This is a genomic window from Rothia sp. P100 (genome assembly GCF_023712425.1).
GTDB lineage: Bacteria > Actinomycetota > Actinomycetes > Actinomycetales > Micrococcaceae > Rothia > Rothia endophytica.
The window spans coordinates 113,888-171,558 of record NZ_JAMAYG010000003.1; the positions used below are offsets into that span (position 1 = coordinate 113,888).

50 protein-coding genes, 2 pseudogenes and 2 riboswitches (1 of these 54 cut by a window edge) are annotated in these 57,671 nt (G+C 57.4%); of the genes and pseudogenes, 24 read left to right on the forward strand and 28 right to left on the reverse strand.

Translation table 11 applies throughout. From position 1 onward, the window contains the following. Positions 1–246 precede the first annotated feature (246 nt). The 3 genes from M3668_RS07790 (at position 247) to M3668_RS07800 (ending at position 4,895) form a co-directional block, all read left to right on the forward strand. The gene (locus M3668_RS07790) at positions 247–2,010 is read left to right on the forward strand and encodes an ABC transporter family substrate-binding protein (protein WP_251380280.1); all 1,764 of its coding nucleotides are present in this window, start codon (positions 247–249) and stop codon (positions 2,008–2,010) included. Between the two features lie 144 nt (positions 2,011–2,154). Then, positions 2,155–3,687 (forward strand): ABC transporter permease subunit, encoded by a 1,533-nt coding sequence (locus tag M3668_RS07795; protein ID WP_251380281.1) that lies wholly within the window; start codon positions 2,155–2,157, stop codon positions 3,685–3,687. Continuing rightward, complete coding sequence (locus tag M3668_RS07800; protein ID WP_251380282.1) at positions 3,687–4,895, forward strand: ABC transporter permease; 1,209 nt, start codon at positions 3,687–3,689, stop codon at positions 4,893–4,895. The genes M3668_RS07795 and M3668_RS07800 overlap by 1 nt, the downstream gene beginning before the upstream one ends. 108 nt (positions 4,896–5,003) lie before the next feature. Here M3668_RS07800 and M3668_RS07805 read toward each other — a convergent pair whose 3' ends face one another. Then, complete coding sequence (locus M3668_RS07805; protein ID WP_251380283.1) at positions 5,004–5,624, reverse strand: PH domain-containing protein; 621 nt, start codon at positions 5,622–5,624, stop codon at positions 5,004–5,006. Between the two features lie 82 nt (positions 5,625–5,706). Between M3668_RS07805 and M3668_RS07810 the strand changes: the two genes are divergently transcribed. Continuing rightward, a complete protein-coding gene (locus M3668_RS07810) occupies positions 5,707–7,458 on the forward strand; it encodes an ABC transporter ATP-binding protein (RefSeq protein WP_251380284.1) in 1,752 nt (583 codons plus the stop codon). A gap of 208 nt (positions 7,459–7,666) precedes the next feature. Here M3668_RS07810 and M3668_RS07815 read toward each other — a convergent pair whose 3' ends face one another. Then, positions 7,667–8,629: an NAD(P)-dependent oxidoreductase gene (locus tag M3668_RS07815; RefSeq protein ID WP_251380285.1), complete on the reverse strand. Its 963-nt coding sequence runs from the start codon at positions 8,627–8,629 to the stop codon at positions 7,667–7,669. 127 nt (positions 8,630–8,756) lie between these two features. After that, positions 8,757–9,410, reverse strand: a complete 654-nt coding sequence (locus tag M3668_RS07820; protein WP_251380286.1) for a TetR/AcrR family transcriptional regulator — start codon at positions 9,408–9,410, stop codon at positions 8,757–8,759. A gap of 96 nt (positions 9,411–9,506) precedes the next feature. On the opposite strand from M3668_RS07820, the gene cls reads away from it, so the two are divergent. Further along, a complete protein-coding gene (cls, locus tag M3668_RS07825) occupies positions 9,507–11,003 on the forward strand; it encodes a cardiolipin synthase (RefSeq protein WP_251380287.1) in 1,497 nt (498 codons plus the stop codon). A 30-nt stretch (positions 11,004–11,033) separates the two neighbouring features. Here cls and M3668_RS07830 read toward each other — a convergent pair whose 3' ends face one another. Next, a complete protein-coding gene (locus tag M3668_RS07830) occupies positions 11,034–12,242 on the reverse strand; it encodes a glucose-1-phosphate adenylyltransferase family protein (protein ID WP_251380288.1) in 1,209 nt (402 codons plus the stop codon). Between the two features lie 225 nt (positions 12,243–12,467). Then, positions 12,468–13,880 carry an LLM class flavin-dependent oxidoreductase gene (locus M3668_RS07835; RefSeq protein ID WP_251380289.1) on the reverse strand — a complete coding sequence of 471 codons (1,413 nt, stop codon included), beginning with the start codon at positions 13,878–13,880 and terminating at the stop codon, positions 12,468–12,470. A gap of 92 nt (positions 13,881–13,972) precedes the next feature. Next, positions 13,973–14,075, reverse strand: a riboswitch (SAM riboswitch). Between the two features lie 177 nt (positions 14,076–14,252). Beyond that, a riboswitch (SAM riboswitch) is annotated at positions 14,253–14,345 on the forward strand. Between the two features lie 5 nt (positions 14,346–14,350). On the opposite strand from M3668_RS07835, the gene M3668_RS07840 reads away from it, so the two are divergent. From M3668_RS07840 to M3668_RS07855, 4 genes are all read left to right on the forward strand, one after another. Continuing rightward, entirely contained in the window at positions 14,351–15,148 is a 798-nt protein-coding gene (locus tag M3668_RS07840; protein WP_251380290.1) for an ABC transporter ATP-binding protein, read from the forward strand. Positions 15,149–15,234: 86 nt separating this feature from the next. Further along, entirely contained in the window at positions 15,235–16,278 is a 1,044-nt protein-coding gene (locus M3668_RS07845) for an aliphatic sulfonate ABC transporter substrate-binding protein (RefSeq protein ID WP_502948960.1), read from the forward strand. Between the two features lie 2 nt (positions 16,279–16,280). Beyond that, positions 16,281–17,138, forward strand: a complete 858-nt coding sequence (locus M3668_RS07850; protein WP_251380291.1) for an ABC transporter permease — start codon at positions 16,281–16,283, stop codon at positions 17,136–17,138. 336 nt (positions 17,139–17,474) lie between these two features. Further along, positions 17,475–19,586, forward strand: coding sequence for an AMP-binding protein (locus tag M3668_RS07855; protein WP_251380292.1), 2,112 nt, complete (start codon positions 17,475–17,477; stop codon positions 19,584–19,586). Here the strand turns inward: M3668_RS07855 and M3668_RS07860 are convergent. The 3 genes from M3668_RS07860 to M3668_RS07870 are packed head-to-tail and all read right to left on the reverse strand — an operon-like array spanning position 19,583 to position 22,228. Then, a complete protein-coding gene (locus M3668_RS07860; RefSeq protein ID WP_251380293.1) occupies positions 19,583–20,164 on the reverse strand; it encodes a GNAT family N-acetyltransferase in 582 nt (193 codons plus the stop codon). The genes M3668_RS07855 and M3668_RS07860 overlap by 4 nt on opposite strands. A gap of 11 nt (positions 20,165–20,175) precedes the next feature. Beyond that, positions 20,176–20,700 (reverse strand): TspO/MBR family protein, encoded by a 525-nt coding sequence (locus M3668_RS07865; protein WP_251380294.1) that lies wholly within the window; start codon positions 20,698–20,700, stop codon positions 20,176–20,178. A gap of 40 nt (positions 20,701–20,740) precedes the next feature. Beyond that, positions 20,741–22,228, reverse strand: a complete 1,488-nt coding sequence (locus tag M3668_RS07870) for an NAD(P)H-binding protein (RefSeq protein ID WP_251380295.1) — start codon at positions 22,226–22,228, stop codon at positions 20,741–20,743. Positions 22,229–22,340: 112 nt separating this feature from the next. Here M3668_RS07870 and M3668_RS07875 point away from each other — a divergent pair. The 3 genes and pseudogenes from M3668_RS07875 to M3668_RS07885 form a co-directional block, all read left to right on the forward strand. Then, positions 22,341–22,592: pseudogene (locus tag M3668_RS07875) on the forward strand (amino acid--tRNA ligase-related protein); the annotation flags it as partial. Between the two features lie 43 nt (positions 22,593–22,635). Next, positions 22,636–24,546, forward strand: coding sequence for a penicillin-binding transpeptidase domain-containing protein (locus M3668_RS07880; RefSeq protein WP_251380296.1), 1,911 nt, complete (start codon positions 22,636–22,638; stop codon positions 24,544–24,546). A gap of 225 nt (positions 24,547–24,771) precedes the next feature. Then, the gene (locus M3668_RS07885; RefSeq protein WP_251380297.1) at positions 24,772–25,560 is read left to right on the forward strand and encodes a trimeric intracellular cation channel family protein; all 789 of its coding nucleotides are present in this window, start codon (positions 24,772–24,774) and stop codon (positions 25,558–25,560) included. Between the two features lie 103 nt (positions 25,561–25,663). On the opposite strand, the gene M3668_RS07890 is transcribed toward M3668_RS07885, so the two are convergent. The 12 genes and pseudogenes from M3668_RS07890 to M3668_RS07940 all read right to left on the reverse strand — a co-directional run bounded on the left by M3668_RS07890 (position 25,664) and on the right by M3668_RS07940 (position 36,554). Then, the gene (locus M3668_RS07890; RefSeq protein WP_251380298.1) at positions 25,664–26,413 is read right to left on the reverse strand and encodes an amino acid ABC transporter ATP-binding protein; all 750 of its coding nucleotides are present in this window, start codon (positions 26,411–26,413) and stop codon (positions 25,664–25,666) included. After that, on the reverse strand, positions 26,406–27,083 hold the full coding sequence (locus tag M3668_RS07895; RefSeq protein WP_251380299.1) for an amino acid ABC transporter permease: 678 nt from the start codon (positions 27,081–27,083) through the stop codon (positions 26,406–26,408). The genes M3668_RS07890 and M3668_RS07895 overlap by 8 nt, the downstream gene beginning before the upstream one ends. A 24-nt stretch (positions 27,084–27,107) precedes the next feature. Continuing rightward, a complete protein-coding gene (locus M3668_RS07900; protein WP_251380300.1) occupies positions 27,108–27,923 on the reverse strand; it encodes a transporter substrate-binding domain-containing protein in 816 nt (271 codons plus the stop codon). 46 nt (positions 27,924–27,969) lie between these two features. After that, the gene (locus M3668_RS07905) at positions 27,970–29,106 is read right to left on the reverse strand and encodes a trans-sulfuration enzyme family protein (protein WP_251380301.1); all 1,137 of its coding nucleotides are present in this window, start codon (positions 29,104–29,106) and stop codon (positions 27,970–27,972) included. A 158-nt stretch (positions 29,107–29,264) separates the two neighbouring features. Beyond that, positions 29,265–30,917 carry an RNA/DNA-binding domain-containing protein gene (locus M3668_RS07910; RefSeq protein ID WP_251380302.1) on the reverse strand — a complete coding sequence of 551 codons (1,653 nt, stop codon included), beginning with the start codon at positions 30,915–30,917 and terminating at the stop codon, positions 29,265–29,267. Positions 30,918–31,082: 165 nt separating this feature from the next. Next, a complete protein-coding gene (locus M3668_RS07915; protein WP_251380303.1) occupies positions 31,083–32,021 on the reverse strand; it encodes an NlpC/P60 family protein in 939 nt (312 codons plus the stop codon). 330 nt (positions 32,022–32,351) lie between these two features. Beyond that, a complete protein-coding gene (locus M3668_RS07920) occupies positions 32,352–32,582 on the reverse strand; it encodes a hypothetical protein (RefSeq protein ID WP_251380304.1) in 231 nt (76 codons plus the stop codon). 33 nt (positions 32,583–32,615) lie between these two features. After that, a complete protein-coding gene (locus tag M3668_RS07925) occupies positions 32,616–33,455 on the reverse strand; it encodes a pirin family protein (RefSeq protein WP_251380305.1) in 840 nt (279 codons plus the stop codon). Positions 33,456–33,793: 338 nt separating this feature from the next. Further along, positions 33,794–33,844: pseudogene (locus M3668_RS11165) on the reverse strand (hypothetical protein); the annotation flags it as partial. Next, the gene (locus M3668_RS07930) at positions 33,829–34,329 is read right to left on the reverse strand and encodes a CoA-binding protein (RefSeq protein WP_251380306.1); all 501 of its coding nucleotides are present in this window, start codon (positions 34,327–34,329) and stop codon (positions 33,829–33,831) included. The pseudogene M3668_RS11165 and the gene M3668_RS07930, both read right to left, overlap by 16 nt. Before the next feature lie 3 nt (positions 34,330–34,332). Beyond that, complete coding sequence (locus M3668_RS07935) at positions 34,333–35,805, reverse strand: O-acetylhomoserine aminocarboxypropyltransferase/cysteine synthase family protein (protein WP_251380307.1); 1,473 nt, start codon at positions 35,803–35,805, stop codon at positions 34,333–34,335. A 113-nt stretch (positions 35,806–35,918) separates the two neighbouring features. Next, positions 35,919–36,554, reverse strand: a complete 636-nt coding sequence (locus M3668_RS07940) for a hypothetical protein (protein WP_251380308.1) — start codon at positions 36,552–36,554, stop codon at positions 35,919–35,921. A gap of 310 nt (positions 36,555–36,864) precedes the next feature. On the opposite strand from M3668_RS07940, the gene M3668_RS07945 reads away from it, so the two are divergent. The 8 genes from M3668_RS07945 to M3668_RS07980 all read left to right on the forward strand — a co-directional run bounded on the left by M3668_RS07945 (position 36,865) and on the right by M3668_RS07980 (position 43,236). After that, entirely contained in the window at positions 36,865–37,491 is a 627-nt protein-coding gene (locus M3668_RS07945) for a DedA family protein (RefSeq protein WP_251380309.1), read from the forward strand. 168 nt (positions 37,492–37,659) lie between these two features. Beyond that, entirely contained in the window at positions 37,660–38,193 is a 534-nt protein-coding gene (gene idi / locus M3668_RS07950) for an isopentenyl-diphosphate Delta-isomerase (RefSeq protein WP_251380310.1), read from the forward strand. A gap of 2 nt (positions 38,194–38,195) precedes the next feature. Next, positions 38,196–39,251 carry a polyprenyl synthetase family protein gene (locus M3668_RS07955; protein WP_251380311.1) on the forward strand — a complete coding sequence of 352 codons (1,056 nt, stop codon included), beginning with the start codon at positions 38,196–38,198 and terminating at the stop codon, positions 39,249–39,251. Next, positions 39,248–40,126, forward strand: a complete 879-nt coding sequence (locus tag M3668_RS07960) for a phytoene/squalene synthase family protein (protein WP_251380312.1) — start codon at positions 39,248–39,250, stop codon at positions 40,124–40,126. Before M3668_RS07955 ends, M3668_RS07960 begins: the two co-directional genes overlap by 4 nt. Continuing rightward, a complete protein-coding gene (gene crtI / locus M3668_RS07965; RefSeq protein ID WP_251380313.1) occupies positions 40,123–41,658 on the forward strand; it encodes a phytoene desaturase family protein in 1,536 nt (511 codons plus the stop codon). Before M3668_RS07960 ends, crtI begins: the two co-directional genes overlap by 4 nt. Continuing rightward, on the forward strand, positions 41,655–42,020 hold the full coding sequence (locus tag M3668_RS07970; RefSeq protein WP_251380314.1) for a lycopene cyclase domain-containing protein: 366 nt from the start codon (positions 41,655–41,657) through the stop codon (positions 42,018–42,020). The genes crtI and M3668_RS07970 overlap by 4 nt, the downstream gene beginning before the upstream one ends. After that, positions 42,017–42,358, forward strand: a complete 342-nt coding sequence (locus M3668_RS07975; RefSeq protein WP_251380315.1) for a lycopene cyclase domain-containing protein — start codon at positions 42,017–42,019, stop codon at positions 42,356–42,358. Before M3668_RS07970 ends, M3668_RS07975 begins: the two co-directional genes overlap by 4 nt. A 2-nt stretch (positions 42,359–42,360) precedes the next feature. Continuing rightward, a complete protein-coding gene (locus M3668_RS07980; RefSeq protein WP_251380316.1) occupies positions 42,361–43,236 on the forward strand; it encodes a prenyltransferase in 876 nt (291 codons plus the stop codon). Positions 43,237–43,307: 71 nt separating this feature from the next. Here the strand turns inward: M3668_RS07980 and M3668_RS07985 are convergent, their stop codons facing one another. Both M3668_RS07985 and ocd read right to left on the reverse strand, forming a co-directional pair. Then, entirely contained in the window at positions 43,308–44,504 is a 1,197-nt protein-coding gene (locus M3668_RS07985; protein WP_251380317.1) for an RNase H family protein, read from the reverse strand. 233 nt (positions 44,505–44,737) lie between these two features. Further along, complete coding sequence (gene ocd / locus M3668_RS07990; protein ID WP_251380318.1) at positions 44,738–45,766, reverse strand: ornithine cyclodeaminase; 1,029 nt, start codon at positions 45,764–45,766, stop codon at positions 44,738–44,740. Between the two features lie 153 nt (positions 45,767–45,919). Here ocd and M3668_RS07995 point away from each other — a divergent pair, with 153 nt between their 5' ends. Further along, complete coding sequence (locus tag M3668_RS07995) at positions 45,920–46,351, forward strand: Lrp/AsnC family transcriptional regulator (RefSeq protein WP_251380319.1); 432 nt, start codon at positions 45,920–45,922, stop codon at positions 46,349–46,351. Between the two features lie 76 nt (positions 46,352–46,427). Here the strand turns inward: M3668_RS07995 and M3668_RS08000 are convergent, their stop codons facing one another. The 3 genes from M3668_RS08000 to M3668_RS11170 all read right to left on the reverse strand — a co-directional run bounded on the left by M3668_RS08000 (position 46,428) and on the right by M3668_RS11170 (position 50,427). Then, positions 46,428–47,996, reverse strand: a complete 1,569-nt coding sequence (locus M3668_RS08000) for an amino acid permease (RefSeq protein ID WP_251380320.1) — start codon at positions 47,994–47,996, stop codon at positions 46,428–46,430. A gap of 271 nt (positions 47,997–48,267) precedes the next feature. Then, positions 48,268–50,112 (reverse strand): dihydroxy-acid dehydratase, encoded by a 1,845-nt coding sequence (gene ilvD / locus M3668_RS08005; RefSeq protein ID WP_251380321.1) that lies wholly within the window; start codon positions 50,110–50,112, stop codon positions 48,268–48,270. Between the two features lie 90 nt (positions 50,113–50,202). Then, a complete protein-coding gene (locus M3668_RS11170; protein WP_346923903.1) occupies positions 50,203–50,427 on the reverse strand; it encodes a MerR family DNA-binding transcriptional regulator in 225 nt (74 codons plus the stop codon). Between the two features lie 238 nt (positions 50,428–50,665). On the opposite strand from M3668_RS11170, the gene M3668_RS08015 reads away from it, so the two are divergent. The 3 genes from M3668_RS08015 (at position 50,666) to treC (ending at position 54,759) form a co-directional block, all read left to right on the forward strand. Beyond that, on the forward strand, positions 50,666–51,865 hold the full coding sequence (locus M3668_RS08015; RefSeq protein ID WP_251380322.1) for a cobalamin-independent methionine synthase II family protein: 1,200 nt from the start codon (positions 50,666–50,668) through the stop codon (positions 51,863–51,865). 362 nt (positions 51,866–52,227) lie between these two features. Beyond that, a complete protein-coding gene (treR, locus tag M3668_RS08020) occupies positions 52,228–52,965 on the forward strand; it encodes a trehalose operon repressor (protein ID WP_251380323.1) in 738 nt (245 codons plus the stop codon). A 138-nt stretch (positions 52,966–53,103) separates the two neighbouring features. Next, positions 53,104–54,759, forward strand: a complete 1,656-nt coding sequence (gene treC, locus M3668_RS08025) for an alpha,alpha-phosphotrehalase (protein ID WP_251380324.1) — start codon at positions 53,104–53,106, stop codon at positions 54,757–54,759. 43 nt (positions 54,760–54,802) lie between these two features. Here treC and M3668_RS08030 read toward each other — a convergent pair whose 3' ends face one another. The 3 genes from M3668_RS08030 to M3668_RS08040 all read right to left on the reverse strand — a co-directional run. Continuing rightward, complete coding sequence (locus M3668_RS08030) at positions 54,803–55,900, reverse strand: ABC transporter ATP-binding protein (RefSeq protein WP_251380325.1); 1,098 nt, start codon at positions 55,898–55,900, stop codon at positions 54,803–54,805. A gap of 27 nt (positions 55,901–55,927) precedes the next feature. Then, positions 55,928–57,229 carry an ABC transporter substrate-binding protein gene (locus M3668_RS08035; RefSeq protein WP_251380326.1) on the reverse strand — a complete coding sequence of 434 codons (1,302 nt, stop codon included), beginning with the start codon at positions 57,227–57,229 and terminating at the stop codon, positions 55,928–55,930. 70 nt (positions 57,230–57,299) lie between these two features. Next, positions 57,300–57,671: the end of a carbohydrate ABC transporter permease gene (locus M3668_RS08040; RefSeq protein WP_251380327.1), read on the reverse strand. It continues 591 nt past the right edge of the window; only the last 372 of its 963 coding nucleotides appear in the window; its start codon lies beyond the right edge, outside the window — the gene reads right to left on this strand; the stop codon is at positions 57,300–57,302.

Consider the following 57,671-nt stretch of genomic DNA (forward strand, 5'->3'; position numbering starts at 1 on the left):
GACGTGCGGGTTTACTCAAAAAATCCTATCCCTTACAAACACACATCAGGTTTTTCAAGAGAAATTTCGATTTTTGTACTTTCCACAGGAAACTATGGTCTAAGATTTAGGAAACTAAAAGTGTTACCCACCACACCTTTACCACTACCCCGGTAGGTCAAAAGGTGGCCCGTCGTCCGTGGTGGATGCCGTTGGGCGGGTATCCCTAGCCACCATCCTTATTCCCTTTACCCAAGGAGACACCTCATGCGTAAGACCCGCATCACTTCAGCTCTGAGCCTCTCAGCAGTCGCGGCACTGGCTCTCTCAGCCTGTGCCAGCACCGATTCAGGTTCATCAGCTTCCGGCGATTCTTCAGCCGACTCATCAAAGTCAGCTTCCATCGCTATTACCAACGTCTTCTCGTCATTAAACACTGACACCGCTGAAGGCAACTCGGACACCAACGGCATAATTAGCGCCATGACCACCCGTGGCTTCTACACCATTACCGATGAATTCGATATTCGCCACAACGACTGGTTCGGTTCATACGATATGACCGAAGAGGGCGAAGGCATGAAGGTCGACTACAAGGTCAACGATGACCAGAAGTGGTCCGACGGTAACGACATCGATAAGGGCGACCTCCTGCTTGCCTGGGCAGCTTACTCAGGCTACTTCAACGGAGAGGGCGAAGAGGGCGTCACCTTCTTCGATTACGCGGGTGAAACCGCCGGTCTGGGTGAAGCAGGTATGCCTGAGCTGGGCGAAGACGGCCGCAGCATCACCTTCTCCTACCCCAAGGCTTTTGCTGACTGGGAGAGCGCCTTCAACATCACCACTCCCGCTCACGTCGTAGCTGAACTGGCTGGACTGGACGAGGAAACCCTGGTCGAAACCATCCAGAACGCTACCCCCGGTGAAGAGAACGAAAACCTGCAGAAGATTGCAGATGCATGGAACACCGGCTTCAACACCACCACCATGCCTGATAATGAGGCACTGACTGTAGGCAACGGCCCCTACCTGGTCACCGATGTTGTCGAGAACCAGTCCATCACTCTGACCGCTAACGAGAATTACCAGGGTGACACCAAGCCCGCCATTGGTGAGGTAGTGCTTCGTGTCAATGGCGACGCTTCCTCCCAGGTTCAGGCCCTAAAGAATGGCGAAGTTGACGCTGTAGCTCCTCAGGCATCGGTTGACACTATCTCCCAGCTGCAGGAGCTGGAGAACACCACCACCACCGTCCAGCCTGACCAGTCCTACGATCACCTGGATCTCAACATGGTCTCCGGCGGTGTCTTTGAAGACAAGGACGTCCGTGAAGCCTTCCTGCTGACCGTTCCCCGCCAGCAGATCCTGGACAGCCTCATCAAGCCTATGGACCCCGAAGCTGAAGTTCTCAACTCTCAGCTCTACGTAGCCTCAGATACCGAGAACTACGATGATGCCGTCGCCCAGAACAACTCGGATATGTACCCGAGCGATGATATGGATGCCAACATCGAGAAGGCTAAGGAACTGCTGGACGGCAAGACCCCCACCGTGCGCATCCTCTACAACACTGCCAACCCCAACCGCGTCAACTCCTTCGCCATGATTCAGGAATCAGCTTCTAAGGCTGGCTTCGACGTGGTAGACGCAGGCACCGAGCAGTGGTCATCCTTGCTGCCCACCGGTAAGGATGGCGGCTACGACGCTTCTATCTTCGGCTGGGTTTCATCAGGTATCGGCAACTCATCCCTGGGCCAGATCTTCAAGGAAGGTTCACCCTCCAACTTCAACAGTTACTCCAACGATATCGTCAACGCTAACGCTGACGAGATCATGGTGACCCTGGATCAGGCACGCATTGAAGAACTGAAGAAGGAAGCTGACGGCGAGATCTTCAAGGACGCCTACGGCCTGCCCCTCTTCCAGTCCATCGCGGTTACTTCCTACAACAGCGACCTGACCGGTGTAAAGCCCAAGCCCGGCCAGCAGCCCCTGACATGGAACATCGAAGAATGGGACTTCGCAGAATAATCCCTGCCGCCCTCGTCACGCCACATCTATCCATGTGGATTGCATGAGTCACTTGGCGCGGACGCTCAGTAGCGTCCGCGCCTTCTGGCTGTTCTACAGGGCCCCTTCTTTAGCGAATTTCCCCTAACCCTTTCAGGATTCATCATGTTCATGTATTCAGTGAGGCGTTTGATCACCGCGGTCTTTATTCTTTTCGGTGCATCCTTCCTCATTTACAACCTCGTAGCTATCGCGGGCGATCCCCTCGAAGAGCTGCGCATCAGCCAGTCACCCAATAGGGACGCCCTTATTGCTCAGCGCACCGCGCTCCTCGATCTGGACACTCCAGCCCCTCTGCGCTATTTCAAATGGGTGGGCGGCATCCTAGGGTGCTTCGCGGGTAAGTGCGACTTCGGTTCTAACCTAGCCGGCACTCCGGTCACCCAGTTGCTCTCTAACGCAATTCTGCAGACCCTTACCTTGGTTGTTGCCTCCACCATCCTTGCAATCCTGATTGGTATCAGCCTGGGCATCGTCTCAGCACTGCGCCAGTACTCAGGCCTTGATTACACCATCACCTTCCTCAGCTTCCTCTTCTTCTCTCTGCCCTCCTTCTGGATTGCAGTGCTGCTCAAGGAGTTCCTGGCTATTGGCTTTAACAACTTCTTGAGAAACCCAACGGTTACGATACCGACCACGCTGATTATCGCTGCGCTAGCAGGTCTCTTCTGGTACTCAGCCTCCTTCGGGAAGCAGAAGACCCGCTACCTCATGGGTGTGTTGGGCTTCGTGCTTACCGCCGGGCTTATTATCTTCGTTTCAGCCACTGAATGGCTGAGCAACCCCTTCTTGGGTATTCCTTTCCTGTTGCCGCTTGGCGTCATTGCTGCCCTGTTATTTACCGTTCTGGTCTCGGGTATGCGCAACCGCCGAGCTCTGGGTGCCGGTCTCACCATGGTCGTCGTTGGTCTTGCGATCTACTTCCCCATTCAGGGCCTCCTCAACCAAGCAACCTTCCTCATGGTCGTCCTCATCGCAGTGGCCATGATGCTGGTGGGCTGGGTAGCTGGCCTCCTCTGGGGCGGCTACGATAAGGGCCAGGGCGCCCGCGTGGGTATGCTCTCCGGCCTCGCCATGGCTCTGCTGATTATTGTCGACCGCTTCATGCAGGCCTGGCCCGAGTACGTCAACAACAGCCGCATTAAGGGACGCCCCATCCCCACCGCTAACGCTTCAACCCCCAACCTGCAGGGCGACTTCTGGATTCTGAGCACCGATACGCTCACCCACATCCTGCTGCCCACCGTAGCCCTCACCCTGATCTCCTTGGCAGCCTACTCACGCTACTCGCGTGCGTCCATGCTGGAAATCATGAACCAGGACTACATCCGTACCGCTCGCGCTAAGGGTGTCTCCGAGCGCACCGTGGTGATGAAGCACGCCTTCCGCAACGCTCTGATTCCTCTGGCAACCATCATCGCCATGGATATCGGAAGCATCATCGGCGGCGCAGCCATCACCGAGCGCATCTTCGCCTTCAAGGGCATGGGTACCCTCTTCCTTGATTCGTTGGCGCACACCGACCCCAACCCCGTCATGGGCGTCTTCCTGGTCACCGGTATCATGGCGCTCGTCTTCAACCTGGTTGCTGACCTTCTCTACTCAGCACTCGATCCGCGCGTGAGGGTGAAAGCATAATGAGCACTAAAAACACCAACGGGTCCGTATCAGCTGATAAGGAACCCACCACCGAAACCACCGCCCTGCGCTCGATTGAAACTAACGTCGATATCCGCGCTCAAGAGTCCGTGGGTAAAACCCAGGGCCAGATTGTGCGCAAGCGCTTCTTCCAGAACACCGGTGCTGTAGCCTCAGTTTTCGTCATTATCGCGATTCTGCTGCTAGCGCTGACCTCCATCGGTGTTGGCCCCATCCCCGGCTGGTGGGGCTACAACCACACCGAAATGCAGCCCGTGCTCAACGGTGGTGCGCCCAATGCCACGCACTGGTTCGGGCAGGATGCCACCGGTCGTGACCTCTTCGCCATGACCATGCGCGGCACTCAAAACACCGTGCTGGTAGTTCTGCTGATCACCAGCATCGCTGCCATGCTGGGTGTGCTCTTCGGCGGCCTAGCTGGCTACTACCGCGGCTGGGTTGAAGCGGTCATCATGCGCTTTACCGACATGGTTATCATCATCCCGCTCATCCTGCTCACCGCTGTGCTAGGTAAACTGGCAGGTAGCTACTTCACCGGTATCTGGAACACGCTCATGTTCGGTATCGTGGTTGGTCTGCTCTTCTGGTCTTCACTGGCTCGTCTGGTGCGCGCTGAGTTCCTGACCCTGCGCGAACGTGAATTTGTGGACGCTGCCCGCCTGGCAGGTGCCTCAGATATGCGCATCATCTTCAAGCACATCTTGCCCAACGCCATCGGCGTAGTGACCGTGAATGTGTCACTGATGATGAGCTCCGCTATCCTTACCGAAACCGCTCTGTCCTACCTGGGCTTCGGCATCAAGGCACCGGACTGGTCACTGGGTTCCATCATCTCAGCCAACCAGGCAGCCTTCGCTACCCGCCCCTGGCTCTTCTGGTTCCCCGGCCTCTTCATCCTGACCCTGTCACTGGCCATCAACTTCGTGGGCGATGGCCTACGCGATGCCTTTGACCCACGTCAGAAGAAGTTCAACCCCAAGAAAGCTACCGAACGCACCGCTCACTCCGCCGAAAACGGTGTGGGTATCGACGGTTTTGCCGCACCGGCAACTGCTGGCTTGGTCAGGGTAGACACCTCTATTGCCGCTGAAGTTGATCGCCCCGAAAGCTCACGCACCTCGGACTCCATCAACCAGGACCTTGACCCGCAGAACCCTAACGACGACAAGCGTCCGCCCCAGGGCTAACCCAGGGCTACATCAAAGCGGTGGCGGGCCGTCCCCCGGACTACCCGCCACCGCTGATAAGAACTTCACGTGATAACTACATAGAGAAGCAGAACCCGTGCCCCGGTGCTAGATCATCAACCCGATGACAGCGAGCACCAGTAGCACAGCAAAGAGAACGCTACCCAGAAGGTCAGCCTTAGAACGGCAGACGGCCGGAATACCTGCAAGGGCATTGGCTTCCACCTGCTCCTGCCAGTAGCCGCGAATCATTAGAGCCACCGACCCCGCCAGGGAGTTCGGTAAATCAGAGGTTCGCATCGCGCCACCCTCACCGTAGGTAATGGAAGGCAAGCGCTCAAGGTCAGCCGGGCGAGCCCGGCGGGAAGCTACCATGCCACCGGCAGGAATACCAAAGGCCTGGTAACGCTTCTGGGCAGTCACCAGGGTCAGGTTATACCGGGTTGATACATCAATCAGCGCCGCGTAATTCACGGTGTGGGTGCAAAAAGGATTCACTACTGTGATGTCTTCCTCCCCCACCACCAGATGCGACCGCCCCAGGGTGTACCAGATAGCGTAGGCCAAGAAAATCAGCGACCAACCCCGCGTCACCACCGCGGATAAACCACTGCTGAAGGCTAACGCAACCAGCACGCTCACCGCCACTAGCACGGCAAAGCCGGTGTACCAGGGGCCGCTCTTAGCCCGGAAAACAACCGGTGGGTTCTGCAAATACTGAGACTTCATAGTCTCGTATTCTTCCAGATATAGCTATCACAGCATAAAACGACAAACCTCCTCACACCACGAACAAGAGTTGGGAAAACCAGTGAACACTCCAAACGTACAAGCGACCGGCTCACAGCCCGTGCTGAAGGTTCGCGACCTCAGCGTCGACTTCGGCGTCGACCGCCAGTGGGTGCCCGCAGCCATCGGTCTTGACTACGAGGTCCACGCCGGCGAAGTTCTCGCTATCGTCGGTGAATCAGGCTCCGGCAAATCAGTCTCATCCATGGGCACCATCGGGCTGCTGCCCAAGAACGCCCGCGTCACCGGCTCTGTCCAGCTCAACGGCCGCGAGCTGGTGGGTCTCTCTAACACCGACCTGCTCTCGGTACGCGGTGAAGAAGTCGCCGTAATCTTCCAGGAGCCCATGACCGCCATGAACCCGGTCATGACCGTCGGCGACCAGATCGTTGAAACCCTACGCCTGCACAAAGACATTGCTCCCGCCCAGGCGAAAGAAGAAGCTATCAAGATGCTGGAAATGGTTGAAATGCCGGATCCCATCAAGGCCTTCAACTCCTACCCCCACCAGATGTCTGGCGGCCAGCGTCAGCGCGCCATGATCGCCCAGTCCCTCTCAACCAACCCCAAATTGCTGATTGCGGATGAACCCACCACCGCTCTTGACGTGACCGTTCAGGCTGAGATCCTGCAGCTCATGCGCAACCTGCAGAAGAAGCTGAACTCAGCCATCATTCTGATTACCCACGATATGGGCGTCGTTGCCGACCTCGCCGACCGTGTAGCCGTCATGCGCCGCGGCGAAATCGTTGAAACCGGCGAAATTCACGAGGTCTTTAACAACCCCCAGCACGAATACACCCAGGCGCTACTCGGCGCCGTGCTGCACCTGGGCGGCGAAGAAATCGACGTCAACGCCGCCATCAATGACGCTGCACAACAAAACCGCCCCGCCACCGAAATACTCAAAAAGGTAGCGCCAGCCCGCAGCGGCGAGGTCATCCTCTCCCTCAAGGACGTTGCCCTGGAATACCCCAAGCAGGGCCGTGTAGGGCCCTTCCGCGCCGTCACCGGCGCCACCCTTGAAATCCGTGCCGGTGAAGTACTAGGCCTGGTGGGTGAATCAGGCTCCGGTAAATCCACCATCGGCCGCGCCACCGTAGGCTTCCTGGACGTCGCCGAAGGTGAACTGTCCGTCTGCGGCGTGAACATGACCAAGCCCTCCCGCAAGAACCTCGCCCAGGTACGCAAGGACGTCGGTATGGTCTTCCAGGACCCCTCATCCTCCCTCAACCCCCGCCTGCCCATCGGCGAATCCATCGGCGAACCCATGATGCTCGCCGGCGTCGCCAAGGGTGCCGAGCTGCAAAAGCGCATCGAAGAACTCCTGGACCGCGTGGAACTCCCCCGCTCCTACCGCAACCGCTACCCCCACGAGCTCTCCGGCGGTCAGAAACAGCGCGTAGGCATCGCCCGCGCCCTATCGCTCAAACCCAAGCTGCTGATTGCCGACGAACCCACCTCTGCGCTGGACGTCTCCGTGCAGGCGCGCGTCCTTGAACTCTTCCAAGAACTCCAAGCCGAAATGGGCTTCGCCTGCCTCTTCGTCACCCACGACCTCGCCGTCATCGACGCTCTGGCCGATCGCATCGCCGTGATGCGCCGCGGTGAAATCGTAGAGCAAGGCCCTCGCGAGCAGATTCTGCGCCACCCCCGCGAGGTCTACACCCAGCGCCTGCTGGCCGCTGTGCCCCTCCCTGACCCCGACGCTCAGGCCCAGCGCCGCGAGCTCCGCGCCAAGCTGCTCGAAGAAACCGGCGCCGTCGTCAGCTAAGGGTGCACAAAAAATAAATTCCGCGTAGCTGACCCTCTCGCCCGGTTCGCTTCGCTCACAAGCCGATTCACGCCAGCCCCGACCAGCTACGCGGAATTTATTTCTTGTACTGAGGGATGTAGGTGGACCCTACCTCAGCGTTTAAAAAGAAGTGACCGGATCTTTACACATTGTAAAAATCCGGTCACTTCTTATTGAGCGGGAGAAGCTAGTTCATTTTGTTGCGCCAGTCGGCATCCTTGCCGGCGCGGGTGTCACGCAAAGCCTGCAGGTTTTGCGCAATAAGGCTCTCAGGGTCGACAGGGCGGCCGCCAGCAGAGTGCGGCGTAATCACAATGTTCTTAGCAGCCCAGAGCGGGTTATCAGCAGGCAGGGGTTCAGTCACCGCTACATCGATACCAGCCCCAGCAATACTGCCCTCATTGAGAGCAGCGACCAGGTCAGCTTCATTAACGGTAGGGCCGCGGCCCACGTTGATGATGTAAGCGCGGGTAGGCAGCTTAGCCAGACGCGCGGCATTCAAAGCGTTCTGCGTAGCTTCAGAATTGGGCAGAATCATCACGAGGATGTCGGTCTCGGGCAGAACGCTATCGATATCCTCGGTAGCAATTACGGGGAAGCCTTCACGCTCACCGGCGGTGGTCGCCACACCGGTCACCTGAGCGCCGAACGCCTGGAAAAGGCGGGCCGTAGTAGTGCCAATAGAGCCAAAGCCCCAGATGGTGACCTTGGCATCCAGCAGGGTGGTGACCTGGTCAGCGGGGTGAAGCTCCTGCGCCCCGCCCAGTTCCCCAGCCCAGTTGCTGCGGTCTTGGTGCTCTGCCAGGGTCGGCAAGAAGCGAACAAAGTTCAGGGTCAGCGCCAGAGCATGCTCCGCCACGGTCTTGGAGTGAAGACCGATCCCCGAGGTAATAACAGCCTCCTGACGGAAGCCCGCTGCGCGTGCCTGATCCGGGCCAGCTAGAAGCGACTGAACCAGCTCCACCTGTTCAAGGTGAGCGGCGGCGTCCTTTAGCTGTTCATTAGTGTTAGCCCAAGAAATCAGCACATCAGCGTCATAGTGTTCAGCGTCAATGTTCACGGTAGGGTCATAGGACACCACGGTGTCTTCCGCCTCAAGACCCAGGCGGGACTCATCCAGGGTGACAGAGGTAGGAACAAGAATTTTCACGAAATCTCCTCAAAAGCGCAGCCGTTGGCACGGCGGGTACAGCACCACTCTACCCAAGGATGCGAGCTGGAGCACAAGAAATGACGCTGATCGGTCTTCGAAAATAGGTGGGCACAGCGCCCGCGGTTTAATCTTCGCGCAAGAGGTAACGGAAGGTCTGCACAGCCTCACTCACCAGCTGCTGGCGCTCAGCCTCCTCCGGCACACCGCGCACAAAGTCTAGGTGCCGTAAAAGGGCGGTTGCAAGGTGAACGGCCGCGCTGGCTTTCTCCTCACCAGCGGCAGAGGCGGTGTTGGCCGTATTAAAGGGGAAGGGCCCGCGGCGGCCAGCTGCCCTAAAGGCTGGCCAGTCAACGGTGAGCAAAAATGCCTGTAAGGTCTTTTCGCACTCGAGATTATGCAGTCGCATGCGGTAGCGTAGCTCCGGGTAACGCGAGATAAGATCTTGCACCTGCGTATACGTAGGGCCATCTACTGAGGCCACGATAATATCGAGCAGAAGGTGGGTGAGACGCTCGAAAAAATCCAGGTGCTGACGCGCGGCGTCCTTCTCAAGAATCTGCTCGGTGAGTTCTGGGGCACGTAAACCCATCACGGCGTCCTCTTTCACCGCAAAATAATTGAAGAGGGTGCGAGGGCTCACCTGAGCTTCGGCCGCTATTTCATCAGTGGTGGTTTCTTTCAAACCCTTCTCAGCTACCAGCGCCAAGGCTGCGGTGTGGATTGCAGTATGGGTGCGTTCACGGCGCGCTTGGCGCACAGACTTCTCAGGTTTGCTCACTCTCCCAGTCTAGCCGCTTACTTCCATCACCGGGGGGGGCAAAGACTCAGGCAAGTACGAGCGCATCTTGTCACACCTAACGGTAGACTCAGAACGGTGAACTTATTCTTGCCCACCATCGACATCCCTAATATTCCGGACTGGCTATCGGTAGCTTTGGTCGTTATCGATGTTTTGATCCGCTTGACCGTAATATTTTGGTTGCCCTATAACCGCAAACCGGTGGTGGCTCTGGGTTGGCTGATGGCCATCTTCTTCATTCCCTTCGTAGGTCTCATCGCCTTCCTAGTCTTCGGCTCTAACCTGGTGCCCAAGCACCGGCGTAGCCGTCAGCGGGCCATGAACCAAATCATCAAAGATGTCATCGGCGGTGAGGACGCAGTTTTGGGCGAGGTGGAAATTTCTGAACCCGCGCGTGTAGCAGCCAACCTTAACTACAGGCTGGGAGCTCTTCCTCTCATTGGCGGCAACAAGTTTGATCTGCGAGAAAGCAACAACGATGCCCTGGCAGAGCTCGCTGAACAGATTGACAAAGCAACCACCTATGTCCACTTTGAGTTCTATATCACCGCCCTAGACACCGCCACCGAGCCCCTCTGGGACGCCCTGGTGCGCGCCCACGAGCGCGGAGTGAGCGTCCGGGTGCTCATTGACCATATTGGCGCCCGCAAATACCCTCGGTGGAGGGAGCTACAGCGCAAACTCACCGCTGCCGGAGTGCCCTGGCGTCTCATGTTGCCCCTCAAACCCTGGAAGGGCCAGTGGCAGCGCCCCGACCTGCGTAACCACCGCAAAATTGTGGTGATTGACGGCGAAATCGCCTTTACGGGGTCACAGAACGCTATCCACAGCTCCTATAACCTCAAACGCAACCTCCGAAAAGGCTTGGAGTGGAAGGACCTCTCGTATGTCTGCACCGGTCCTGTAGTTCACCAGCTCAACGCTGTGTTCGTCTCGGACTGGTACGCAGAAACCAAGGAACTTCTGCTCTCAGAAATTGACGTCAGCATCATCAACGAAACCAAGGTGACCATCAACCAGCGTCCCTTAGCGCAAATTGTGCCCTCAGGCCCCGGGTTTGAAACCGAAAATAACCTACGTCTGATCAACCACCTGATCTACAACGCTGAAGAGCGGGTCACTGTCTGCTCTCCCTACTTCGTACCAGAAGAAACCCTCTTGCAGGCACTGACCAACATGGCGATGTCCGGCATCGAGGTCACTCTCATCGTGTGCGAAAAAGGTGACCAATTCTTGCCCATCATGGGTCAGCGCTCCTACTATGAGCAGCTACTGCGCGCCGGGATCAAGATTCAGCAGTACCCCGGCCCCACCGTCCTCCATTCCAAGTTCATGATTGTGGACGATGAAATAACCTTCATCGGTTCCTCTAACATGGATCCCCGCTCCTTCGCCCTCAACTTTGAGGTTTCCACCTTCATCGTGGACAGGGGCATGGTCTCTGAACTTGAGCGTATTGCCAGTGACTATATCTCTGAATGCAAAGAGCTTCGCTACGACGAGTGGGTCAACCGCCCCATTTATCAGAAGGTCACCGAGAACGTATGCCGGCTGTGGAGCGCCCTGCTCTAGCAGCGCTACTGACCCAACGAAGGTAGTTGCTTAGGCAGGGGCGACTGCCTCACCATCAAAGCGGCGCCCCTGACCGCTACCTTCGTATGCCAGTACGGTAATGTTGCCCGGCCCGGGTTTGATCTGCCCCATCTGCTCAGCTGGCACCTTCGCGCCAACATCCACAATGACAGCCCGCAGGTGTGACCCCGCCGGAATCAGAGCATCGCCCATGATGATGCTGCGCTCAACCACTGCACCTGCCTCTACGGTTACTCCGGGGCCAATGACGCTGTGTTCCACACGTCCGTGAACCCTCGCCCCGTGTGCCACCAAAGACCCCTGAACCTGCGCAGTGGGGGCGATATAGGCCGGCGCGTAAGGGTCTGGGTGGGGAATAATAGCCCACCCCGGGGCGTCCAGCTGGAGCCCCTTACCCTCTAATAAATCCATGTGGGCACGGTAGTAGGCGTCAACGGTGCCCACATCTTTCCAGTACCCCTCCATCAAAAACTCGTGCACGGCACCGTGCTGAACCAGGTGTGGGATGAGAGTCTCACCGTAATCCCCTAGAGTCTCCCCCACGGCGTCGGTATCAGCTCGGTCGACACCCTCTAACAAGGCGTCCAGAGAGTTTCGAAGGGCGGTCACCGAGAAAACGAAGATCTCAGTGGCAATCTTCTGCGACGCTGGAGCCTTGGGTTTGTAGTCGTAAGCAACTACCTTTTGACCATCAGTGCGCACCACCCCGTAACGGGAGGCGTCCTCATCAATCTCGGTCGTCACAATCGTGAGGTCAGAGCCAAGCTCATCGTGCTGCTCAAGGACCGGGCGCAGGTCCAGCTGATAGAGGTGGTCTGCGCTCATCACTATCACGTTCCGTGCACCCACCGATTCCAGGAGAGGCACCTGCTGGTAGAGAGCGTGCCCGTTACCGCTGGCAAAACCATCCACAGCATGACCCTGAACCGGCGGAAGAATACGCAAACCATCGCGGGTGCCGTCCAGGTCCCAGGGGCGTCCGCCGGCAAGATGCTGGTTGAGGGTGAAGGGCTGGTACTGCTCCACCACCCAGACGTGACGCAGCCCAGAGTGCGCCAGATTAGACAGGGCAACATCAATCATGCGGTAGATACCTGCGAAAGGGATAGCCGGTTTAGACCTGTGATCGGTCAGCGGCGAGAGCCTGCTCCCCCGGCCACCGGCAAGTACCAGGGCAACCGTCGGCGGCTGCTGAGTATGCGGAAAGGGATCTGACATGGCAACCCACTCTCAATAGTAAGTACACATCTTTGTACTAGCTATACTCGCACACTTTAGCCCTCTGAACACCACAGATGACGCCGGTATTCTCTTCTACCAGGCTGGAGGGCTAGAGCCGGGGAGCACAGCAAAAGAAACCTTCAAAAGTACGGTCTTACTCCACACTTTTGAAGGTTTCCTTATGATTCCTGGTGACGCACGGGGCGTTCCGGTCAGCTGGTCCTAGCGGACGTTGCCGTCCGCGGCGCTGCGCTGACCGACGTAGGCGCCGCGGTAGGCTGCAGCCGGGTGGGTATCTGCCACCTTGGTGATGCCCTCACCGAAGAGGTTCTCCCGCAGGGTGGAACCTTCGTAGGCGGTGCGGTAGCGGCCGCGCTTTTGCAGTTCGGGCACCACGAACTCCACGAAGTCTTCGAAGGAACCGGGTGAAACATGGTAGGCAAGGTTGATCCCGTCCAGGCCGCCCTCGTCAATCCAGCGTTCTAGCTCATCGGCAACGGTCTGGGGTGAGCCCACGATGACCTCGCCCATGCCGCCGGTAGCGCAGTGCTCAGCGATTTCATGACGTGTCCAGTCACGATCTTTGGATTGCAGGGTGAAGGGGGTCAGGAAGGACTGAATCGACTCAGTTTCAACGTACTTGAGCGCCTCGTCCTCATCGAACTGGGAGAGATCCACACCGCTCCAGCCGCCGATAATTGCCTGAGAAGCTTCTAAGTTGGCGTACTTCTTGTACTCCTCGAACTTTTCCTGCGCCTTCTCGTCAGTCTCATCAACCACAACCGAGAGCATGGCAAGAATCTTGGCATCATCACGGTTACGGCCCGCTGCTTCAACAGCGTCGCGGATGCGGCCGGTCAGCACCTTGGTCAAGTGGGGGCGCAGGGCGGTGATGAAAATAGCCTCAGCGTGCTTTCCAGCAAACTGCTGGCCGCGGGATGATGCGCCCGCCTGGAAAATGACCGGAGTGCGCTGGGGTGAGGGCTCGGACAGGGCGATACCGGGCACGGTGAAATGCTTCCCCTTGTGCTCGATGGGGTGCACCTTGGTGGGGTCAGCGAAGATACCATTTTCACGGTCACGTAGCACCGCGCCGTCCTCCCAGGAACCTTCCCAGAGTTTGTAGCAAACATCCAAGAACTCATCTGCGATCTCGTAGCGGGTATCGTGCGGGATCTGAGCTGGCAGGCCCTGATTCTCAGCAGCTGACGCCAGGTAACTGGTCACCACGTTGAAGCCCACGCGGCCGCGGGTCAAGTGATCAAGGGTGGAGTAGGACCGTGCCAGGGTATAAGGCTGGTTGTACGTGGCAGCTGCGGTGACGCCGAAGCCAATGTTTTTGGTAACCGCTGCCATCGCTGAAATCTGCAGGAAGGGGTCGCCCACCGGAACCTGCGCGCCGTCGCGCAGGGCATCGGCCACCGAGTTCTTGTAGACATCGTAGACGCCCACCACATCGGCGATGAAGATAGCGTCGAAAAGGCCCTTTTCGCAGACTTTTGCCAGATCAGTCCAGTATTCGATGGTGTTGTATTCATCGGCGCGGTTGCGGGGGTGGCGCCAGGTGCCGAAGCTCTGGTGGCTGGTGGTGGTCATATCGAACGCGTTGACGACGATGCGCTTCTTCTCGGTCATGAACCGGTGCCTTTCGGGTCGACCCTCACACCCCGTGCCTGGCTAGCGATACAAAAATGGCGCCTAACCTCTTGTGAAGGTGGCGCCTGGTTGCGCCGTACTTGCAGTTATCTGCCGGATCCTCATCTGGGGCACCCCGCTACGGGAGAGGGTTGCCGCCCAACGAGCCAGAGCTTAGCGTTGGGTCTCATGATCGCGGTTTTAGTCTAACCAGGTGAGGGGGCGCTGAGGCAAAGTTTAGGAGCTCTGTTTCACACTGTGAACCGGGCTGGGTTCTGTTACGGACGGCGGGCCGTCACGGAGCGTCACAAACGTTAAGAGGCGTCACAGGCTAGATTTTCAGGCACCGTGCCCATAGGCTGAAGCCACCGATAACCATCCAGAGCGACCGAGAGACTTGGCTCCACGACGTCGCAGCAACCACCCACAATAGGGGCCGGTGCTAACGCCAAGAAACGATGGAGAAAGCAATGAGCGCACTCACGCTAAAGCACACCCTCACCGCCTGTGACATCAACTTCTCTGGCATCGCTAAGAGCTTCGCCGGCGAGCGCGGGGCAGTCCACACGGTCCTCGAAGGTGTTTCGTTCACCGCCTATCCGGGTGAGATTATTTCGATTATTGGTTCCTCAGGCTGCGGTAAATCAACGCTGCTACGTGTAGCGGCTGGTTTGGAAGCAGCCAGCGCGGGTGAGGTCACCATCGACGGCGCTGCCGTTCGTGGCCTAGATTCACGGGTAGCTATTGGGTTTCAGGAGCCCAGGCTTTTACCCTGGCGGTCTATTGCTAAGAATGTGGCTCTGGGGCTACCCAAGGGCACCCCTAAGGACGACGCCCGGCAGCATGTTGATGCCCTCTTGCGGTTGGTGGGGTTGGGGGATTATGCGGCGCATCGCCCCCGCGAGATTTCAGGAGGCATGGCGCAGCGGGCATCCCTGGCGAGAGCGCTAGCACGTAACCCCGGCGTCCTTCTGCTCGATGAGCCTTTTGGTGCGCTGGATGCCCTGACGCGTATCAAAATGCAGGATCTGCTGCTGGATATTCATGCTCAGGACCCCGCAACCATCCTATTGGTTACCCACGATGTGGAAGAAGCTCTTTACCTATCAGATCGCGTGATTGTGCTAGGCACATCTGATCCGCACTCGCCTGCCACTATTACCCGAACGGTTGAGGTTCCCGGGCACCGGCCCCGTGATCGCGGGGATCTAGACCTCGCTTTGTTGCGCAAAGAATTGCTGGCTGAGCTCGGCGTCGAAGAGCACTAAGTATCAGCCCTCTACTTTACCGGGTATCTGCCCCACCTGGCCCTTGCTTCTTGCACCTACACACTACGAAATTTCAAGGAAACCCCGTGTCAATCTTTTCTCGTTTCGCCCAATCCTCCGCCCTCCTAGCCGCTGGCACCCTGCTACTGACCGGCTGCCTGGCAGGTGAAAACGCAACCCCTGAGGCCTCAGTCTCAGCCTCAGCCGCGGACACCACAATCACTGTCGACTACGCCACCTATAACCCGCTCTCCCTCATCATCAAGGAAAAAGGGTGGCTAGAGACTGCTCTCCAGGATGAGGGTAAAACCTTGGAATGGGTGCAGTCAGCGGGGTCGAATAAGGCTAATGAGGCTCTGCGGTCTGGGGTTCTTGACGTCGGCTCAACCGCCGGGTCAGCGGCACTCCTTGCCCGGTCGAACGGCTCCCCCATTCAGGTGATTGACCTCTACTCCCAGCCAGAATGGGCTGCTCTGGTCACCACCCCCGACTCCGGTATCACCTCGGTTGCAGACTTGGCCGGTAAGTCAGTTGCAGTCACCAAGGGTACCGACCCCTACTTCTTCCTGCTCCAGGCACTTGAAGAAAACAATGTATCACCGCAGGATGTCACGATCGAGCAGCTCCAGCACGCTGACGGCCGCACCGCTCTCACCAAGGGCTCGGTGGATGCCTGGAGCGGGCTAGACCCCATCATGGCGGGCACTGAAATTGAAGACGGAAACATCCTCTTCTACCGCAACGTTGACTTCAATACCTACGGCTTTTTGAACGCTACTGAGGACTTCATCGCTTCTGATCCCGAGTCTGCTCAGACCATTGTTGATACCTACGAGTACGCCCGCGAGTGGGCTCTAGCTAACGAAGATGAGGCCATTCAGATTCTGGCGGATGAATCGGGTGTCACGCTAGAAACCGCACGCACCGTCTGGGAACGAACCAATCTAGACATTGATAACGTACCCGGGGAGGCCCAGCGCACCGTGCTGACAAGGGTTGGCCCTTACCTGGTTGAGTCCGGGGACGTCGCCACCCAGGCTGATGTGGACTCCGCTTTGGGCAGTCTCATCCACGATTCCTTTGCCACCCAGGCTGACCCTGCACATATCTCGGCTCTGGTGAGTGAATAGCCATGTCTTTGCTTCCAGCCACTGATACCCGCCCCGCCGAAACTAAGCGAGTAGCACGTAGCCGGGCGGGGGCGTCCTCACGGCCCGTGCAACTGAGCACCCGAGGCCACCGCTGGCTGCCCTGGTTAGGCGCTCTGCTTCCTCTCACTCTGCTGGCACTCTGGCAGTACCTGAGCTTGACCGGGGTGTTCAGCGCCGTCCAGTTGCCCGCACCATCTAGGGTGGTTGCAGCAGCCCTTGACCTTCTTGGACGCGGCCAGCTGGGAATACACATTGCGATCTCAACCCAGCGCGTCCTCCTTGGTTTCACCATTGGTGCCCTCTTGGGCCTGGCATTGGGTGCCTGGGTGGGCCTCTCCCGCTGGGCTAACCTGCTCGCGGCACCCACCATCGGGGCGCTACGCGCTGTTCCCTCTCTGGCCTGGGTTCCCCTGCTCCTGCTGTGGATTGGCATCGGTGAGAACTCAAAGGTCACTCTCATCGCCATCGGTGCTTTCTTCCCGGTCTATACCACTGTCTCAGCCGCGCTTGCCCATGTGGACCCCAAACTGGTTGAAGCGGCCCGCACCTTCGGCATCCGCGGGCTGGGTCTCTTCACTACGGTTCAGCTACCGGCGGTTTTGCCCGCGGTTGTCTCGGGGCTGCGTCTGGCCCTCGCTCAGGCCTGGCTCTTCCTGGTGGCAGCTGAGCTGCTAGGTGCGTCCATGGGGCTCGGGTTCTTACTCACTGACTCCCAGAACAACGGCCGCACCGACCGCCTGTTGCTGGCCATCGTCCTCCTAGCGATTCTGGGTAAGCTGACCGACCTGGCTCTGGGTGCTTTTGAACGCTGGGTCAAGGTCCGCTTCCCCTCCAACTAGCCCCGGCTTCCAGGATAAGCCTAAACTTCACCGGCATGTTCTTACGTCACGCCGGTGAAGCTTTGGGCCATCGGGCGGAGGGATCCAGCGGACGGCGGGCTGTCACGGAGCGTCACAAACGTTAAGGGGCGTCACGGTTAGAGCCGTCACCCGGGCGGGCTTTAGGCTGGAAGGGCACGCAAACCATCCAGAGCGATCTCAGAGACCTGGCTCGCTAACGATCGCAGCAACCACGCCATACCAGCCCCCACCGTCAGAGCACTTGAGCTTGGAACAAAGGGGCGCAGGTTCACATGAGGCGCCGGTGCTACTGCCAGCTACCGATGGGAGAATCCCTTGAGCGCACCTGCCACCTTCACCTACACCGATCCCGCCACCCCTACACCTAACCCGGCGCACGAATCCGACGCCGCCCGCATCGCTTTCTGGGAGGCACAGGCGCAGCGCCTGGATTGGGAAACCACCTGGCAGAAGGCTCACACCTTCAAGAAACCCCAGAGCCTGGGCACCGATGCAGACGGTGTAGAGCAGTTCACGGTGCCGCAGATTCGCTGGTTTGAGGGCGGGACGCTCAATGCTTCCTACAACTGCGTAGACCGCCACGTTGAGGCCGGCCGCGGGGATAAAGTGGCGCTCTTCTCTGAAGGGGAACCCGGCGACCGCCAGACCATTACCTACGCCGAGTTACAGCGTCGCGTCGCCCGCGCCGCCCACGGCCTTGAAAAACTGGGCGTCACCAAGGGCGACCGGGTCGTCATCTATCTGCCAGTTATCCCTGAAACGGTGATCTTCACCCTGGCCTGCGCCCGCATCGGCGCTATTCATTCCTTGGTCTTCGGTGGCTTCTCAGCCGAGGCGCTACGCTTCCGCGTTGAGGACACCGGCGCCAAGGTACTCATTACCACCGACGGGCAGAATCGCCGCGGCTCGGTCGTGCCAGTCAAGGTGAACGCCGATGAGGCATGCTCCGGTGAGAACCAGATTGAACACATCATCGTGGTGGACCGCACCGCTGGCACCGACCAAGCGCGGGGCTCTGTGCCCTGGACGCCGGGCCGCGACGTCTGGTACCACGAGCTCATTGAAGGTCTGCCTGAGACCCATTCCCCCGAGTTCTTTGACGCTGAGACCCCGCTCTTCATCATCTACACCTCCGGTACCACGGGTAAGCCTAAAGGCCTGGTGCACACTACCGGTGGCTACCTGACCCAGACCGCCTACACCCATGCCCTGCTCTTTGACCTGCTACCTGAAACCACGGGAGCGGACGGCACCCTGCGCGTCGATGAACTGGCGGCCACCAACGACCCCGCCCGCGTCCGCGACACCGTGCACTGGTGTACTGCCGACCTTGCCTGGGTCACCGCCCACACCTACGAAATCTACGGACCGCTGCTGGGCGGCGTCAGCCAGGTCATTTACGAGGGCACTCCCAACACCCCCACCTTTGAGCGCCATTTTGAGATCATCGAGCGCTACGGGGTGACCAACTACTACACTGCCCCCACCCTGATTCGCTCGCTGATGGGTGCCTTCCCGGATGGATTGCCCGCGGGCAAGTACGACCTCTCGTCGGTGCGCCTGCTGGGGTCGGTAGGGGAATCTATTAACCCCGAAGCCTGGCGCTGGTTGCGCACCCACGTGGGCGGCGGCACCGCGTCCTTCATTGATACCTGGTGGCAGTCTGAGACCGGCTCAACGGTCTGCTCCCCGCGCCCGCACGACCCTCAGTTCGCCCCGGCGGGCAGGTTCGCGGCGTCCGGGCAGGTGCCTGGCACCTCCCTGGAGACCAAGCCCGGTTGCGCTACCCGCAGTGTGCCCGGCATTTCCACCCGCGTGGTGGACGAGGCTGGGCGGGATGTAGCGCCCGGCGAGCAGGGTTTCATTGTGGTGGATAAAATTGGGCCGTCCATGGCGCGCACGGTCTGGGGCAACCCCCAGCGCTACCTGGACTCCTACTGGCGGCACTTTGGCGAGCGCGGTTGGTTCTTGGCCGGCGACGGCGCTAAGACCGACGAGCTGGGCGATACCTACATCCTGGGCCGCATTGATGATGTTATTAATATTTCCGGCCACCGCCTCTCTACCATTGAGATTGAGTCTGCCCTGGTCACCCACGAGGCCGTGGTGGAGGCGGGTGTCTGCCCGGTGGAGGATGAGCTGACCGGCCACCAGGCGGTCGCCTACGTGACCCTGTCTGAGGCTGGGCGGGCGCTGAGCGCACAGGATCTGAAAACGGCACTGTTGGAGCACGTCCGCCACGCCATTGGCCCCATTGCCAAACCTAAGGACGTGGTGGCGGTGGCTGATATCCCCAAGACCCGCTCGGGCAAGATTACCCGCCGCCTCCTGGGCGAGCTCTACCAGGGCCGCGCCCTGGGGGATGTATCCTCCCTGCAGAACGAAGAAGCGCTGGATGCTATCGCGCAGGTGCTGGCGGAACGCTAGCGCAACCGTGCCAGGGTGACGCAGTTGTAGTCGCCGACGGGCTTGAAACCCTTGCCCAGGTAAAGATCAATGACGTGTTGGTTGGTGACGTGGGTATCAGTCGTGATGTAGACCTGCCGGACGTTCCCCACGGCCTCTAGCGCGGCGTCCAGCAGCTGCCCGCCCACGCCCTGACGCTGGTAACGCGGGTGCACCAGCAGGTCTTGGATGTAGCTGATGCTGACCCCATCGCCGACAGCTCGCACCAGACCTACCAGTTGCCCTGAGGCATCGCGGGCGCAGGCAAGGTAGAGGCTACCGGCGCACATAGGCACCAGGTCGGCTGGGTTGTCTGTGTAGGCAGTCCAACCGACTGCGGTGTAGAGATCTACCAGTTCTTCTTGGCTGGGCACCTGCCCCACAGTAATCTGCAGGGGCGTCAATTTCACTTTTGCCTCAGTCGTATTTGAGGTAGCTCTCGCGGTTCCGCCCTCTTCCAGCCGGCTTATAGAACCCATGAGACGGCGCGCGTTCTGTGGCGACTGTGCCAGGTAAGCAGTTTCATTGATTTCTTGGCCAGCGGTATTGCTTGTTCCCATAATTTCCTAGACTAGGGGTTGAGCTTGGCGATGGCGCCTGAGAGCACGGTGGCGAAGCTGGTCCACCCGGCGTAAGGCAACAGTAGCGCCCCGGCGGCAGGCTTGATCTGGTAGGCACGGCGCGCCAGGTCAATGGAGGACGCGGCCAGTAGCGCAGCTTCAGCGGTAGCTAGCTTGTAATTACGCCCCTGCCAGAAGATTGCTGACCAGCCAGCGTTCAGCACCAGATTGGCGCCCAAGGCTACCTTGTAGTGGCGCACCTTACGTTCCAACTCATCCTGCTCACGCTGCCAGGCACCGGCAGGTTGCACGGTGCTGGGTGCCGGGGTTTCAGCGGTCAGCACCTGGGTAGAAGCACTAGCGATGCTGGCATAAAGCGCTGTCCAGGCGATAGGGAACGCAAGGGCGGGCGGCTGGAAAGAGGGCTTCTTGAGTGCCTTGTACCAGAGGTCATCCGGTGTGGTCGCCAGGGAACCGACGGCGGCCGTGACGGTAACTGCCGCGCTGCTGAGGGCGAGTGCTGGAAGGAATTTCATCGGGTCTCCTTATCAGGAATAGAGGTAAAAGGTTGAAGTTTTAGTTGGCGCCCTGCGGGGCGGGTGCGCCCATAAGACGTTCTAGACAGTTGCCGAAGGCCTCGGGGATGATGCCGTCTTGACGCCAGCACTCCACCGCTGCCAGCGCTTTGACTTCGTAGCCAAAAGCAGTCATAACCAGCAGGTGCAAGCGGGCCTGAGTTAGGCTGTAAACACGCCAAGGCAGGGCTGGTTCAAACTCGTGGATGGCGATAATAACCTGGTTGGTGTCCAGCACCTGGCGGAAGGACAGGCGTGCCCGGCTGTCATCACGGGCCAGCGCCAGGCGTCCACCAGCAATCAGGTAGGTGGCAAAATCCTCGTAGGCCGCCGCGGCGGGCTTCTTCAGCACCAGCAGGGGCTTGCTGGTAAAAGGAAGCCTAACCTGGGCATCATGATCCGTGATATCGGTGTTGATTAGACCAAAACTGCTGCGCTCTAGCCAGGTGAGGTAGTAGTCCGCGGTGCTCCGTGCTGTCCACCCCTGCGGCACGGTGACGCGCTGAATGGACTTCACATCGTTACGGTCAGAACCTGACCTGCCTCCGGTGAAGGGCAGGGGCAAGTGGGAGAGGGTGAATTTCTGCGGCTTCTGATCCTTGAGCGCGGCCTTCACGCTGTCTTTGAAGCTGGTGGGGGCGTTGGAGATACCCTCGACATAGTGCTCATCGGTAACCACCATGCTGTGCACCAGGCTTTCGAGCAGGGGGTTAACCATCTCTTTGGGCTTGTTAGAAATCAGGGTGACCCAGGCTTTGGAGAGCCAAACGGGGATGATGGGCAGGTCTACCATGGGCAGTTTCTTGCCTATGACCTCAGCGGTCTGGGCGAAGAGGTCCTTGTAGTTCATCTCCTGGGGGCCGCCGATGTCGATGGCTTGCTGACCGAATTCATCCGATTCAATGATCTTTTCGAAGGCGTCCATGACGTCTTGGAGCGCCACGGGGTCGGTGCGATTATAAGCCCACTTGGGCACTACCAGGCCGGGTAGACGTTCAACCAGGGACTGCAGAATGGGGAAGGAGGAGCCTTCCGGGCCCACAATCAGACCGGCACGCAGAGTAGTCACGGGCACATGGTAGGAGCCCAGAATTTTCTCGCATTCCAGGCGACTGCGCAGGTGGCGGGAGAGCTTCTTTCCGTCCTGCGGGATGATGCCGCTGAGATAGACGATGCGCCTCACCTTATGCTTGGCGGCAGCGCGGGCAAAGTTGTCTGCCAGCAGGGCGTCCATGTCTTCGAAGGACGCCTGGGTTAGCTTGGCTTGTGGTTGCATGGAGTGCACCAGGTAGATGGCGAGCTCCACCCCTTCCATGACATCGCTGACCTGCTGGGGGTCGAAGAGATCGGCGCTTTTCCAGGTGACGTTAGGTTCGTCTTCTTTGCCCTCAGTGCTGCGGGAAATGGCGACGATGTGGTGGCGGTCTTTGAGCCGCTTCATGAGGTTCTGGCCAATGTAGCCGGTAGCGCCGGTCAGCAGGATCTTCACGGGGTACTCCTTAGCACGGGGGTTTAACCTTCTAGGTTAGTTCTACCCCACCAATGCTCAGTTTACTGACCAACACGCGGGCGACATGCTAAGGGTGGAATCTGAGCGGGCAGAAATGGGCACGGCCTCCTCCGAGATGGCGGGCACCTTGGAGCAACGCCACCGTCTGACCGAGCAGTCGCTGAAAACTGCCGCCGGTGATCTTGAGGCTATGTGAATGGACGATGACTTCCTCTATGCCCTGGAAACCGGCCTACCGCCCATGGGCGGTCTGGGGATCGGCATTGACCGCCTCATTGTGTTACGGACCCAGATCCGCGGCGTGCTGGCCTTCCCCTTTACGAAACCCGAAAGTAAGAGCTAGGCAGATACGGTCGGTAAGGTAGGTCACTGATTACACTGTTCTCATGGCTACCTTCTCCCGCCGCGTCTTTATCGCCGCCTCAGCATCCGCCTTGCTCGTTCCCGTTCTCGCCGCCTGTTCGTCTGGTTCGGGGGCGCAAGAGTTCGCCGAGCAACTAGCCCAGGGGCTTTCCAAGAAAGATATGAGCGGCATTAAGCTCAGTCAGGACGTTCCGACCGGCGCGGATGATTTCAACCGGGCAGTTGGTTACATGAAGAGCGCTACCCCAACCGTCTCCGTAGAGTCACTAGCGAAAGCGGACGAGGGCCAGAAAGTGACACTGAAATGGTCCTGGAAAATTCCCGGCTCCACCCAGACTTTTGACTACACCACCGAGGCCGCTCTGCTTGAAGAAGACGGGGAATGGGCTTACCGCTGGACACCCGCCAGCATCCACCCAGATCTAGCAAAGAATCAGGCGCTACGCCTTGACACCAGTGCCGCTACCCGCGGTGATATTACCGGAGCTGGGGGCGAGAAAGTGGTGACCCTGCGACCGGTGGTCACCCTAGGCATTGATAAATCTAAGATCAGCGCCCCTGCCGCGCAGGAGTCATCGGCCCGCGCTCTTGCACGACTAGTTGAAATTGACCCCGATACCTACTGGTCCGCAGTTCAGGCAGGTGGCGAGCAGCAATTTGTCCAGGCTATCACCCTGCGACAGCATGCCTTTGATGCCCTAGACCAGCAGGCATTGGACGCCATTGAGGGCTACCACGGCGCAATAGGTGAACTCCCCTTGGCACCCAGTAGCAGCTTTGCCCCCGATATTTTAGGAGGCGTGGGTGAAGCAACCGCAGAAGACATCGAGGCATCAGAAGGCAAGCTCTTGGGCGGTGAAACCATTGGACGCGGCGGCTTACAGGGGCGGTTCAACGAGCTACTAGCCGGGTCGGCGGGTTACACCGTAAGCCTGGTTGAGATTGATGAAACCGGTGCCCAGACACGTCAGGCGGCCCTGAAGAGCGTCGTCAGCAGTGAACCCACCCACGGCACCGACCTAGCCACCACTCTGGATGTGAAATTACAAGAAAAAGCGGTGGACCTCCTCAAAGACCAGGAATCACCCAGCGCCCTGGTAGCTCTGAGACTGTCCACCGGTGAACTGCTGGCAGCCGCTAATGCTGAAGCCTCCGAAGGTTTTTCCACTGCCTTGCTCGCCCAGTACGCCCCGGGGTCCATCTTCAAGGTAGCCTCAGCTCTAGCTCTGCTACGCCAGGGTAAGACTCCCGAGTCGCAGGTTGAGATCACCGACTCGGTGAACGTGGATGGGGTAACCTTCAAAAACGCACCGGGCTACCCGACCTCTGCCACGGGCTCACAGACCCTCACCACTGCTCTGGCGCAGTCAGCGAATACCGCTTTTATCAATGAGCGCGATACCGTTTCGCAGGCTAACCTTCAAGAAGCAGCCCACGGGCTGGGTGTGGGGATGACCTTGGATTTGGGTGTCGATACTTTCATGGGTAACGTGCCCGATGCAGATACCCAAGCCCTGCACGCTGCCTCCCTGATTGGTCAGGGCGAAGTGTCGGTATCACCTCTTTCTATGGCGGTGCTGGCGGCCTCCGCAGCTCAAGGGCAGATAGTTACACCGGTGCTCGTCAAAGGCCAGGACCTAGCGGACGCACAGCCGGCAGCGGGAGTTGCCGTCACAGCCGCTGAATCGAAGCAACTGAAAACCATGATGCGGGCTGTTGTCACCGAGGGCTCCCTGGGCGATTTGCGCCAGCTAACCCCTGATAACGCTATGGGCAAGACTGGCACCGCCGAGTACGGCAAGGAAACCCCACCCAAAACCCACTCATGGGTCATCGCCGTGCACGAGGATATGGCGGTAGCGCTAGTAGTTGAGGACGGCGACTTTGGATCAGTGACCGGGCAGCCCATCGTCAAGGCTTTCTTACAGGACTAGAGCACCGGCATCCTAAGTCTAAAACACCCACTTTGTCGGGCAGGTATACCCCCCGAAGCGGGTGCTAACGGCACAAGCCGGGTACTTTCGCTATCGCTGACGCTGCCCCGCCACCGTTACAACTGCGGGAATTTCGCTGGTAGGGGTTGGGGTTGTACTATCAGAACCTCACGCCCCACTATCTCTGCCCCGGCGTTCTGCCCGGTGGCTTTTTGAAAGACGCCCATGCTCGAGCTTGATCCCCTCCTGTGGTTTCGCCTCATTGACGTAGCCGCTATTGTCACCAACGGTCTACTGGGCGGTGCCGTTGCGAGGGCCCACCGGTTCGATATTATTGGGTTCATTATCTTCTCGGTTATTACCGCTATGGGTGGCGGCGTCATCCGCGATCTCATGCTCGACACCGGCTTCCCGGTTGCCCTGACCGACAGCTACTACTGGATCGCCGCTCTTAGCTCAGCAGCCCTCGCCTACACCATCGACCTTGGTGCCCGCTGGGCTGACCGCACCCTGCTAGTCGCTGATTTTCTAGGAATGGGCTGTTGGACGGCTACCGGCACCATCAAAGCACTCAGCCTGGGTCTGCACTGGTTACCTTCCATTGCCCTGGGAGTTGTTACAGCGGTAGGCGGCGGCGTCATCCGCGATGTCATGGTGAACCGCATCCCCGCCATTCTGGGCGGTAGCCCCCTCTACGCAACCGTAGCCTTTGTGGGTGCAGCCGAGGTTGCCGTCAGCGTCACCTATTTCGATCAGCCCGTACTCGGCATGTGGCTTTCTATCGTCAGCTGCCTGGTCATGGGCCTGCTGGCTAGATGGCGCCGCTGGCAGCTACCCGCACCGGCCCAGATTCGCTTGCGCGTGCCTCGTCCGCGCCTGCTGGGTAAACGGCGTAAAGGTACTAGGGTTCCAGTAGCGGCACAAGCATGGCAGCCGGGTGAGCCCATCACCGCGCAGATGCAGGCCATTGACGCTGAGCTCATTGAGCAGGACCGCCAGCGCAAGGGGCTCTAAACACACTCAACAACGAAAGTACCCGCCGTGTCTGAAAGGGGGCCACAACAGCGGGCACCGGTAAGACACAGCGGGTATTTTTATGGGGACGCCGGGTGAGCGGCTAAATCTTGTAGTCTGTCATCTCGAAAATCTGCAGGAAGCGCTGAATACGGGCGTGGTCCGAGGCGAAGAACCCAGCCGGGGCGCCGTTGTAGGCAACAGTGCCGCCGTCCAGGAAGATGATGCGGTCAGCCACGCGGCGCGCGAAGGCCATGTTGTGAGTAACCACTACCAGGGAGCGCTTTTCAGCCGCGAGGCCCATCAGCACCTGAATCACCTCGGCTTCAAGCTCGGGGTCCAGGGCGCTGGTGGGTTCATCGAAGAGCAGGTAGTCGGGGGCTACCGCCAGAGCACGGGCGATAGCTACGCGCTGCTGCTGCCCACCGGAAAGGTTATCGGGGTAGGCATCAGCCTTGTGCTCCAAACCCACCTTAGCCAGTAACTGGCCCGCCAGCTTCTTAGCCTCAGCTTTGCTCTTTTTACCGTTGAGCACCGGGGCCAGGGCAACATTCTGCTGGGCGGTCAGGTGCGGGAAGAGGTTGAAGTTCTGAAAGACCATGGCAGAGTGCTGGCGAATGGTGCGCACCTGCTCGTCGGTCAGGTCAGTGCCAAAATCAACGGTATCGCCCTCGATTGAAAGCTGACCTAATTCAGGGGTTTCCAAGAGGTTGAGACAGCGCAACAGGGTAGATTTACCCGAGCCAGAGGGCCCCAGAATTACCGTGGTCTCCCCAGCGGCAACGTCCAGAGAAATATCACGCAAAATGGTGTTGCCGTCAAAGCTCTTTGACAGGTTTTTAACGCTAAGCATTGGCGGTCCTTACATAGCGACTGGTGCGCTTTTCCAGGTACTGCTGGCCGATGGACAGCAGGGTGAAAATAACCAGGTAGATAGCTGCGACCTCAAGGTACATGGCCAGGGGCTCGAAGGTGCGGGCCGCCACCTGCTTACCGGACTGGAAGAGATCCACCATAGAAATCACAGAGACCAGGGAGGTTCCCTTCACCAGGTCTATCAGGTCATTACCCAGCGGGGGCAGGGCGATGCGGGTTGCCTGCGGAATCACCACGTGGCGCAGGGTCTGAGCCCGGGTGAAGTTCAGGGTGCGAGCTGCCTCAAACTGGCCCCGAGGAATCGAGGCATAGGCAGAGCGGAACGTCTCCGCCACGTAAGCACCGGTGTTGAGGCTCAGCGCAATGATGGCAGCGCTCCAGGTATCCAGGGTGATGCCCACGCGGGGCAGACCGTAGAACACCAAGAAGAGTTGAACCAGCAGCGGGGTGCCGCGAAAGATCCACACATACGTGGTGGCTAGCCAGTTGAGCGGGTTGAACCTGCCCAGGTTGCGGGCTGCGGTGGAGAACAGACCAATCACCAGCGAAAGCACAAAGGCGATGATGGTGAGAGGGATGGTGACCTGCGCAGCGGCCAGCAGCAGCTGCGGCAGGGACTCCACCCAAAGCTCTATATAACGATCCATGGTGTCCTAGGGTAGAGGTGCGCCTTAGGACGCAGGGGTCAGGTCAATCCCGACGTATTTCTCGAAAATTGCCTTGAAGTCGCCGTTCTCCATGTGCTTCTTCAGGGACTCGTTAATGGCGTCCTGCAGGCTGGTGGCACCCTTGGGCATCAAAATCGCAGCCTCTGAGGGTTCACCCAGAATGCCGTCCAGCAGGCGGATGGGAGCATCGGGGTGCTGTTCCTGGTAGTAGGAGAAGGTAACGGCATCATTACCGCAGGCATCCACACGGCCGGTGAGCACCTGTTCGATGGCCTCATCAAAGCCGGTCACGATCGTCATCTGAGCGCCAGCTTCTTCCAGAAGGGTACGGAAGTTGGAAGTCTCGGAGCTAGCTGCGGTGGCGCCGTTCAGGTCGCTGACGGACTGCAGCTCTGAGCTATCCAGCACAGCAACCTTGCCTTCGGATGCCACGTAGGGCACCGAGAAATCGTACTTTTCCTGGCGCTCCGCGGTGGGTGAGACGTTGTTGATGACGATGTCATAGCGGTCAGCATCCACACCGGCAATGAGGGAGTCCCACTGAGTTTCGATGTATTCAGCTTCAACACCGAGGTCAGCGGCGATTAGGTCAGCGATCTCCTTCTCCATGCCTACTAGCTCACCGGTTTCGTTGTGGTAGTTCCAGGGGGCGAAGGTACCTTCAAAGCCCACGCGGATTTTGCCGGCATCCTTGATGGCCTGGAGCTTATCGGCAGCAGCGGTTGAAGAGTTCTCTGATGAGCCACCGCAGGCAGCCAGCGCTAGGGCAAGGGCACCAGCCCCGGTTAGTGAGAACATGGTACGACGGTTTACATTCATGGTCTTGCCTTTCTGGGCAGGGAAAGAAGGGGTTATTACTGATAGTTTAGGCGGCATCGAGAGCTGCAGTGATATCAGCGATGAGATCCTCTGCTTCTTCGATACCTACGGCCACACGCACCAGGCGCTTGGTCATGCCTGAAGCTTCAAGATCTTCGTCGCTGAAAGCGCCCTGGGTCATGGTGGAGGGCAGGCAGACTAGGGACTCAATGCCACCTAGCGACACAGCGAAGGTAAAGACCTGCAGGGCGTCCAAGAAGGCCTTGATATCCTTGCCCTCCGCCATGGTGAAGGAGAAGAGCGCGCCGTTGCCGCTTGACTGCGCGGCCTGTAACTGGGCTTCAGCTTCACTGTGGGAACCGGGGAAGTAGACCTTCTGGACGGCAGGGTGGGCAGTGACTGCCTCCAGCACGCGGGCGGTGTTCTGCTGCTGGCGGTCCATGCGGATCGCCAGGGTTTTGACCGACTGAATCAGGCGGTAGGAGTCGATGGGTGAGAGTACGTTGCCGGTAATCAGCTGGGCTTTGAAGAGCTCGTCTGCAAGGGCAGCATCATTCGTGGTGGCGACACCTGCCAGCAGGTCAGCGTGACCGCCCAGGTACTTGGTGGCAGACTGGACCACGATGTCAGCACCCAGCTCGAGGGGGCGCTGCAGGTAGGGGGTCATAAAGGTGTTATCCACGACCAGCACCGCCCCGTTGCGGTGGGCAATCTCGGCTACTGCCCTGATATCAACCACGCGCAGGGTGGGGTTAGTGGGGGTTTCCAGGAAAATCATGCCCACATCCTTACCCACAAAGTCAGCGTCGGTAAGAGCGGTGAAGTCGTGCACGAACTCGTAGCTGACCCCGCGCTTGGGCATCTCGATGGTCGCCATGCGGTAGTTACCGCCGTAGACGGGCATGCCCAGCATGATGGTCTGGCCTGACTTCAGGATTCCCATGGCAGCAGCGGTAGCGCCCATACCGGTAGCGTAGACGTAAGCATGTTCAGCGCCCTCAAGAGCTGCCAGGGTGATTTCAGCGTTAGAACGGGTGGGGTTACCGCCGCGCTGGTATTCGAAAGGGCCTTCGGTGCCGTCAGTGGGCTGACCAAAGGTGGTTGAGGTGTAGATCGGGGGAACAACCGCGTTTTCTTCGATACCGTGGAGGGCGTGAATAGCACGAGTGGTAAAACCTGCCATGGGTCAGTTGCCTTTCGGATATGCAAATGTATTGTTTGAGCCTATACCAGGCGCCGCCAGCTAGGACAATTATTGTTACAAGTTTATGACCTGTTTCTAGGGCATCCGGCGGGCATGTCACTAAGATCATGACCCAGTAGAAGGAAAGTTGCTGCCCGCTAGCGTTTCTGGTGACTGAAAGCGTACCGGTCTCGCAGAGAGTTCAGCTTCTTCACCGCCGTATCGGTGAGTTCCCATAAGGTGTCCCCTGAGCCCAATCTGCAAGGGTTAGCAAAAACCACTGGCTCCCCCTCCAGATGTGATTTTTCAAGGCTGGCAAGGGCATTAAGGCACTGGCGTTCAGGCTTAGCCGTTAATTCTTGGGCTGCGCAAAGAGTTACATAACCATGGGTAACGATATGGTGCAGAAGGATTAGAAGGTCAAGATCCCGCCGCAAACGTCGGGGAGCTAACTCTCTAATAAAGCACGCCCACACCACATCCTGCCCCTCAGCAGTTAGCTGCACCCGCACCGCATCCCCATCAGCTACTTCCTCAATCAGAGGGGCTGGCATACCGCGCTTCAGCATTTCTCTGCGCAGGGTAGTGATGCCTCCACCCTGGTAATCCATGAGGTGGAGCTCCACTAGCACCTGTACCAGGGCGTTATTTCGGGATCGAGGCGGGTGTTGCCCCAGGTTCTCAGCCGTAACCCCGCCGAAGAACCCACCGATTGAACCAACCATCACTGAACTAGCAGAATGCCATACATCCACCGGGGCAGATGCAGCCCAGTCTCGATGCGCCACCCCGTTGATCAGGGCCTCTTTAATAGCCCGCGGGGGCACCTGGGTGAGCAGCCTCCCCGGCTTCTCATAGGTTGCCAGGTCAACATCCTGCAGGCTCTGATACTGACTCTCGCCGGTTTCAGCAGCATACTCCAGCTCAGTTTCCAGGACGCAAATACGGGTGGCTCGTTCAATGTGGGCAAATACCGTGGCAAGTTCCTCCAACAAGGATGCCCGCGGAGGCGCCTTCCCTTCCTGGTAGACCGGCGGCAAAACGGAATATTTATGGTTCTTAGCGAAGAAGCGATAAGTAATATCTGGCTGGCCTCGCCCAATCAACAGCAGGTAGCCAGCGTTAGTAAAAGTATTTTGTGCTGTCACTACACCCAAGCGCCGCAACAAATCCTCATCATCAGCCCTCGATAGATCGAGGTGGTTGGGCAAACCCGTCGCGTCTAAGAAACTGCGGGCGGCGTTCAAAGCGGCCGGGCGCACGTGGTAGATGGGGATTTTGGAATCCTGAGCTGACCAATCAAAGCTGAGACTCCGCCCTTGGCGCTCCCTCCACGCTTCTTCGGTCACCGCCACACACTGGTCCTTAACCCGCCAGTGAATAATATCTTTCCAGGGCACCGGCTCAATCGCCTGGGGCGCCAAGATGACGAGCAACCTACGGCCCCTAATGTGCACCTCCTGAATACTCACGGTCAGTTGGTGCTCAGTGAGCGCGTAAATACGCCCCCGCAACCAGGCGGCGTCCATTTCGGTGCCAATAATGTCGCCCCCGTCTGCCACCCCCACAATCAGAGCACCGCCGTGCTCCGTGTTAGCCATGCAAGAGGCCTCCCCCGCCAGTGCAAAGGCGGCTTCCTCATTATGTGGGCTTGAGGGAAGTATTTCGCCGCGCCCGTTACGTCGGCCGGCTTCTTCTTTGAAGTCTAGGTAGCGTGATTCATAGGTATGAGACCAAATGTTATCTTCTAAAGCTCCCAGCACACGATTGACCTCATCGCGCACTGGATCACCGCGCAAAAACTCGTGCATAGATTCACCCTACATCTTTTGTGATACAAGTTACATACACGCACCTAAAGTTCTTAGTCCAGCCCCCGACAGCCTACCTCCACCCCTGGTGATACCCGGGCATACAAAAGCGCCACCTCTTAGAGAAAGAGGTGGCGCTTGAGAAAAGCTAGAGAGCCTTAGACCTTACAGGCCAGCAGGTGAAACATAGATAGGTGCTGAGCCAGTGGGCAGGTTGACTGAGAAGATAGTGGTTCCCATGCCGTTCCAGCCACCGTGTACTGCCTGGCCGTTGCCGATGTAAACAGCGATGTGCTGCTGACCGAAGCCGTTGGATGCGTAGAGTACGAGGTCGCCCGGCTGGGGGTTGGAAGTAACAGTACCCAGTTGCATGTAATCCATGGGCCAGCCGTGGAAGTTGATGCCAGCGGCGCGCAGTGAATTGGTGGCCAGCATGGTGCAGTCGGTCTGAGCGTTTATCTGTGCGTAACCGAGGGCAGCTGCAACTACAGCATCGCGCTTAGCTGAGTTGCTAGCTGCTGAAAGAGCAGGAGCAGGTGCAGCTTCAACAGTAGAAGCAGGTGCAGCTTCGACAGTAGGAGCAGGTGCAGCTTCGACAGTAGGAGCAGGTGCAGCTTCAACAACAGGAGCAGGTGCAGCTTCAACAACAGGAGCAGGTGCAGCTTCAACAACAGGAGCAGGTGCAGCTTCAACAACAGGAGCAGGTGCTTCTTCAACAACAGGAGCAGCCTCGATAACCTCTACGGTTTCAGCCTGAACGGCAACTTCTGCGGGAGCTTCTGCAACAGGGGCTTCTTCAACAGGAGCCTCTTCAACTACTACCTCAACTACAGGAGCTTCCTCAACGGGAGCCTCTTCAGCGACAGCTTCTTCAACAACGGGGGTTGATTCAACGGGCTTCTCGGGGGCCACAACGTAAGCGGGCACGCCCCAAAGAGCAATCTTGCCCTCGCCGGCCAGGGCGAATGACTTGAGCAAGGGGGCAGAAACTACTGCACCGTTATCTGCGGTGGTCTGCGGAGCTTCATTGGTTGCGTTAGCGGCTGCAAAAGCACCGCCTGCTAGAACTACACCTACCGCACCTACTGAGAGTGAACGACGCACGTTAATACCTTTTCCTTCGTTAGAATTTCAGCAGCCCGCCTGTTGTACTGGGCTGTCTTTGGCTCTACTTGCTTCGTGGCAAGTTCCCAGAAGCTGATTGGACTCTGAACAGCATATAACGATTTGGTAACGATGTATACCAAATCGTTATAAAACTCTGCTTAAGATGCGCCTATCGGGCACACGGGACACCAAAAACCCTGTAAATTAGCTGTTTTTTACTCATCAGCGTGCTATTCATCACTCCGAGGGTTAGCAGGTGAACAATTAGCTTCAAAGTATTGAATATTGGCGCAGCAGTATTCTTTGCACCGTTGAGGGGCAGGGAGCTTAATCTCCGCGTGACTTAAGAGTGACCGGGGGCAGTTGAGGGGCAGGGATAACGGGCATACTCTCCCCATACTCTGCCGGTAGTAGCACGACGCCGCCAAAGCGTGGGTAGACCCCCGCCGCGGTTTCAGGTGTGGCCCCTTCTGCCAGCGCACCATCGGTCACGGATCCCTCTTCAGCACCGGGCTCAAACAGCTCTACCTGCGCTTGCCAGGCAGCGCGGGCGTCCACAATATCCTGGTGGTTCCGCCCAATGAAGTTCCACTACATGGTGATGTGCTCGCCAAAGGGCTGGCCACCTAGAACGATGAGGCGGGTCGCCCCCACCGTTTCGATGGCAAGGGTACCTGAGCCGGGCTCAAGGTAGAGCATCTGGTCTGCCTCAATACGGCGACCCTGCACGATAGCGGCTCCGGTGTCCACCAAGATGCCACGTTCGAAAGTGGGGTTCAGGGTCAGGGTGAAGTGTTGGTGCGGAGCATCCGCAGGTGGGTTCTTGGCAGCTTCGGGGTCTGATCCCGGCGCGCCCACCATAATTTCAGCTCCCAGTAGGGGTGAAAAGGTTTCAACCGGGGAAGTCCCCTGCAGGGTAGCGCTACCCATGGTGAGGGAGAGCTCGCCCAGAAAGACGCGGGCCTGTAGCGGGAGGCTGGTCGCACCGTCCGCCCCCTGGCGGGCGGCAAAGGTGAGGGGCGGAGGAACAAAGTTCTCAAAAGCGGGTTCAGTATTAAGGTGGGCCTCAGGTAGGGCAATCCAGAGCTGCACCCCGTGGAGCACCTGGGTGTCAGCGGTGGAATATTCACTGTGGTTAATGCCGTAGCCAGCTGTCATGAGGTTGAGTTCGCCGGGGCGCACGTCCGCTACAGTGCCCAGGGAGTCCCTGTGCTCAACGGTTCCGGTGAAGATCCAGCTGGCGGTTTGCAGGCCGGTGTGGGGGTGGGGTGCCACGCGCATACCGCCGGTAGCCGCCACGTCGTCCGGGCCGTAATGGTCCACGAAACACCAGGCACCAATCATGCGGCGTTCTTTGGAAGGAAGAAGGCGGCGCACGGTCATGGCGCGCAAGCCGCCCAACGGAACGGGCCGGGGCTCAAGAAGTTTCATGGTTTTAGCCTAACCCGCGCCGAGAATTGGTGAAACCTTCAGCTGTGCGGAAGAGGTGAGGCACAGCTGAAGGTTTCAGCAACAGCTACTGCCGGTCTCAGCCTATGCCTGGGACCGGCACCCAACGGTTAAAAGGCAACGAAATCACGCGCGCAATCACCACGCCCAGAACAATGCCTAAGAAGGTGGGGGGCTCATTAGCGCGCCTTCAAAGGCATAAGGCACGTAGAGCAGAATAAATAGCGCAATGATAGTCGCCTGAAAGTTCGTATTGCCTATGCTTCAGGGCTCAACTTCTTCCTGGGTCAGTTCATCATCGTTCATGGTCTCGCTCCCCCTCAGCTTCTCAGGTGACGGTGCGGGGCAAGTGTGCCTAGGCCAGCACCTGCCGCTTGGAGGAAATCACGCCGGTCACGAAGCCTGCGAGGTGCAAACCGCCGTGGAAGCGGGCGTACTCAATTTTGACGCAGCGGTCCATCACTACATTCAGCCCGGCACCCTCCCCCAGTCGCGCGGCCTCCTCATTCCAGGAGCCCAGCTGCATCCACACGGTCTTAGCGCCGGCGTCGATAGACTCCTGCACTACGCCCGGCAGATCCTCGTTGCGGCGGAAAATCTCCACCATATCAGGGGCTTCCGGCAGATCAGCCAGGGAGGCGTACACCTTCTGCCCCAGAACTTCCTTACCTTTGGCAGCAAGAATAGGGTTCACGAAATAGAGAGTGTAGGGGCTAGAGGACTGCAGGTAGGTTGCTACGAAGTAGGAGGAACGCGAAATTTTATCGCTCATACCCACAATGGCAATGCTTTTCGTATCGTGCAGAATCGCGAGACGTTCAGGGGCGCTGGGACCTTCCCAGGTACGTTCAGTCATGGCTTATGCCTCCTTCTTGGGGCGGGAAATCTCGCGAGCAGCGCGCTCGGCGGCGTGGGCTGCGGCATCTGCCTCCAGTGCTTCTTTCTGCGCTAGGGCTTCTGCCTCAGCGGCTGCACGGCGTTCGACCAGCTGATCAGCGCTAGCAACGCCCACGGTTTCACCGGCGTAGTTGCGCCCGGACGCATGGGTGAGTGCCTGGTCTAGGTCCCAGATGATGTCCTCGGGGTCTTCGAGACCCACCGAAATGCGAATCAAATCTTCGTTGACGCCACCGGCGGCCAGCTGCTCGGGGGTAAGTTGCTGGTGGGTGGTGGACGCCGGGTGCAACACCAGCGTGCGGGCATCCCCGATGTTAGCCAGGTGGGAGGCCAACTGCAGGGCACCGATGAACTCGGCACCAACGTCTCGGCCACCAGCTTTCTCGGTGGCGGCAACACCAAAGGAGAAAACCGAGCCTACGCCCAGCGGCAGGAGTTGCTGACCGCGCTCGTAGTGGGGGTGGGTGGGCAGGCCAGCGTAGTTGACGTAGGAGATGCGGGGGTCAGCATCTAGCCACTCGACTACGGCGCGCGCATTTGCCAGGTGGGCGTCCATGCGCTGCGCCAGGGTCTCAACGCCCTGCAGCAGGTTGAAAGCTGACTGGGCGGGTAGAGAGGGGCCGAAGTCGCGCAGCTGTTCGCTGCGTAGCTTGGTCAGGAAGCCGTATTCGCCGAAGTTACCCCACCAGGAAATGTTGTTGTAGGAGGGCACCGGCTCGGTCATGGTGGGGAACTTGCCGTTACCCCAGTTGAAGCGGCCAGATTCAACCACGACACCGCCCAGGGTGGTGCCGTGACCGCCCAGGAACTTGGTCACCGAGTGAATCACAATGTCAGCCCCATGCTCAATGGGACGGATCAGGTAAGGGGTGGAGAGGGTCGCATCGACCACCAGGGGGATATCGTTCTCATGGGCGACAGCTGCCAGGCCGGGCAGGTCAGCAATCTGGCCCGAGGGGTTAGCAACGATTTCAGTGTAGAGCGCCTTGGTCTCGGGGCGGATAGCAGCGGCGTAGTCGGCAGGGTCAGTGCCATCGACAAAGGTGGTTTCGATACCGAAGCGGCGCAAGGAGACATCTAGCTGGGTGATGGTGCCGCCGTAAAGGTTGGAGGACGCCACGATGTGGTCCCCCGCCTGGCAGAGGGCAGCGAAGGTAATGAACTCTGCAGCCATACCCGAAGCAGTAGCAACAGCACCGATACCGCCCTCTAGCGAGGCGATACGTTCTTCGAGGGCTGCCACCGTGGGGTTACCCAGACGCGAGTAGATATTGCCGTACTTTTGCAAGGCAAAAAGGTTAGCGGCGTCGTCCGCGTCCTTAAAAACGAAGGAGGTGGACTGGTAGATGGGCACGGCGCGCGCCCCGTGCTCAGCATCGGGGGTGCCGCCAGCGTGCAGGGCGCGGGTGCGGAAGCCAAAGGTATGCTCGGCCACGTGGTGCTCCTTGGAAAGGGGACAGGTCTTCACTCTTCATAGTGGTCTAGCCCTCACCAGATAAACAAGTGTTTCTCACGTTGCGTATTATGACGACGCGCGCCTACCGCCTGCTAGGTCACCGTGAGTTGCTGGACGAGGGTGGCGTTATCACGGGTGAAACCGCTGTCGGTCGTAAAGGAGGTCACGTAACCGGCGTAAAGAGTCACTTCTTCTGCACTCCTTCCAACCATGCAGAGGCTGATTTCGCTCCCGGGCCAGGTGGCAGTTGCCTCATCTAAGAGCACTGGGTTGTTGGAAGGGCCGGTGAAGCTGGTGACATAGAGACGGTAGCCAGTGAGATCAGGAGTGACTCCCTGAGCTGTTGTTACCGTTTCTTCCACTAGCCGGGGTTCAGTCCACGACTCGGTGCAATCATCCAGCAGCTGGGGTTCTTGCGCAGAAGCGCACTCTGCGGGCACCGCAAAGTAGTAGTCCAGGCGTGCTAGCTGGGCGGTGGCGTCCACGGCCTGGCCGCTTTCGTAGCCTACTGAGAAGCCTGCTGGTTCCGGGGCTACCGGCAAATCAGTAAAGAGGTTAAGCACCCGGTTGCCATCGCTGTTCAAGGACAGGCGACCACTCTGGCTGCTGGCATTGTAGTAGGCATAGTCGGATACCGCGTGGGCAGCTGGCGCGGAGATAGCCAGGGTGGCAGCACCTGACCAGGCGGCACCTTTAAGAGCTGTTCTTCGAGAAAATGCACTGTTCATATTTCCACCCTAATAAAAGTCGGGTCAGAATGCTTGCCTGACCAGTGCATACGGAGGCTTATGTGTAATGTGGTTTTATACAAAAGTGGGGACACAACCCGCGGGGTGTGGGCTTTCTGAGGGCACGTAAGGCGAGATTCTGGCTCCTGCGCCCAAGAAACACCGCCCGGCGTCCACCCTTAGGTTCTATGACCAAAATCCCCAGCTGACTCACCAGCACGCTTCTGACTTTTCCCACGTAAGTAAGCAAGAATGAATACAGTTTTTCTGGCGAGGGATAAGCCCGCCTCTAGCATGAAAGAGGGCATGCATGCTCCAAAATATTATTGACTGGATCATCTCGGTCATGGAGGCCATCGGTTCACCGGGTGTAGGTCTAGCGGTGTTCCTTGAGAACGTCTTCCCGCCTATCCCCTCTGAAGTTATTTTGCCGCTGGCAGGTTTCACCTCCTCACAGGGGTCCATGAACGTGGTAGCCGCTTTCATCTGGGCAACCGCCGGTTCCCTTGCCGGCGCCTACTTTCTCTACTATGTCGGTGCCGCCATTGGCGCTGAGCGTCTACGCAAAATTGCGGCATGGATGTGGCTGGTCAAGGTCGATGACGTCGATAAGGCCCTCGCTTGGTTCGACCGCTACGGCAAGGTCTCTATCCTGCTCGGTCGCCTCATCCCCGGCGTGCGTTCCCTCATCTCAGTTCCCGCCGGCATCGACCGCATGCACCCCCTCACCTTCGGTCTCTACACCCTAGCTGGTTCAGCCGTGTGGAACGCCCTGCTCATCTGGTTGGGTTGGATTCTGGGTGAAAACTGGCACGCCGTAGAACACGTCATCGACCAGTACTCCACCGTGGTCTACGCAGTCATCGCCCTAGCCCTGCTTGCCTGCCTGGTATGGCTTATCCGCCGCGCTATGCACGAGAAGCACGACGTCGCCTAAAATAATAAAGAAGGACGCCGCACCCGGGCCGGGTGCGGCGTCCTTACTTTTAAAGAGGAAAAACCACTTTACCTTGGGTAAATAATAAAAAAGGGTGGGTGTTGAACGCTTCAGACCGGCCAAAAACAAGTAGTCTTCTGATAATCGCTCCTGGGAGGATATGAACTTATGGACGTCGTGCTAGTCGACGAGCAGGGTCAGCCTGTAGGCGTCGCGCCCAAAAATATGGTGCACACAGCTGAAACGCCCTTACATCTTGCGTTTTCGTGTCATGTGCTCAACGGGAACGGGGAAGTTCTGATGACCCGCCGGGCCTTGAGCAAGAAAACCTGGCCCGGGGTATGGACCAATTCTTTCTGCGGTCACCCCACGCCCGGTGAAAGTATCACAGACGCACTAACACGCCACGCACGGGGAGAACTCGGTGCCACGCTAGAGAAGGTAAGCATCGAATTACCCGATTTCAGATATCGTGCCGTAGATGCCAGCGGTGTAGTTGAAAACGAAGTATGCCCGGTCTTTACCGCACATTTGAACGGTGGTCTGACCCCGCACCCGGCTGAGGTTCTAGAGTACCGTTGGGTTTCTCCATCCAACCTTAGGACTAGTCTTACCGCAACCCCTTGGGCCTTTAGCCCCTGGCTCACCTTACAGGCGCCTCTGATGGAACTCTATTCAAACTCCGCTGCAGAAAAGGGCTAACAGTGGTAGCTCCACCGGTAAAAACCCAGCAGTCCTTTGAAAACTACCTTTCCCAGCTTGTTGAGTTAAATACTCGATCAGCGGTTTCTATGGGGCCGCTCTATGAGCAACTATGGTTGAGTATTGCAACGCTCAGCGCATCGGGTAAACGAATCCGCCCCACCCTGCTTCTCACCGTATTTGACGCCTACGATGGAATCGCTCATGATGCCGCACTAAAAAGCGCTGCTGCGCTAGAACTATTGCACATCGCTCTGCTGATGCACGATGACATTGTTGATCAGGATCTTGAGCGCCGCGGTCACCCCAACTCTATTCAGGTTTTTCGGGATGCCGCCCTGCATGAAAACCATCCATCTAATATCGCTCAGCGCTGGGGTGAGGCTAACGCTCTGCTAGGAGGGGATCTGCTGATTTCCCTTGCCTACAAGCTTATGGCCTTAATCGATGCTCCTTTCGAGGTGAGAGAGCACTTGCTATCTGTTTTTGAGGAGAGCGTGCAGTATGCAGCGAGTGGGGAACAGCTAGATTTGGCGTATGGGCTGGGTATTAGAACCCCAACCCTTGAGGATTTGCGGACGATGATGCATCGGAAGACGTCTGTCTACAGTTTTCAAGCCCCGCTCCTGATGGGGGCTATTCTGGCTTATGCACCACCAGCCCACCTTCACACGCTTTCTCGCATTGGCGACACCCTAGGGCAGATTTTTCAGATAACCGATGACCTCCTGGGCGCCTTCGGGAACCCTTCAGTAACCGGAAAGTCAGCCAGCACCGATATTGTGCAGGGCAAAGAAACGATGCTTATTGTCTACGCCCGGCAGCATGAGGGATGGGAGGAATATCGGCATTTGTGGGCTGACCCTAACGCCACAGAGGAACAAATAGATAGTTTCAGAGCATTTTTGGTAGCTAGTGGTTCGCGCCAGCGCACCGAGGAATTAGTTAACACCTACATCAGCTCATGTTCACAGGAGATTCGACAGGCACAGTTTCCCCCCGCTCTGCAAGAACATCTTCTAGCCTTTACCACCACTCTAGGGGGTCGTCTCTCATGAATCACACTGACCGTCTGGGGCTTTATTCCTTAGCCGCGCGGCGTAGTAGCTACCCGGTGATTGGGGTGTACTCTAGCTCCTTTAGGCTGGCGAGTCTCATTTACCCGTCGGCTATGCGCACTTCTATCGCCTGCATTTATGCCCTGGTGAGAGTTGCCGATGAAATTGTTGATGGTACTGCTGCTGATGCCGGGCTCACCGTAAGCCAACAGCGCCAGGCTTTGGACGTGTTAGAACGTGAGGTCGAGTTTGCATTATCTACCGGCTTCAGTAGCAATCTGGTGGTGCATGCCTTCGCCAGAGAGGCTCGTGCCTGCGGCATCACAGCTGACCTGACCCGGCCCTTTTTTGAATCCATGCGCGTGGATCTTGATGAGGTCAACTTCGACACCGATGAACAGTACCAGCGCTATATTTACGGTTCAGCTGAGGTTATCGGCCTGATGTGTCTCTGCATTTTTCTTAAAGATAATCCCTGCCCCCCTCTTCAGCGGCAGGAACTTGAGGGGGCGGCTCGAGCATTGGGTGCGGCCTTTCAGAAAATAAATTTCTTACGGGACTACGCTGATGATTCAACTCGCCTGGGGCGAAACTATTTTCCTCACGTGGAGGGCAAACTTAATGAAGACTCCTTGGGGGTGATCATCGCCGATATCGAGCAGGATTTAGCACATGCACGCTCCGGTATCGACGCTCTGCCACGCCGTGCCCGGTACGCTGTCCGTAGCGCCACAGCTCTCTACAAGCACCTGCTTGAACAGCTTCAAGCGGCCTCCGTTCGTGATATTGAACATCGCCGTTTCTCTCTTTCCACCCCGACAAAATTACGGTTAATTGGCAAAGAACTGATGCCACTATCGAAAGCAACGCTATGAAGCAGATTGTCATTATTGGTGCAGGTATTTCTGGTCTAGCGGCGGCCGCGCTGTTGGGACGTCAGGGGCACACCGTCACTCTTCTTGAAAAGAAAGAAACCACGGGAGGACGCGCGGGTTCCTGGGAAAAACAGGGTTTCAGGTTCGACACAGGCCCTTCTTGGTATCTGATGCCCGAAGTTTTTGACCATTTTTACGAGCTGATGGGCAGCAGCACCTCTGAGCAGTTGGACCTCAGCCGCCTTGACCCAGGCTACCGCGCCTACTTCGAGGGCCAGCAAGAGCCTTTTGATTTAGCAGGAAACATTGAAGCATTTGAGTCGCTCGTGGCCTTAGACCCCGAGCACAGGGAGGGAATCACAGCTTACGTAGAATCAGCCCGCAATACCTACAACATCGCTTTGAAGCGCTTTCTCTACGGATCTTTCCGTTCGGCTAAGGATTTAGTTCATCCCAGCGTCCTGCGCCGGCTCCCTCAACTGGTGGGACTGCTCAGCCGCTCACTGGATCAGAAGATTCAGGCGCATACAGCAGACCCACGGATGCGCCGTGTACTGGGCTACCCGGCTGTATTTTTAGGTGGCTCGCCCCTAAAAACCCCCGCTATGTACCACCTGATGACGCATTTGGATGTAAATGCAGGGGTTCTCTACCCACAGGGTGGATTCAATCGCGTGGTAGAGAGCATCGAGACCTTAGCCCGCCAGTCCAGGGCAACTATCATTACCGGCGCTGATGCCCAAAAGATACTGGTGGACGAGGGCGTAGCAAGGGGTGTTGAATATATCGACAGCTCAGGTGAGAGCCATCGTATCTACGGGGATACCGTGGTAGCAGCGTGTGACCTACATTTTGTGGAACATCAGCTTCTTGACAAAGAAAACCGCGATCATAGCGAGCGCTGGTGGGCTAAGGCAGACAGTGGACCTGGAGCGGTGCTCGCGATGCTGGGCGTTGAAGGGGAGCTTCCAGAGCTGGCGCACCACACACTCTTTTTTGCTGATGACTGGGAAAAAGGCTTTGCTGAGCTTGAAGGCAACACGCTACCTGAAACCCCATCAATTTATATCGGTAAGCCCAGCGCTTCTGATGCGTCAGTTGCCCCTGACGGTTATGAAAACTTATTTGTACTAATTCCCGTGGCTGCACGCCCAGAATTCGGCCACGGTGGTGAAGACGGTACCGGAGACGAGCAGATTGAATGCTTTGTAGACCGAGCCATTGAGCAGGTAGCAGAGTGGGCTGATATTCCTGACTTAGCTGAGCGTATAGTGGTACGCCGTACCGTGTCACCTGCAGATTTTCAGCATGAACTGGGGGCATGGAAAGGCACCGCTTTGGGGCCTTCTCACATCCTCACCCAGAGCGCGGTCTTCCGTGCTAGCAATAAGTCCAAGAAGGTAAAGAACCTGCTCTTTGCCGGCTCATCTACAATCCCCGGAATTGGGGTACCCATGTGTCTAATTAGTGCTGAGCTAGTGGTCAAAGAAATTATGGGTGATAAAAGCATGAAGGCGTTGAAGAGCGTATGAATTGGCTCTATCTTTTAGCACTTTTAGGCTCCATCGCTGGCATGATGATTCTGGATGCCCGGTTTAAGGTGGCGCTCTTCCAGAGGGCCCTTAGTACCGTGCTGATGGTAGGTTTTGGGGTGGCTGCCCTAATCATCGTCGACTTGTATGCCATAGAGCACGCTATTTTTGTTCGGGGTGAGTCACCTTATCTTCTGGGCATCTGGCTCACCCCGCATATACCCCTTGAAGAACCTATTTTTCTGGCTTTTCTGAGTTACTGCACCTTGGTCATTTATGGGTTGCTCAACAGATGGGCAGAAACTCGACGAGGACAAGAAGGCTTAGCTCCTAACGATTCAGCCAGCGAGGTGCAGGTGTGAGCCCCTATAGCCAGCTGGCATTGATCGTCGTCGGGCTAGCGGTTGCCCTCACCCTACTCGGAGCGGTGGTTCTGCGCCGTCAGTCTCAGCGTTTACCGTTGGCGGCTATGGCTCTCACCTTGTTGGTGATGCTGACCCTTACCTTGATCTTCGATAACATCATGATCGCTGTTGATTTATGTCGATATCCCGAAGAGAACTTCTCCAATATCACACTAGGCCTCGTACCACTGGAAGATTTTAGCTACCCCATCTTCACCGCTCTGGTGTTGCCTATGTGGTTCGAAGTCCTCAATAAAAGATTCGCTCGCCAGAGACCCCCACAGAAAGCGAGCTAGCGGTGACAGTATTATCTCTGTTCCAGCGGCTCTTCGTTGCCTCACGCCCCATTAGTTGGGTCAACACTGCATACCCTTTCGCTCTGACCTACTACCTCTTGACCGGTTCCGTTGATCTCACGCTAGTGGTTGGCACCTTCTTCTTCCTCGTACCCTACAATCTGGTCATGTACGGGGTTAATGACGTCTTCGATTACGCCTCAGACCTCGCTAACCCCCGCAAAGGAGGGGTTGAGGGAGCTCTGCTTCCTCCTGAAAGTCACCGGGCAGTCTTGCTGGCCTGCGGTCTGTGTTCCCTACCATTCCTCCTCTATCTTTGGTGGGTGTCACCGCTAGTAGCCGGCCTTTTCTTAGCCTTACTAATGCTCGATGTGGTGGGCTATTCCATGCCTCCCTTGCGCACCAAAGAACGTGCATTTTTAGACTCCTTGACTTCCAGCATCCACTTCGTGGGCCCAGCCGTCTATGCCGTCTTCTTGACTGGCACCCCCTGGTCTGCCTCACTTATATTCATCATGGTGAGTTTTTTAGCCTGGGGCATGGCAGCTCATGCTTTTGGGGCAGTGCAAGATATCCTCCCAGACCGTACAGCGGGGCTCAGCTCTATCGCCACCGTGCTCGGTGCCTGTACCACGGTACGCCTGGCCATAAGCTTCTGGGCCCTCAGTGGGCTTTTGTTACTCCTCGTGGGCTGGCCCATCAGCCTTCTCGCTGTTCTAGTCACTCCCTACATTGCGATGGCAGCACCCTTTATACACATCACCGACGACACCTCTATGAAAACCAATCGAGGCTGGCGCCATTTTCTGTGGATTAACTACAGCGTAGGTTTCCTGCTCACCCTCTTCATCATTGCAATCCACCTCATCGCAGACTAAACCCTCATAAAACTCATGGCAGGACGCCGCACCCAGCCCGGGCGTGGCGTCCTCACTTTTCTTGGGTTCAGTTACTTCCAAAGCCTGTTCTTAGTGTGCACACTGGAGGCCTTAATCTGCACCCAGTCAGGGCAGGGCAGGCGCAGTGCCTTCTCACAGCCAGACAGCGCGGTAATTATAGACTCACAGCGCTTATTGAACTCGCCTACATTGGTCTTATCAACAATCTGCCCCGGGAAGTGGCGGTGCATCTTAGAGACCGAATCAGAAGACTCCTGCAAACCGTGACCGGAATGCCCAGGAATGTGCTTCACCAGAACTCGGCGCTCGCGGATTGCCTCAGTGAGTTTCTGCATCTCATCAATGACCTGCTGATTCTGCACGCCTTCAGTAACCCATTGGTTATAACACCAGCGGTTATGAGCTAGCCGCAACACAAAGGTCAGGGCGCCCAGCGAGTCAGTGTGAATAATCAGCTGTCGACCACCGTGGTAAAAGATGTTGAAGGCAGCCAGCATGGCAGAAAGCTCACCGGTCATAATATTGGTGGCATCGTAATGGGAGTGAAAGAAGAAGCCGTCTTCACTCACGCCGCCTATGCCCATACGCCCACCCTTAAGGTAGCGCTTGTTATTGGTCGCTCTGAAAGAACAGTCGGTAAAGACACTGTACTCCACGAGCTTCTCGACGGGCAGAGGGGCAGTGTGCTTCTCCAACTCGTTATGAGCTAGACGTGAGGCTTCATCCATGAGGTGCGGCATCAGCTCACCTGCCTGAGTGCCAATAAGCTTCACGTGAATCTCTCCCAGCGAGTGAACCTCATAGGGGTTCATCACCTTATCCAAAGAACGGTACTCCAAGAAACTCTTGAAGACGGGGAGCTTACGGAAGAGCAGCTTAAGGTAATGCTTATCTGCAGCCGCTGTCATCAGATTGGTCTTGTACTCAGCCGGAACCGCCTGAATAGCCGCCACAATAGCGCGACCCAGCATATCGGTATGCACCTCATCGCAGGGAGTCATCAACGAGTGTGTCAATGATTCAGCAATCGGCTCACACTCGATAACCTCACGGTCACCGTTCTCACGGGATACATAAATAAGAGTGGTCAGCCCAACATGGCAGTCCCCTGCCGCGCGCACCTGATCCATAATGACCGCAATAACGGCTACGCCCTGCTCAGTAAACCCTGCCGGGTAGGAGCTCGTATAATCCGGGGGCTCCCAAGTCAGCTCGCACTTTTTGATTTGTGCAGGTGTAATTTCCACATTATTCACCTCCGATGGGGGTGTCTATCTTTGTTTTACTTACGCTTTAAAGCTATACCACCCCATCAACGATTAGCCAACAGACTAGAGGAACAGAGTAAAAACAACGGGGTAGGTCAGGGTGTGCCCAGTAGGTGGGCGCACAGCAGATTGGCTTTCTATCATGAAAAAATAAGGACGCCCGCCGCAACGTCACTGTTGCGGCGGGCGTCCTTAGCGTTGAGCGGGCCCTATTAGCTGATGGGTTTGAGAGAGCCAACCAGGGAGAAGAGGTCTTTGGGGTCCTCAGGGTCAGCAATAAGCTCAATGGAGTCCTGCAGTTCGGTGCCGGCGGTCAAGTCGCGCACACATCGCAAGGCGGCAAAGTCAGCAATAGCGAAGCCTACCGAATCGAAGAGAGTAATTTCTTCAGCTGAGCGGCGGCCAGGCTCCTCGCCAGTTAGAACCTTCCAGAACTCCACCACGGGAAAGTCCTCTTCAACCTGCTGAATCTCGCCCTCGATACGGGTCTGGGGCGGGAATTCAACGAAGACGGTAGAGTCGCGCACAATCTGCTCATCCAGCTCGGTCTTGCCGGGGCAGTCGCCGCCTACAGCGTTAAGGTGCACGCCAGGCTTGACGTGGTGGCGGGCCAGGATGGTGTTCTGCGCTTTATCAGCGGTGCAAGTGGTGATGATATCGGCGCCATCTACTGCCTCGTCCACTGAGGATGTAAGGCGGATGCGGAAGCCCAGGGGCTCCATGTTACGGCGGAACTTATCCATCGCTTCGGGGTCGCTGTCAAAGATGACGAGGTCTTCAATGCCCATAGCAGCGCGGAAGCCCAGTGCCTGGAACTCAGACTGAGAGCCGGTACCAATCATGGCCATGGTGCGCGAGTCAGGGCGAGCCAGTTTCTTAGCGACCATAGCTGAGGTGGCTGCGGTGCGCAGGGCGGTCAGCAGGGTCATTTCTGAAATGAAGGTGGGGTAGCCATTATCAACGTCCGCCAGCATGCCGTACGCGGTAACAGTCTGGAAGCCGCGAGCAGGGTTTGAAGGGTGCCCGTTGACGTATTTGAAGGAATACTCTTCACCGTCTGAAGTGGGCATCAACTCGATAACACCGAAGGGGGTGTGGCTGGCGACGCGAGCAATTTTGTCGAACTTTTCCCAGCGCTTGAAGTCGCGTTCTAGGTAGTCAATCATGGTACCAATGATTTTTTCAACGCTTTCGCGCTGAATCCAACGAGCCATGTTGGTGACGTTAACAAACTGAACCATTCTAGAAAACTCCTCCTTGAGTTTGAACGGAAATAAACATAAACCTGTGACTGCGATAACGATACCCGGCTTTACCTACCACCGGTACCTCAAAAATGTACATTTTTTGCAGGGTGAAGAGCAGATTGTATATACAGAGTTAGCATTATGTACATGAGATCACTAAGCGACCTAGAACATCGACTGCTCACCGAGCTCCGTTCCAACGGCAGAGCACCAGTTTCGCAGCTCGCTGAGAAACTGGGTGTCACGCGCGCAACGGTGACCAAGAAGATGGGGCAGCTGGAAACAGAGGGAATCATCGTAGGCTACACGGTGCGTACCGCTTCAGATGCCCTGGAGCCGGGTGTACGTGCCATCTCTATGGTGATTGTTGAACGCAAGAACTCCAGCCAAGCCATTGCGGATGTGCGTGGTATTCCCGAGGTAACAGCCCTGCACACCACAAACGGTCACTGGGACTTAGTCCTTGAAATTGCCTGCCGTGATTTACCGGATTTTGATCGAGTCTTGCACCATATCCGCTCAGTCAAGGGTGTGGTCAACACCGAATCTAGCCTGCTGTTACGCACTATTAGCAGGTAGCGGATGACCAAGCTTCCTACGCGCTAAAAGGGCGGGCACTCTTTCACGAGTGCCCGCCCTTCTTGACGGTAACCAGCTAGCGTTCGTCGCGCTGTTCAGAGTCCCCCTGAGGGAGATCTTCATGGATGTTCACGGCCCCGCGCTGACGCTCCAGGTAAGCATCAGCCGAAGGGACGTGGGCGACCACGGGGAAGTCACCGGTGTAGCCCTCGCGCACCCGGGCGATTTCGTTGACTCGCTTACGGACCAGGAACCAGCCAATAATCAGGATGGGGACCATCAGCAGGAAGGTACCCAGCGTCCAGGTACCTACCGGGTAATCAATAGCCATCAGTACAAGTACAGCAGCCAAGAAGACAAGGACAAGCCAGTCACTCACCGGTGAGAAGGGGGCACGGTAGTCCGGGCGCACATACTTGCCTTGCTTAGTCAATTTGATGAATTTCATGTGGGATAGGGTGATAGCTGCCCAGCCCGCCATGGTACCCAGGGCACCCATGTTGAGCACAATTTCAAAAGCGTTCTCGGGAACTACAAAGTTGAGGAAGACACCAGCAACTGCAACAAAAGCGGTTATCACGATTCCCCCGAAAGGCACACCACTCTTCGTTAGTTTGCCGGCAAATGCAGGGGCAGAACCAGCCTGAGCCATGGAATACATGATGCGGCCGGTGGAGTAAAGCCCAGCGTTAAGGGAGGAAAGCGCTGCGGTAATAACGACCAGCTGCATGATAGGAGCCGCGTAGTCCACCCCAATAGAACCAAAGAAGGTAACGAAGGGCGAGACACCTGCGGAGTAAGCAGTGTAGGGCAGCAGCAGGCAGAGCAAGAGGACAGAACCAACGTAGAAAATAGCGATACGCAGAATCACGGTGTTGATGGCCTGAGGGATGATTCTGCGGGCATCCTGAGTTTCGCCAGAGGTAGTACCGACCAACTCGATACCGGCATAGGCAAAGACCACACCCTGCACCACAATGAGGGCAGGTAGCACGCCGTTGGGCAACAGCCCCCCGTTATCCACAATGAGCGAGAAGCCGGTGGGGGTGCCGGTGGGGGTGCCAAAGATAACCATGTAAATACCCACGATCATGAAGATGACCAGTGCACTAATTTTGATGAGGGAGAACCAGAATTCCAGCTCACCAAAGACCTTGACCGAGAGCATATTGAAGAAGAGCACAAAGGCAACCACGAAGAGGGCAATAACCCACTGATCCAGCCCCGCAATAAACTCGCTGTACTGACCGAACCAGAGAATATATATCGCCACGGCGGTGGCATCTGCCACCAGAGTCATTGCCCAGTTGAGCCAGTAAAGCCAACCCGACACATAGGCCGCTTTCTCACCGTAGAACTCGCGGGAGTAGGACACGAAAGAGCCGGATGATGGGCGGTGGACGATAAGCTCACCCAAGGCACGCAGAATGAGGTAGCCAAAGAAACCGCAAATAGCGTAAAGAATGAAGAGGGAGGGGCCAGCAGACTCGAGACGCGAGCCCGCACCCAAAAAAAGACCGGTGCCGATGGCGCTACCCATGGCAATCATTTGAAGCTGACGGCGGCCAAGACCCTGGTGTAGACCAGCTTCCTCGTGCGCGAAGGCGTCGTCAGACGCAATCTGTTGTGGTGTCTTGTGTGACATGACGTCCCTTTTTCTCTTAGTGAGGGTTTCAAGTCACAGGTTTATAGTTAGCTAGATTACATTCATGACAGAACTTTGGGAAGTAGTCTCACTAAATTTCTCGGCCATTCTTATAATTTCTGGCAGGACTTGGAGCGGGTAAAGGTGTACCCGCCCACACGACACCCCACCGCAGGTTCACTTTCTACCATCAAAAAATAAAAGACGCCCGCCGCAACATGAGCGTTACGGCGGGCGGCCTATAGGTTATGGGGTTAGGAGGTAAAAACTCTTAGTAACCTTCAGGGAGCACACGTACCCCGCCCTTATCGGCTGAGGACGCCATCATGGCGTAGGCACGCAGAGCTTTAGACACCTGACGTTCACGGGGCTTGGTGGGTACCCAAGGCAGGGGGCCCTTGGCAGCACGGCGGGCTTCTAGCACTTCATCGGGCACATTGACCTGCAACAGGCGCTCGTGCACGTTGATTTCGATCTCGTCACCGGTCTCAATCAGGGCGATAGCACCACCTGCAGCAGCCTCGGGTGAGACGTGGCCAATGGAGATACCCGAGGTACCACCGGAGAAACGGCCGTCAGTGATCAGTGCACAGGTCTTACCCAGCCCGAGACCCTTGAGGTAGGAGGTGGGGTAGAGCATTTCCTGCATGCCGGGGCCACCGCGGGGGCCCTCGTACTGAATGACGACGATATCGCCCTCTTTAACGTTCTTGGAGAGAATTTCAAAGACGGCCTCGTCCTGAGATTCAACCACGAAGGCACGGCCCTTGAAATGGAAGAGCTCCTCATCAATGCCAGCGCTCTTGATGATCGCACCATCGAGGGCGATGTTGCCGCGCAGAACCGCCAGCCCACCGTCCTTGGTATAGGCGTGCTCAACACTGCGAATGCAGCCGTTCTCGGCGTCAGTTTCCAGGGATTCGTACTGGTTAGCGGTTGAGAAAGCCTGGGTGGTACGCACGCCACCGGGGGCTGCGCGGAAGAGTTCCTTGGCACGTTCAGAGGCAGTGCCGGAGCGGACGTCCCACTCCCCCAGCCAGGTGTCCAAATTGTCGGCGTGAACAGAATGAACGTTCTGCTTTAGCATCCCGGCACGGTTGAGCTCACCCAGTAGGGCGGGGATGCCGCCGGCGCGGTGCACGTGCTCAATGTGGTATTTGGTGGAGTTAGGGGCTACCTTGGCAAGGCAGGGAACTCGGCGGGAAATATCGTCGATATCCTGAAGGGTAAAGTCAACCTCAGCCTCGTTAGCAATCGCCAGGATGTGCAGCACAGTATTGGTGGAGCCGCCCATAGCGACGTCCAGCGCCATAGCGTTCTCAAAAGCCTCTTTGGTAGCAATGGAGCGGGGTAGTACGCTCTCGTCGTCCTGCTCGTAGTAGCGCTTTGCCAGATTAACAATGGAGGTGCCGGCGTCCAGGAACAGCTGCTTGCGGGCGATCTGGGTTGCTAGGGTGGTGCCATTGCCGGGCAGAGCAAGACCAATTGCTTCATTGAGGCAGTTCATGGAGTTAGCTGTGAACATACCAGCACAGGAACCGCAGGTGGGGCAGGCGTTCTTTTCGATCTGGGCAAGCTGCTCATCGGTGACGGACTCATCCACTGCCATCGACATGGCATCGACAAGGTCCAGGCGGTGCTCAACAACGCCCTCAATACCTTCACCGGATTCCATGGGACCGCCGGAGACGAAGATGGTGGGGATGTTCAGGCGCATGGCGGCCAGCAACATGCCGGGTGTGATTTTGTCGCAGTTAGAGATGCAAACCAGGGCGTCAGCGCGGTGGGCGTTGACCATGTACTCCACGGAGTCCGCGATGAGGTCGCGGGAGGGTAGGGAGTAGAGCATGCCGTCATGGCCCATGGCGATGCCGTCGTCCACCGCGATGGTGTTGAATTCTTTGGCGACGCCGCCAGCTTCTTGAATGGCGCCAGCGACCAGGTCGCCCATGTTTTTAAGGTGGACGTGGCCAGGCACGAACTGGGTGTAGGAGTTGGCAATAGCAATGATGGGCTTGCCGAAGTCGTCATCGCCCATACCGGTGGCGCGCCAAAGCGCGCGGGCACCAGCCATGTTCCTGCCGTGAGTTGATGTTCGCGAGCGCAGTTCAGGCATTGTATTCCCCTTGATAACTGGTGGTAGTCGTCTTTGGGTATATAGTCTACGCCGGGACGCCGGTGAGGGTATATGCACCCCCAGGTGTTCTCAGATAGTGGAGTTTAGACGGTGGTGGGTTTTTCTCCTTAAGCAGCACCTGGTGAGAGGCCTCGCGGCGGTGTATCCGGTCCGGGGGTGAGCGGGAACATGGATGAGAGCGCCGTGAGCGTCGTAGTGCCGCAGCATACGCACAGATAGACGGGTCAGGGAGCTGAACTCGCCAATAGTCATGAGGTTCGTGGTTTCAGCCACATCCCCGGCTTGTGCCCTCATATCATGTCAGCGTCACTACACAGACGTTTAAGGAAGGGCGCTCGTAAGGGTGGCACCTCACGATGCAGGCCACATGAACGTTTTAGGTCAGTCTCCTGTCACAAAGCTGACACAGAGAAATATTGAAGGACTTAGCTTCAGGGCTTGGGGTTGGCGGCGGTCAAAAGGTTAGCTAGAAATACGGCACTTCCACACTGTTAGCGCCGCTACAGCCGTAGGATCAACCCAAGGAGCAGCAATGCCCATCAACACAGACCGTATTTTGACCACCCACGTCGGCTCCCTGCCGCGCACCGACCGCTTGCGTGAGGCAAACGCCCGCCGCCAGACAGGTGACCTGTCCGAAGCTGACTTCCAGCAGATTCTTACTGAAGAGGTCCGCGCAATTGTTGCACAGCAGGTAGAGCTGGGCATCGATATTGTGAACGACGGCGAATACGGCCACGCCATGACAAATACCGTGGATTACGGTGCCTGGTGGACCTATAGCTTTGCCCGCACCGGTGGGCTAGAGCTAACGGAGGATAACCCGGCGTTTGAAGTTGTGCGCTCCACCCCCGGGGACCTGCGCTACACCAGCTTCGCTGACCGCCGTGATCGCGCTGCTTTCCTCAGCGCCTACGACGAGGTGGTAGACGTTGATCTCAAAGTCGTGGATGCCTTTCCTGCCGCCACTAGCGCTATCAGCTACATCGGGCAGGAGGACGTCGCCAGCGATGTCCGCAACCTCACCGGCGCGCTCAAGGGTAGCGGGGCGCACTCAGGTTTTATCGCAGCTCTTTCCCCCGGATCTGCAGCCCGCGTTGGCAACAAGCACTACGCCACCGACCGCGACTTCCTCTTCGCCTGGGCAGACGTCCTCAAGCAGGAGTACAAGGCAATTACGGACGCCGGGCTCACCCTGCAGATTGATGATCCCTCCATCGCAGAGGGCTGGGATCAGATCAACCCCGAACCCAGCGTCAGTGATTACCTCGCCTTTATTCAGGACTCAGTGGACGCGCTCAACTACGCCTTAGAAGACATTCCCACCGAGCTCACCCGCTTCCACCTTTGCTGGGGTTCCTGGCACGGCCCCCACACCACCGACCTGGAATTCAAACACATCGCCAAGACCATGCTCTCTATCGATGCGCAAGGCTACACCTTTGAGGCAGCCAACGTGCGTCACGCCCACGAGTGGAAGGTCTGGGAAAACCTAGAACTGCCGGAGGGCAAGTACATTGTGCCCGGCGTTGTTTCGCACTCTACCAACGTGGTGGAACACCCCGAGCTGGTAGCTCAGCGCATCGAGCAGTTCGCCTCGGTGGTGGGCAAAGAAAATGTGGTTGCTTCTACCGACTGCGGCTTGGGCGGACGCATTCACCCAGAAATCGCTGTAGCTAAACTGGCATCCCTATCTCAGGGGGCCGCATTAGCGTCCCAGCGTCTCTTCTAAAGACGCAGACGCTTACTCACTGAACTGGCAGGGTGGCTAGGGCTTGGGCTCTAGCCACCCTGCCAGTTAAGTAGCACCTGCCAGAAGGCTTACTTGACGCCACGCTCCTCCTGCAGACCCGGGGTGCATATAAGATTTTTTAAAATATGACCGCAGTTTTCCATGACCAACGAATGTAATTCGCAGCACCAGATAAAAACAAACTACAGGTCCATCACTATCGCAGATACTCCATTGATTCAGCGAGTCTCGCGCCCACCCAACATCCAACCCCTAAAATATTAAAAATGCACCAGGAATTGTGAAACAATCTCTCACCTCTTGCATTTTCTGCACATAAATCATTCGCTTAGGGGAGCCCCATGGGAAAGTTCGAACGCATCTATCATGACCTTGCTCGTGATATCGATGAAGGTAAATACAAGGTTGGCGACCTTCTACCCAGTGAAAAAATGTTGACCGAAAAGTACGCTGTGTCTAGGGAAACAGCGCGCAAGGCCCTAGCCATCTTGACTGACCGTGGCTACATTCAGCGCATTATGGGGAAAGGCTCACTGGTAGTAGACCACAAACGCTACTCCATCCCAGTATCCTCCCTCGTCAGTTACAAGGAATTTGCTGAATCTGCCAGCAAAACCGCTCATACTGAACTCATCTCCATTGAAGAAGGCATACTCCCTCCCGTGCCTTTTCAGCCCCTAGCAGTCAAAGAAGAGGTCACCTCCATCCCCGTGACCCATATCATTCGCGTACGTCATATGGACGGGATCCCCGCAATCATCGATTATGACTACATTGCGAAAAGCGTGGCTCCCATCATCCCCCAGCGTGCAGCAGAGAACTCCCTCTACCAATATTTTGAAGAGGAGCTAAACCTCAGCATCACTTCATCTGCTAAGCAAATTACAGTGGAACCGGCCACCCCCAACGATGCCAAATACCTTAATTTGCACGCTGGCGAATATGTAGCTGTTACTACCTCAATTACCGTATTAGAAGACGGCACAGCTTTTCAGTACACCATCTCACGGCATAGAGCGGACAAGTTCCGCTATCTAGATTTTGCCCATCGCCGTCAAAACATTCCTGAATCTGAATAAAGTGCCGGGAACTTTTTATCGCCTAGCTCCGCACCTGTCTAACAGGTAAGATTAAAGCTTGCCCAAGTGGCACGCTTTTTCTTTTTCACTACGGACCCATCGCGCCACCAAAGGCATCCACGAGAGCAGTCGAACTTTATGAGCATGCGCAACGCCGTCATCTACCAGATCTACCCCAAGTCCTTCTATGACTCTACCGGTAGTGGCACCGGCGACTTGCGCGGCATCATCGAGAAGGTTCCATACATTACCTCACTCGGTGTAGATATGGTCTGGTTCAACCCCTTCTTCATCTCGCCCCAAAACGACAACGGCTACGACATTGCCGACTACTACAATATTGACCCCACCATGGGTAGCATGGCCGATGTTGAAGAACTCATTGCGGCCCTCACAGCAGAGGGCGTTGGTGTCATGTTCGATATGGTGCTCAACCACGTTTCCATCGAACACGAATGGTTCCAGCGCGCCCTGGCTGGTGAGCAGGAGTACCAGGACTTCTTCTACCTCCGCCCCCTCCAGGAAGACGGATCCCTCCCCACTAACTGGGAATCCAAGTTTGGTGGCAAGTCCTGGAGCCAGTTTGGTGAAACCGACCTCTACTACCTTCACCTCTACGACACCACCCAGGCAGACCTCAACTGGCACAACCCCCGCGTCCGCCAGGAACTCTTCAAGGTCGTCAACTTCTGGGCGGATAAGGGCGTGCGCGGCTTCCGCTTCGACGTCCTGAACGTCATTGGTAAAGACACCATTTTGCATGACGCGGCGCCAGGTGAGAACGACAAGCTGCTCTACACCGACACCGAACGAGTGCACCCCTGGGTGCAGGAACTCAACCGGGAAACCTTCGGCAGTCTGGAGGGTGCAATCACCGTAGGTGAGATGTCCTCCACCACCATCAAGAGCAGCGTGCGTTACACCAACCCCGCCAACCGCGAGCTAGATATGGTCTTTAGCTTCCACCACCTCAAGGTGGACTACGTGGATGGCCAAAAATGGTCCGATACGCCCTTCCGCTTTATGGAACTCAAGCAGCTACTCACCGACTGGGCTGTGGGCATCCAGGCAGGCGGGGGCTGGCAGGCGTCCTTCTTCAATAACCACGACCAGCCGCGCGCCCTCAACCGCTTTGGCGACGCCGGCACCTACCGGGTGCAGTCCGCTCAGATGCTGGCCGCGGCCACTCACCTGACCCGAGGCACTCCCTACATCTATATGGGTGAAGAGATTGGTATGACAGACCCTGTCTATGAGTCCATGGACGACTACGTGGATATCGAGAGCCATAACGCCTACAAGATTCTCTGCAATGAGGGCATTCACCCGGCTGACGCCTTTAAAATTATCACCAAGAAATCCCGTGATAATTCGCGTACCCCCATGCAGTGGACGTCCGGAGCTAATGCCGGTTTCACCTCGGGCAAGCCCTGGCTACGCCCCACTTCACACGCTGAAATCAATGTTGAGGCTGAGGAGCGCGAGGGGCAGATTCTGCCCTTCTACCGCCGCCTGGTTCAGCTTCGCCACGACATGCCGCTGATCGCGGAGGGCACCTATGAGCCCTTCGCCCGCGAGCATGAAAGCGTCTACGCTTTTGTGCGCGAACACGAGGGTCAGCGTCTGCTGGTCCTCAATAATTTCTACGGCACCGAAACTAGCCTCACGATTCCCGTGGCTTTCGCTGCTGGGAGCGTGCTACTCAGCAACTATGGGCAGACCGAGCTAGGCGAAACCCTCACCCTGGCCCCCTACCAGACTCTGGCAATCCTAGCGGACGAGAAGGCAGCATGAGGCGCGGCGCGCGTCCCGTGTGCCGCACCCCGGTGCCTGCAGCTTAGAGGTACTCGAAGTTGATCTCGGTCTCTGCATCGAAGAAGGTACAGCGGGTCGGCGCGATTGAAATACGCATTCCCGCTTCGATCTCGTGCTTACCCAAGAGACGAATTGCCAGCGAACCGGTGCGCAGAGTGCCAGGAAGCTCACCGGCAGGACGCACGTAGGCGAAGGACTCTGCGCCCAGCTGTTCCACGTGGGTTACATCAACCGGCACACCGTCATCCTCAATATCCCAGTGTTCGGGGCGGACACCAACGATAACCTGATCCTCTACCTTGCCCACGAATTCCTGGGGAATTGGCACCTCAATACCGGGGGCTATCTGAGCGGTGGTCACCGAGCCGGGAATCACTGGAACCTGCTCAATCAGAGCCATCGACGGTGAGCCAATAAAGCCCGCCACGAAGGTGTTGCCGGGGTGGCGGTAGAGGTGCATGGGTTCATCAACCTGCTGCAAGATGCCATCTTTGAGAACCGCCACGCGGTCGCCCATAGTCATCGCTTCGGTTTGATCGTGGGTCACATAAATAGTGGTGACGCCCAGTTTGCGTTGCATCTCGGCAATCTGTGCGCGGGTAGAGACACGCAGGCGGGCATCCAGGTTAGACAAGGGTTCATCCATGAGAAAGACCTGCGGTTCGCGCACAATAGCTCGCCCCATGGCAACACGCTGACGCTGGCCACCGGACATATTGGCGGGTTTGGTGTCCAGTAAAGGCTCCAGTTCAAGCATGGCCGCAGCGTTCTCTACCCGCCGGTTGATTTCGTCCTTCGTCATACCCGCGTTCTCCAGCGCAAAAGCCATATTCTGGCGCGCCGTCATATTGGGGTAGAGGGCGTAGGACTGGAAAACCATGGCGACGTCCCGGTCGCGCGGACGCAACTCCGTCACGTCCTTACCGCCAATGAGCACGCTGCCCTCGTTGACCGGTTCCAAACCGGCGACCATGCGCAGGCAGGTCGATTTGCCGGAGCCAGAAGGCCCAACAAGGGTGAGAAACTCACCGTCCCGCACGTGAATATTCACGCGGTGCACAGCGGCAGGGCGTGAAGGGTCGTAGATGCGGGAGATGTGCTGAAGTTGGACGTCGACCATGGTTTTCCTCGTACTGACGGGCGTGGTTTAGAGATGGGGCTTGATGTCGCGGTCGATGACCTTCTGGGTTTCCTCCTGCAGGGAAGAGAGAACCTCAGTAACATCCTGACCTGCAACGATGCGGTCCAGTGCTCCACCGATACGCTTGCCACCACCATTGACAAAAACACGGGCGTAATCCTGGGACGCAGTATTTTCGCTCAGCTGTTCAATGGCGGTGCGGGCGTTGGGGTTCTCATCCAAGAAGGCTGCCTCATCAGGATGCTCGGCGGCGTCCTTACGAACGGGCATGTAACCGGTAGCCTGAGTGAACTCAATGGTGCTCTCGGTGCTGGTGAGCCAGTCAATGAACTTAGCTGCCTTAGCCTTGCGCTCATCTGAGATGCCAGCGGGAATCGACAGACCAGCACCACCGGTGGGGCAGCCGGGCGCAGGGCCGGGCATAAAGGCGGTGATGAAGGGGACGCTAGCGCTTTCGGTCATGCCGCCCAGAGAGCCGGTGGACGCCAAGGTCGCAGCGGTGTTACCCATACCAAACTCGTTTTCGGCGTCCTTAGAAATGACGATGTGGCCGGCCTTGACCTGGTCCTGTAAGAACTTAGCTGCTTCTACTGTCTTCTCGTCAGTGAAGGTGGGATCCCATTCCTTGGAGTAGTGACCGCCGAAGGTCCACATCATGCCCTGGAAGTACCAGTCCAGGTAGTTTGATCCGTCGGGGATCGACAGAGCCGCCTTACCGCCGTTAGCTTCTAGAAGTTTGGGCGCCCATTCGGCGAATTCCTGCCAGGTTTCGGGGCCGCGGTCGGTGGGCAGACCAGCTTTAGCTAACAGATCAGTGTTCAGGTACATGAGGCAGGTTGAGCGTGAGTAGGGTACGCCGTAGTGCTTGCCGTCGTAAACGTAGTCGCCTAGCAGGGTGTCAACGTAGGTGGAGGTGTCGATACCTTCTGACTCCCAGATATCGTCCAGCGGGGTCGTTGCCTCGGTGAAGGCGAAGTTGAACCAGGTGACATCCGATGCAACAACGACATCGGGTAGCTGTCCACCGGACAGAGCTGCGTTGAACTTCTGTGCCAGCTCCTCGTAGTTGGCGCCAGCATCAATGAGTTGCACCTGGTTATCGGGGTTATCTGCGTTCCACTGGTCGATAAGCTTCTGCTCAACATCGCGGGAGCTACCGGGGTGGTTTGACCAGAATTGTAGGGGGCCGCTAGCTTCCTGCCCATCTGAAGATGAGGTGGAAGTGCCGGTTCCGGCGCAAGCGCTCAATAGGGCGGCAGAGAGACCTAGGCCTGAGACGCTCAGCATGTGACGGCGTGAGATGTTCATGTATTCTCCTGTGAGGTAAGAAGAGGTGAGTTGTTGGGTGGGGGCTTAAGAGATGCAGGTGGCAGGCGGTTTAGCCCTTGACTGCACCTGCAGTGAGACCCTTAATCATGGATCGCTGCAGGAGAAGGAAGACGAGAATCATGGGCAGGGTTGCCAGAATGGTGCCCGCCATGACGGGGCCCCAGTTGGTGAGACCCTCATTGTTTTGAAGCAGGGTCAGGCCGATTTGCAGGGGCGCCACACGCCCGGTGTCCGAGATAAGGAAGGGCCAGAGGTACTGGTTCCATTCATTGACCGAGGTGATGAGGATAAAAGCCATCAGGGTAGGCCAGGACATGGGCAGGACGACCTTGAAAAGGGTCTTGAAGAAGCCCGCGCCGTCCATGGTTGCCGCTTCCATAATCTCAGCCGGTAGGGAGCGGAAGTGGTTGCGCATGAGGAA

What these genes read in the sequence shown, in the direction of transcription:
- M3668_RS07790 (WP_251380280.1), top strand. Translation starts at nt 247, where the DNA reads ATGCGTAAGACCCGCATCACTTCAGCTCTGAGCCTCTCAGCAGTCGCG.
- M3668_RS07795 (WP_251380281.1), top strand. Translation starts at nt 2,155, where the DNA reads ATGTTCATGTATTCAGTGAGGCGTTTGATCACCGCGGTCTTTATTCTT.
- M3668_RS07800 (WP_251380282.1), top strand. Translation starts at nt 3,687, where the DNA reads ATGAGCACTAAAAACACCAACGGGTCCGTATCAGCTGATAAGGAACCC.
- M3668_RS07805 (WP_251380283.1), bottom strand. Translation starts at nt 5,624, where the DNA reads ATGAAGTCTCAGTATTTGCAGAACCCACCGGTTGTTTTCCGGGCTAAG.
- M3668_RS07830 (WP_251380288.1), bottom strand. Translation starts at nt 12,242, where the DNA reads ATGTCAGATCCCTTTCCGCATACTCAGCAGCCGCCGACGGTTGCCCTG.
- M3668_RS07835 (WP_251380289.1), bottom strand. Translation starts at nt 13,880, where the DNA reads ATGACCGAGAAGAAGCGCATCGTCGTCAACGCGTTCGATATGACCACC.
- M3668_RS07840 (WP_251380290.1), top strand. Translation starts at nt 14,351, where the DNA reads ATGAGCGCACTCACGCTAAAGCACACCCTCACCGCCTGTGACATCAAC.
- M3668_RS07850 (WP_251380291.1), top strand. Translation starts at nt 16,281, where the DNA reads ATGTCTTTGCTTCCAGCCACTGATACCCGCCCCGCCGAAACTAAGCGA.
- M3668_RS07860 (WP_251380293.1), bottom strand. Translation starts at nt 20,164, where the DNA reads ATGGGAACAAGCAATACCGCTGGCCAAGAAATCAATGAAACTGCTTAC.
- M3668_RS07865 (WP_251380294.1), bottom strand. Translation starts at nt 20,700, where the DNA reads ATGAAATTCCTTCCAGCACTCGCCCTCAGCAGCGCGGCAGTTACCGTC.
- M3668_RS07880 (WP_251380296.1), top strand. Translation starts at nt 22,636, where the DNA reads ATGGCTACCTTCTCCCGCCGCGTCTTTATCGCCGCCTCAGCATCCGCC.
- M3668_RS07885 (WP_251380297.1), top strand. Translation starts at nt 24,772, where the DNA reads ATGCTCGAGCTTGATCCCCTCCTGTGGTTTCGCCTCATTGACGTAGCC.
- M3668_RS07890 (WP_251380298.1), bottom strand. Translation starts at nt 26,413, where the DNA reads ATGCTTAGCGTTAAAAACCTGTCAAAGAGCTTTGACGGCAACACCATT.
- M3668_RS07895 (WP_251380299.1), bottom strand. Translation starts at nt 27,083, where the DNA reads ATGGATCGTTATATAGAGCTTTGGGTGGAGTCCCTGCCGCAGCTGCTG.
- M3668_RS07900 (WP_251380300.1), bottom strand. Translation starts at nt 27,923, where the DNA reads ATGAATGTAAACCGTCGTACCATGTTCTCACTAACCGGGGCTGGTGCC.
- M3668_RS07905 (WP_251380301.1), bottom strand. Translation starts at nt 29,106, where the DNA reads ATGGCAGGTTTTACCACTCGTGCTATTCACGCCCTCCACGGTATCGAA.
- M3668_RS07910 (WP_251380302.1), bottom strand. Translation starts at nt 30,917, where the DNA reads ATGCACGAGTTTTTGCGCGGTGATCCAGTGCGCGATGAGGTCAATCGT.
- M3668_RS07925 (WP_251380305.1), bottom strand. Translation starts at nt 33,455, where the DNA reads ATGAAACTTCTTGAGCCCCGGCCCGTTCCGTTGGGCGGCTTGCGCGCC.
- M3668_RS07930 (WP_251380306.1), bottom strand. Translation starts at nt 34,329, where the DNA reads ATGACTGAACGTACCTGGGAAGGTCCCAGCGCCCCTGAACGTCTCGCG.
- M3668_RS07940 (WP_251380308.1), bottom strand. Translation starts at nt 36,554, where the DNA reads ATGAACAGTGCATTTTCTCGAAGAACAGCTCTTAAAGGTGCCGCCTGG.
- M3668_RS07945 (WP_251380309.1), top strand. Translation starts at nt 36,865, where the DNA reads ATGCTCCAAAATATTATTGACTGGATCATCTCGGTCATGGAGGCCATC.
- idi (WP_251380310.1), top strand. Translation starts at nt 37,660, where the DNA reads ATGGACGTCGTGCTAGTCGACGAGCAGGGTCAGCCTGTAGGCGTCGCG.
- M3668_RS07960 (WP_251380312.1), top strand. Translation starts at nt 39,248, where the DNA reads ATGAATCACACTGACCGTCTGGGGCTTTATTCCTTAGCCGCGCGGCGT.
- crtI (WP_251380313.1), top strand. Translation starts at nt 40,123, where the DNA reads ATGAAGCAGATTGTCATTATTGGTGCAGGTATTTCTGGTCTAGCGGCG.
- M3668_RS07970 (WP_251380314.1), top strand. Translation starts at nt 41,655, where the DNA reads ATGAATTGGCTCTATCTTTTAGCACTTTTAGGCTCCATCGCTGGCATG.
- ocd (WP_251380318.1), bottom strand. Translation starts at nt 45,766, where the DNA reads ATGGTTCAGTTTGTTAACGTCACCAACATGGCTCGTTGGATTCAGCGC.
- M3668_RS07995 (WP_251380319.1), top strand. Translation starts at nt 45,920, where the DNA reads ATGAGATCACTAAGCGACCTAGAACATCGACTGCTCACCGAGCTCCGT.
- M3668_RS08000 (WP_251380320.1), bottom strand. Translation starts at nt 47,996, where the DNA reads ATGTCACACAAGACACCACAACAGATTGCGTCTGACGACGCCTTCGCG.
- ilvD (WP_251380321.1), bottom strand. Translation starts at nt 50,112, where the DNA reads ATGCCTGAACTGCGCTCGCGAACATCAACTCACGGCAGGAACATGGCT.
- M3668_RS11170 (WP_346923903.1), bottom strand. Translation starts at nt 50,427, where the DNA reads ATGAGGGCACAAGCCGGGGATGTGGCTGAAACCACGAACCTCATGACT.
- M3668_RS08015 (WP_251380322.1), top strand. Translation starts at nt 50,666, where the DNA reads ATGCCCATCAACACAGACCGTATTTTGACCACCCACGTCGGCTCCCTG.
- treR (WP_251380323.1), top strand. Translation starts at nt 52,228, where the DNA reads ATGGGAAAGTTCGAACGCATCTATCATGACCTTGCTCGTGATATCGAT.
- treC (WP_251380324.1), top strand. Translation starts at nt 53,104, where the DNA reads ATGAGCATGCGCAACGCCGTCATCTACCAGATCTACCCCAAGTCCTTC.
- M3668_RS08030 (WP_251380325.1), bottom strand. Translation starts at nt 55,900, where the DNA reads ATGGTCGACGTCCAACTTCAGCACATCTCCCGCATCTACGACCCTTCA.
- M3668_RS08035 (WP_251380326.1), bottom strand. Translation starts at nt 57,229, where the DNA reads ATGAACATCTCACGCCGTCACATGCTGAGCGTCTCAGGCCTAGGTCTC.